General features: G+C 70.9%; 44 protein-coding genes and 4 pseudogenes. 27 read left to right on the forward strand and 21 right to left on the reverse strand.

Annotated features, from left to right (window positions below):
• Positions 1-200: 200 nt before the first annotated feature.
• Positions 201-1,172 carry a helix-turn-helix transcriptional regulator gene (locus tag AB0P03_RS35635; protein WP_363632735.1) on the reverse strand — a complete coding sequence of 324 codons (972 nt, stop codon included), beginning with the start codon at positions 1,170-1,172 and terminating at the stop codon, positions 201-203.
• Between the two features lie 338 nt (positions 1,173-1,510).
• Between AB0P03_RS35635 and AB0P03_RS35640 the strand changes: the two genes are divergently transcribed.
• The 6 genes and pseudogenes from AB0P03_RS35640 to AB0P03_RS35665 form a co-directional block, all read left to right on the forward strand.
• Entirely contained in the window at positions 1,511-1,645 is a 135-nt protein-coding gene (locus tag AB0P03_RS35640; RefSeq protein WP_363587130.1) for a hypothetical protein, read from the forward strand.
• A 7-nt stretch (positions 1,646-1,652) separates the two neighbouring features.
• Positions 1,653-2,003: a hypothetical protein gene (locus tag AB0P03_RS35645; RefSeq protein ID WP_363632737.1), complete on the forward strand. Its 351-nt coding sequence runs from the start codon at positions 1,653-1,655 to the stop codon at positions 2,001-2,003.
• Positions 2,004-2,110: 107 nt separating this feature from the next.
• The gene (locus AB0P03_RS35650) at positions 2,111-3,361 is read left to right on the forward strand and encodes a VCBS repeat-containing protein (RefSeq protein WP_363632739.1); all 1,251 of its coding nucleotides are present in this window, start codon (positions 2,111-2,113) and stop codon (positions 3,359-3,361) included.
• A gap of 37 nt (positions 3,362-3,398) precedes the next feature.
• Positions 3,399-4,448, forward strand: coding sequence for a transglycosylase family protein (locus tag AB0P03_RS35655; RefSeq protein ID WP_363632740.1), 1,050 nt, complete (start codon positions 3,399-3,401; stop codon positions 4,446-4,448).
• A gap of 160 nt (positions 4,449-4,608) precedes the next feature.
• The gene (locus AB0P03_RS35660) at positions 4,609-6,003 is read left to right on the forward strand and encodes a M14 family zinc carboxypeptidase (protein ID WP_363632741.1); all 1,395 of its coding nucleotides are present in this window, start codon (positions 4,609-4,611) and stop codon (positions 6,001-6,003) included.
• Between the two features lie 232 nt (positions 6,004-6,235).
• A pseudogene (locus tag AB0P03_RS35665) lies at positions 6,236-6,593 on the forward strand (transposase); the annotation flags it as partial.
• Here the strand turns inward: AB0P03_RS35665 and AB0P03_RS35670 are convergent.
• Both AB0P03_RS35670 and AB0P03_RS35675 read right to left on the reverse strand, forming a co-directional pair.
• A complete protein-coding gene (locus AB0P03_RS35670; protein ID WP_363632743.1) occupies positions 6,594-7,082 on the reverse strand; it encodes a DUF5959 family protein in 489 nt (162 codons plus the stop codon). It lies immediately after the preceding pseudogene.
• Between the two features lie 19 nt (positions 7,083-7,101).
• Positions 7,102-8,847 carry an FAD-dependent monooxygenase gene (locus AB0P03_RS35675; protein WP_363632745.1) on the reverse strand — a complete coding sequence of 582 codons (1,746 nt, stop codon included), beginning with the start codon at positions 8,845-8,847 and terminating at the stop codon, positions 7,102-7,104.
• A gap of 86 nt (positions 8,848-8,933) precedes the next feature.
• Between AB0P03_RS35675 and AB0P03_RS35680 the strand changes: the two genes are divergently transcribed.
• Both AB0P03_RS35680 and AB0P03_RS35685 read left to right on the forward strand, forming a co-directional pair.
• Positions 8,934-9,542: a TetR/AcrR family transcriptional regulator gene (locus AB0P03_RS35680; protein ID WP_363632747.1), complete on the forward strand. Its 609-nt coding sequence runs from the start codon at positions 8,934-8,936 to the stop codon at positions 9,540-9,542.
• 350 nt (positions 9,543-9,892) lie between these two features.
• Entirely contained in the window at positions 9,893-10,393 is a 501-nt protein-coding gene (locus AB0P03_RS35685) for a hypothetical protein (protein WP_363632749.1), read from the forward strand.
• A gap of 146 nt (positions 10,394-10,539) precedes the next feature.
• Here the strand turns inward: AB0P03_RS35685 and AB0P03_RS35690 are convergent, their stop codons facing one another.
• The gene (locus AB0P03_RS35690; protein WP_363632751.1) at positions 10,540-11,250 is read right to left on the reverse strand and encodes a hypothetical protein; all 711 of its coding nucleotides are present in this window, start codon (positions 11,248-11,250) and stop codon (positions 10,540-10,542) included.
• 243 nt (positions 11,251-11,493) lie between these two features.
• Positions 11,494-12,009 carry a hypothetical protein gene (locus AB0P03_RS35695; protein WP_363632753.1) on the reverse strand — a complete coding sequence of 172 codons (516 nt, stop codon included), beginning with the start codon at positions 12,007-12,009 and terminating at the stop codon, positions 11,494-11,496.
• Positions 12,010-12,322: 313 nt separating this feature from the next.
• Here AB0P03_RS35695 and AB0P03_RS35700 point away from each other — a divergent pair, with 313 nt between their 5' ends.
• The 3 genes from AB0P03_RS35700 to AB0P03_RS35710 all read left to right on the forward strand — a co-directional run bounded on the left by AB0P03_RS35700 (position 12,323) and on the right by AB0P03_RS35710 (position 16,293).
• Positions 12,323-13,534, forward strand: coding sequence for a hypothetical protein (locus tag AB0P03_RS35700; protein ID WP_363632754.1), 1,212 nt, complete (start codon positions 12,323-12,325; stop codon positions 13,532-13,534).
• A gap of 178 nt (positions 13,535-13,712) precedes the next feature.
• Positions 13,713-15,488, forward strand: a complete 1,776-nt coding sequence (locus AB0P03_RS35705; protein WP_363632756.1) for an amidohydrolase — start codon at positions 13,713-13,715, stop codon at positions 15,486-15,488.
• Positions 15,489-15,516: 28 nt separating this feature from the next.
• The gene (locus AB0P03_RS35710; RefSeq protein WP_363632758.1) at positions 15,517-16,293 is read left to right on the forward strand and encodes a LuxR C-terminal-related transcriptional regulator; all 777 of its coding nucleotides are present in this window, start codon (positions 15,517-15,519) and stop codon (positions 16,291-16,293) included.
• An 83-nt stretch (positions 16,294-16,376) separates the two neighbouring features.
• On the opposite strand, the gene AB0P03_RS35715 is transcribed toward AB0P03_RS35710, so the two are convergent.
• Complete coding sequence (locus tag AB0P03_RS35715; protein ID WP_363632759.1) at positions 16,377-16,628, reverse strand: hypothetical protein; 252 nt, start codon at positions 16,626-16,628, stop codon at positions 16,377-16,379.
• A 124-nt stretch (positions 16,629-16,752) separates the two neighbouring features.
• Between AB0P03_RS35715 and AB0P03_RS35720 the strand changes: the two genes are divergently transcribed.
• Complete coding sequence (locus AB0P03_RS35720; RefSeq protein WP_363632760.1) at positions 16,753-17,454, forward strand: hypothetical protein; 702 nt, start codon at positions 16,753-16,755, stop codon at positions 17,452-17,454.
• A gap of 303 nt (positions 17,455-17,757) precedes the next feature.
• On the opposite strand, the gene AB0P03_RS35725 is transcribed toward AB0P03_RS35720, so the two are convergent.
• On the reverse strand, positions 17,758-18,705 hold the full coding sequence (locus tag AB0P03_RS35725) for an amidohydrolase family protein (protein WP_363587115.1): 948 nt from the start codon (positions 18,703-18,705) through the stop codon (positions 17,758-17,760).
• A 147-nt stretch (positions 18,706-18,852) separates the two neighbouring features.
• Between AB0P03_RS35725 and AB0P03_RS35730 the strand changes: the two genes are divergently transcribed.
• The 3 genes from AB0P03_RS35730 to AB0P03_RS35740 all read left to right on the forward strand — a co-directional run bounded on the left by AB0P03_RS35730 (position 18,853) and on the right by AB0P03_RS35740 (position 20,816).
• Positions 18,853-19,014: a hypothetical protein gene (locus tag AB0P03_RS35730; RefSeq protein WP_363632762.1), complete on the forward strand. Its 162-nt coding sequence runs from the start codon at positions 18,853-18,855 to the stop codon at positions 19,012-19,014.
• A 173-nt stretch (positions 19,015-19,187) separates the two neighbouring features.
• Positions 19,188-20,225: an NAD-dependent epimerase/dehydratase family protein gene (locus AB0P03_RS35735; RefSeq protein ID WP_363632764.1), complete on the forward strand. Its 1,038-nt coding sequence runs from the start codon at positions 19,188-19,190 to the stop codon at positions 20,223-20,225.
• Between the two features lie 69 nt (positions 20,226-20,294).
• A complete protein-coding gene (locus tag AB0P03_RS35740) occupies positions 20,295-20,816 on the forward strand; it encodes a hypothetical protein (protein WP_363632766.1) in 522 nt (173 codons plus the stop codon).
• Positions 20,817-21,015: 199 nt separating this feature from the next.
• On the opposite strand, the gene AB0P03_RS35745 is transcribed toward AB0P03_RS35740, so the two are convergent.
• Positions 21,016-22,074 carry a hypothetical protein gene (locus AB0P03_RS35745; RefSeq protein ID WP_363632767.1) on the reverse strand — a complete coding sequence of 353 codons (1,059 nt, stop codon included), beginning with the start codon at positions 22,072-22,074 and terminating at the stop codon, positions 21,016-21,018.
• Positions 22,075-22,606: 532 nt separating this feature from the next.
• Between AB0P03_RS35745 and AB0P03_RS35750 the strand changes: the two genes are divergently transcribed.
• Positions 22,607-23,896 carry a hypothetical protein gene (locus AB0P03_RS35750; RefSeq protein ID WP_363632768.1) on the forward strand — a complete coding sequence of 430 codons (1,290 nt, stop codon included), beginning with the start codon at positions 22,607-22,609 and terminating at the stop codon, positions 23,894-23,896.
• Positions 23,897-24,148: 252 nt separating this feature from the next.
• Here AB0P03_RS35750 and AB0P03_RS35755 read toward each other — a convergent pair whose 3' ends face one another.
• On the reverse strand, positions 24,149-24,649 hold the full coding sequence (locus AB0P03_RS35755; RefSeq protein ID WP_363632770.1) for a hypothetical protein: 501 nt from the start codon (positions 24,647-24,649) through the stop codon (positions 24,149-24,151).
• 237 nt (positions 24,650-24,886) lie between these two features.
• Here AB0P03_RS35755 and AB0P03_RS35760 point away from each other — a divergent pair, with 237 nt between their 5' ends.
• Positions 24,887-26,020: a DUF6528 family protein gene (locus tag AB0P03_RS35760; protein WP_363632771.1), complete on the forward strand. Its 1,134-nt coding sequence runs from the start codon at positions 24,887-24,889 to the stop codon at positions 26,018-26,020.
• 215 nt (positions 26,021-26,235) lie between these two features.
• On the opposite strand, the gene AB0P03_RS35765 is transcribed toward AB0P03_RS35760, so the two are convergent.
• Positions 26,236-26,550 (reverse strand): hypothetical protein, encoded by a 315-nt coding sequence (locus AB0P03_RS35765; RefSeq protein WP_363632773.1) that lies wholly within the window; start codon positions 26,548-26,550, stop codon positions 26,236-26,238.
• Positions 26,551-27,103: 553 nt separating this feature from the next.
• On the opposite strand from AB0P03_RS35765, the gene AB0P03_RS35770 reads away from it, so the two are divergent.
• The 5 genes from AB0P03_RS35770 to AB0P03_RS35790 all read left to right on the forward strand — a co-directional run bounded on the left by AB0P03_RS35770 (position 27,104) and on the right by AB0P03_RS35790 (position 34,770).
• Complete coding sequence (locus AB0P03_RS35770) at positions 27,104-28,570, forward strand: MFS transporter (RefSeq protein ID WP_363632774.1); 1,467 nt, start codon at positions 27,104-27,106, stop codon at positions 28,568-28,570.
• Between the two features lie 321 nt (positions 28,571-28,891).
• A complete protein-coding gene (locus AB0P03_RS35775; protein ID WP_363632776.1) occupies positions 28,892-29,875 on the forward strand; it encodes an ABC transporter permease in 984 nt (327 codons plus the stop codon).
• 1 nt (position 29,876) lies between these two features.
• The gene (locus AB0P03_RS35780; RefSeq protein WP_363632778.1) at positions 29,877-30,866 is read left to right on the forward strand and encodes an ABC transporter permease; all 990 of its coding nucleotides are present in this window, start codon (positions 29,877-29,879) and stop codon (positions 30,864-30,866) included.
• Entirely contained in the window at positions 30,863-33,010 is a 2,148-nt protein-coding gene (locus tag AB0P03_RS35785; RefSeq protein WP_363632780.1) for an ABC transporter ATP-binding protein, read from the forward strand. The genes AB0P03_RS35780 and AB0P03_RS35785 overlap by 4 nt, the downstream gene beginning before the upstream one ends.
• 50 nt (positions 33,011-33,060) lie before the next feature.
• Positions 33,061-34,770, forward strand: coding sequence for an ABC transporter family substrate-binding protein (locus AB0P03_RS35790; RefSeq protein ID WP_363587101.1), 1,710 nt, complete (start codon positions 33,061-33,063; stop codon positions 34,768-34,770).
• A 366-nt stretch (positions 34,771-35,136) separates the two neighbouring features.
• Here AB0P03_RS35790 and AB0P03_RS35795 read toward each other — a convergent pair whose 3' ends face one another.
• The 3 genes from AB0P03_RS35795 to AB0P03_RS35805 all read right to left on the reverse strand — a co-directional run bounded on the left by AB0P03_RS35795 (position 35,137) and on the right by AB0P03_RS35805 (position 39,436).
• On the reverse strand, positions 35,137-36,456 hold the full coding sequence (locus AB0P03_RS35795; protein WP_363587100.1) for an ALF repeat-containing protein: 1,320 nt from the start codon (positions 36,454-36,456) through the stop codon (positions 35,137-35,139).
• 461 nt (positions 36,457-36,917) lie between these two features.
• Complete coding sequence (locus AB0P03_RS35800) at positions 36,918-37,427, reverse strand: hypothetical protein (RefSeq protein WP_363587097.1); 510 nt, start codon at positions 37,425-37,427, stop codon at positions 36,918-36,920.
• 551 nt (positions 37,428-37,978) lie between these two features.
• Positions 37,979-39,436 carry an alkaline phosphatase family protein gene (locus AB0P03_RS35805; RefSeq protein ID WP_363632782.1) on the reverse strand — a complete coding sequence of 486 codons (1,458 nt, stop codon included), beginning with the start codon at positions 39,434-39,436 and terminating at the stop codon, positions 37,979-37,981.
• A 403-nt stretch (positions 39,437-39,839) separates the two neighbouring features.
• Between AB0P03_RS35805 and AB0P03_RS35810 the strand changes: the two genes are divergently transcribed.
• Entirely contained in the window at positions 39,840-40,280 is a 441-nt protein-coding gene (locus AB0P03_RS35810) for a hypothetical protein (RefSeq protein WP_363632784.1), read from the forward strand.
• A gap of 290 nt (positions 40,281-40,570) precedes the next feature.
• Here the strand turns inward: AB0P03_RS35810 and AB0P03_RS35815 are convergent, their stop codons facing one another.
• Together AB0P03_RS35815 and AB0P03_RS35820 are read right to left on the reverse strand one after the other, a co-directional pair.
• On the reverse strand, positions 40,571-41,347 hold the full coding sequence (locus AB0P03_RS35815) for an FAD-dependent monooxygenase (protein WP_363632786.1): 777 nt from the start codon (positions 41,345-41,347) through the stop codon (positions 40,571-40,573).
• A 274-nt stretch (positions 41,348-41,621) separates the two neighbouring features.
• Positions 41,622-41,714 (reverse strand): annotated as a pseudogene (locus AB0P03_RS35820) (hypothetical protein); the annotation flags it as partial.
• A gap of 77 nt (positions 41,715-41,791) precedes the next feature.
• Between AB0P03_RS35820 and AB0P03_RS35825 the strand changes: the two are divergent.
• Both AB0P03_RS35825 and AB0P03_RS35830 read left to right on the forward strand, forming a co-directional pair.
• Positions 41,792-42,517 carry a TetR/AcrR family transcriptional regulator gene (locus tag AB0P03_RS35825; RefSeq protein WP_363587092.1) on the forward strand — a complete coding sequence of 242 codons (726 nt, stop codon included), beginning with the start codon at positions 41,792-41,794 and terminating at the stop codon, positions 42,515-42,517.
• 44 nt (positions 42,518-42,561) lie between these two features.
• Positions 42,562-42,949 (forward strand): annotated as a pseudogene (locus tag AB0P03_RS35830) (Tn3 family transposase); the annotation flags it as partial.
• Between the two features lie 43 nt (positions 42,950-42,992).
• On the opposite strand, the gene AB0P03_RS35835 reads toward AB0P03_RS35830, so the two are convergent.
• The 5 genes and pseudogenes from AB0P03_RS35835 to AB0P03_RS35855 all read right to left on the reverse strand — a co-directional run bounded on the left by AB0P03_RS35835 (position 42,993) and on the right by AB0P03_RS35855 (position 45,124).
• A complete protein-coding gene (locus AB0P03_RS35835; protein WP_363632788.1) occupies positions 42,993-43,511 on the reverse strand; it encodes a pyridoxamine 5'-phosphate oxidase family protein in 519 nt (172 codons plus the stop codon).
• Positions 43,512-43,528: 17 nt separating this feature from the next.
• A complete protein-coding gene (locus AB0P03_RS35840; protein ID WP_363632794.1) occupies positions 43,529-43,660 on the reverse strand; it encodes a hypothetical protein in 132 nt (43 codons plus the stop codon).
• A gap of 127 nt (positions 43,661-43,787) precedes the next feature.
• Positions 43,788-44,256: pseudogene (locus AB0P03_RS35845) on the reverse strand (MFS transporter); the annotation flags it as partial.
• Between the two features lie 59 nt (positions 44,257-44,315).
• Complete coding sequence (locus AB0P03_RS35850; protein ID WP_363632790.1) at positions 44,316-44,774, reverse strand: SRPBCC family protein; 459 nt, start codon at positions 44,772-44,774, stop codon at positions 44,316-44,318.
• Positions 44,774-45,124, reverse strand: a complete 351-nt coding sequence (locus AB0P03_RS35855) for a metalloregulator ArsR/SmtB family transcription factor (protein WP_363623773.1) — start codon at positions 45,122-45,124, stop codon at positions 44,774-44,776. Before AB0P03_RS35855 ends, AB0P03_RS35850 begins: the two co-directional genes overlap by 1 nt.
• Positions 45,125-45,268: 144 nt before the next feature.
• On the opposite strand from AB0P03_RS35855, the gene AB0P03_RS35860 reads away from it, so the two are divergent.
• The gene (locus AB0P03_RS35860) at positions 45,269-45,811 is read left to right on the forward strand and encodes a histidine phosphatase family protein (RefSeq protein WP_363632792.1); all 543 of its coding nucleotides are present in this window, start codon (positions 45,269-45,271) and stop codon (positions 45,809-45,811) included.
• Between the two features lie 1,219 nt (positions 45,812-47,030).
• On the opposite strand, the gene AB0P03_RS35865 is transcribed toward AB0P03_RS35860, so the two are convergent.
• Positions 47,031-47,525: a hypothetical protein gene (locus AB0P03_RS35865; RefSeq protein ID WP_363587082.1), complete on the reverse strand. Its 495-nt coding sequence runs from the start codon at positions 47,523-47,525 to the stop codon at positions 47,031-47,033.
• Positions 47,526-48,054: 529 nt separating this feature from the next.
• On the opposite strand from AB0P03_RS35865, the gene AB0P03_RS35870 reads away from it, so the two are divergent.
• On the forward strand, positions 48,055-48,825 hold the full coding sequence (locus tag AB0P03_RS35870; protein ID WP_363587132.1) for a cytochrome c biogenesis protein CcdA: 771 nt from the start codon (positions 48,055-48,057) through the stop codon (positions 48,823-48,825).
• Positions 48,826-49,519: the final 694 nt, after the last annotated feature.

Raw genomic sequence — 49,519 nt, forward strand, 5'->3', positions numbered from 1 at the left:
ACGAGCAGCGGGCGACGGCGGCGGACGGACATGGTGGCTCCCCGATGACGGTGCGTGCTGGCTTGCTGGACACCCACCATGACGGTCGGTCAGTGACTTTCGGTGGCACGTGTGGCGTCACAATCACCAGGACATTGCGAGGATCGGACTGTGACAATCGGTCGGGGCGCCGCGGGTTGACACGGCGTACTTCGGGCCGGTCAGAGCCAGCCGTTCTGGGCGGCCTTGATGCCGGCCTCGAAGCGGCTGCTGGCGTTGAGCCGCTCCATGATGGAGGCCATGTGGCGGCCGACGGTGCGGGAGGAGATGCCCAGGCGCTGGCCGGCGGTGTCGTCGGTGAGACCGTTACCGAGCAGGCGCAGCAGTTCGCGCTCGGTGGCGGTGAGTCCGGTGGTGGGGTCGCCGGGGGAGGCGGCGCCGAGCGGGACGGCGGTGTTCCAGGCCTGCTCGTAGAGGTCGAGCAGGGCGGTGAGGATGCCGGGTTCGGTGACGTGAAGTGCGCCCTTGCGGTGGTCCTCGGGGTCGATGGGGACGAGGGCCTCGCGGCGGTCGGCGATGACGATGCGCTGGGGGATCGTGGGGGCGGTGCGGACTTCGCCGCCCTGGCTGAGCAGCCAGTGGGCGTATCCGGTGACGTGCGGCTGGTGGCGGGTGGAGTCCTGGTAGAGAGTGCGGATGGTGATGCCGCGGGCGAGCGCGCCGGCGTCGCCGGGGCGGGAGGAGTCGAGGTCCTCGGGGTGCTGGTTTCCGGGCTGGCTGCTGAGGGCTTCCGTGGTGGTGGTGCGGCTCATCTGTTCCAGGCGGTGGTGGACGGCGTCCATGCCCAGCAGGCGTTCGCCGTGGGCGGCGTGGTGTTCGGCGCGCTCGGCGACCATGCGGGTGACGGCGGCGCGGGACGCGGCGAGGGCGGCCTGGCGGGCGGCGAGGTCGGCTTCCTGACGGGCGAGCATCTCGGCGAGGCCGACGGCCGGGTCGACGGCGCGCATCCGGCCGGGGTGGTCGGCGGAGGCGCGCACGAGCATGAGGGCGCCGAGTTCGTCGAGGCAGTCGTGGACCTGGGTGGCGGTGGTCGCGCAGCGCCCGGCTATCGCTTCGACGTCGTCGGCGGGGTGGTCGAGCAGGGCTTGGTAGACCTGTTCGGCGCGGGCCGATAGTCCAAGCGCCTGCAACATGGTGTCCCCCTTGTGTGATGATCCGTGAGCTCTCGTGGCTGTGACAGCACACGAAGCTTCATGATCCTTTCATGGGATGACACGGCCCTCAAGGTCGAATATCCGGCCTCGACGGCAGGCCGCGCCACCCAGTTCTGGTCATGTCCATGACGGTCTGTCCGGAGTCGGACAGGCCGGTTGGCGACACCCGCAAGGCCTTCCGAGCAGCCCCCCGACCGGCAAAGCTAGTGATCGCCGCCAGGAAGACAGCCCGGACGGCAGCCGGACGGAGCGTCAACCGCGGGACGCACCGATCGGAGAAATCCCTTCGTGTCAGCAACAGTTGAGGACAGCCGATCGTGATCCAGAACCGTATCGCCAAGGCCGCCGCGGCCATCGCCATCTCGCTGGGCGCGCTGCTCGCCGCCCCCGCCGTCCTGTCGGTGAGCACCCCGGACACCGCCGTCAACGCCAGCTTCGGCTGGGGCGGCTGACCCGCGGATGGACGTCATCTACGCCGCCCTGCACCGCAGGCAGAGCGCCGGGCCGGTCCCGTCCGGCGAGGCGGCTGGGGCGGCTGAGGCGGCCGAGGTGGCCGAGGTGGACAAAGCGGGCGAGGCGGCCGAGGTCCGCGCCGTCCTGTGGGCCCACGCCCGCCCCGACGACGGCCTCCAGCACATCACTGTCCGAAGCGAGGCCGACCGCGTCGACCTGCTCGTCTACCTCGCCAGCCGTGACCCCGCCGTCGACCAGGACACCCTGAGCCGGGCCCACGTCCTGATCGCCCGAGGCCACCAGGCCTCCCCCCTGATGCGCCGGCGCTACCAGCCACCGGCGCCCCCCGGCTGCTGAACCCACGCCGCCGCTGAACCCGCAGTACCGCTGCGCCCGCACGACGCTGTCCGGCATCCGACGCCGTCTCGACCTCGCAACCCGCAACCAGCAAGAGGAGTTCCGCCATGCCTTCGTCCACGCTGTCCACGCTGTCCAGGCTCGCCCACGTCGCCCTCGCCGCCTCCCTCGCCGCTTCCGGTGCGATAGCCGCGACGGCCGTCACCACCACCGCGGCTCACGCGGCCACCGCCGCTGTCTCCGCCTCGTCCTCGATCGACGGCAAGGTCACCCGCAGTGAGGTCATCCAGCGGGCGCAGTACTGGCTGGGCAAGTCGATCCCCTACAACCAGGGCGGCTCCTACCCGGACTCCAGCGGCCGCAACTACCGTACGGACTGCTCGGGTTACGTCTCCATGGCCTGGCACCTGGGCGCGAGCCCCAACACCCAAGGCATCGCGGACTCCTACACCTACGAGATCCCGCGCAGCGAGCTCAAGGCCGGCGACGTCCTCAACAGCTACTACAACCACGTCCTCCTCTTCGAGAAGTGGGACGACGCCGCGCACACCACCTTCTCGTACTACTCCTTCGGTTCCACCCCGGTGAAGCACGTCACCGGCGCGTCCATCAACGGCACCCTCGACTCGCACCCCAACAGCGAGTACAAGGCCCTGCGCTACAAGAACATCGTCGACGACGTCCAGACCCGGGCCACGAAGGCCGGCGTGTACCACTCGTCCACGCAGACCTTCTACGAAGGCGACAACGCGGGTTCCACGCTGGGCTCGGCGAAGTTCGGTAACGCGGGCTGGACCCCGCTGGTGGGCGACTGGAACAACGACGGCGTCGCCAGCGTCGGCGCGTACGACCCGGCCACCGCGACGTTCTACCTCAGCAACGACAACAGCACCGCCGCAGTGACCGCGACGTTCGGCAACCCCGGCTGGATCCCGCTGGTCGGTGACTGGAACGGCTCCGGCAAGGACAGCGTCGGCGCGTACGACCCCGCCACTGCCACGTTCTACCTCAGCAATGACAACAGCACCGCCGCAGTGACCGCGAAGTTCGGCAACCCGGGTTGGATCCCGCTGGTCGGCGACTGGAACAAGGACGGCAAGGACAGCATCGGTGCCTACGACCCGGCGACCCAGACCTTCTACGAGAGCAACGACAACAGCACCGTCGCGGGCTCGGTGAAGTTCGGTAACGCGGGCTGGACCCCGCTGGTCGGCGACTGGAACAACGACGGCGTCACCAGCATCGGTGCCTACGACCCGAACACCCAGACCTTCTACCTCAGCAACGACAACAGCACCACCGCCACCAGCTTCGTCTACGGCAGCCCCGGCGACGTCCCGATCGCCGGCCGCTGGTAGTCCGCCCCCAACCGACACGAGAGGAAGTCAGTCGAGCATGCCCGAGAACAAGTCGACCGCCCGTCAGACCGGTCACACCCGTCGCACCCGCTCGCTCGCCGCTGTCGCCCTGGGGGCGGCCGTCCTGTCCGTCGCCTCCCAGGCACCGGCCCAAGCCGCCTCGGTGGCCACCTGGGACAAGGTCGCCCAGTGCGAGAGCACCGGAAACTGGAGCATCAACACCAACAACGGCAACTACGGCGGCCTGCAGATCACACTGCCCACCTGGAAGGCCTACGGCGGCCTGGCCTACGCCTCCCGGCCCGACCTCGCCTCCAAGAAGCAGCAGATCCTCGTAGCGGAGAAGATCCTCACCGGCCAGGGCCCGGGTGCCTGGCCCAACTGCAACGCGGGCCTGAGCACCGACCACGCCAAGCCGTACTCGGACCGGATCGGCGCGTACGACCCGGCGACCCAGACCTTCTACGAGAGCAACGACAACAGCACGGTTGCGGGCTCGGTGAAGTTCGGTAACGCGGGCTGGATCCCGCTGGTCGGCGACTGGAACGGCGACGGCGTCGCCAGTGTCGGCGCGTACGACCCCAGCACCGCCACGTTCTACCTCAGCAACGACAACAGCACCACCGCCGTGACCGCGAAGTTCGGCAACCCCGGCTGGATCCCGTTGGTCGGCGACTGGAACAAGGACGGCAAGGACAGCATCGGCGCGTACGACCCGGCCACCGCCACCTTCTACGAGAGCAACGACAACAGCACCGTCGCGGGCTCGGCGAAGTTCGGCAACCCGGGGTGGACCCCGCTGGTCGGCGACTGGAACGGCGACGGCGTCACCAGCATCGGCGCCTACGACCCGAACACCCAGACCTTCTACCTCAGCAACGACAACAGCACCACCGCCGTGACCACCAAGTTCGGCAACCCCGGCTGGAAGCCCCTCGTCGGAGACTGGAACGGCTCCGGCAAGGACAGCGTCGGCGGCTACGACCCGGCCACCGCGACGTTCTACCTCACCAACGACAACAGCACCGCCGCCGTGACCACGACGTTCGGCAACCCGGGCTGGATCCCCCTCAAGGGAAGCTGGTAACCGCTCACCGACCGGCTCCCTGGACGCGAACCGGGGCCGACGGCGGGACTTGAGGACCGCGGCCTGACAACGCCGCGCACACCGGGCGGCGGCCTGCACCACGAGGTGCAGGCCGCCGCTTTTGGCGCGAGACTGGACGGTCAGACAAGGGAGGGCACCGATGTTGACCGATACGTCGACCAGCGCCGGCAGGGCGGTCCTGCTTCATGACCGGTACCCCACGCTGGAAGAACTCGCCGACACAGCACACCTGCTGGCCGCCAGACACCCGGAACTCTGCCGCGTGCGCACCGTCGGGACATCCCGCGCCGGCCGGCCGCTGGTGCTCCTGACGATCGGCCACGCCGCCGCCACCGCCAACGTGCTGATCGTGACGGGTGCGCACGCCGACGAGTTCTCCGGCCGCGCCGGCATCGTGGAACTGGCCCACCGCGTCCTCGCGCAGCCGTCTCTGCACCAGGCGGTGACCTGGAACTTCCTGCTCTGCCTCGACCCCGACGGAGCACGCCTCGCAGAAGCCGGCGCCGGCACCCGAAGCCTGCCCGAGTACTTCGAGCACTACTTCCGCCCCGCCGCCGAGGAACAGCCCGAGTGGGCGCCGGCGATCGGCGGGAGACTTCCCGAGAGCCGGACCCTCCTCGACCTGATCGACGACCTCCGGCCGTCCCTCCAGTTCTCCCTCCACAGCGCCGACGTCGGCGGGACCTTCCTCCAGTCGACCTGCGATCCGGCCGGCCTCGCCGAGCCGTTCGCAAACTCCGCCGCCGGACTGGGGATCCCGGTCGAGACCGGCCCCTACGACGCCTTCTGGCTGCGCGAAGCGGGCCCGGGCGTCTTCATGATGGCGCCGCACCACATCGACCAGCAGGAAAGCAGCACCGGAATGCTGGCGCCACCTCGCCCCGGCCAACCTCGCCCCGGCCAACCTCACACCGCCCAGCCCCAGCAGGAGACAGGAGGCGTCCGCGCCACCACCTGGTTCGCCCCCCAGCGCTACGGCGGCGAGACGGTCATCGTCGAGACGCCGGCCTGGGCCGGCGCCCACCTCGGGGACACCCGCCCGGCCGACGACCCCTACGCGCGCCTGACCGCCTGCGCCGGCCAGGTCCGGGAGCGAGGGCGCCTGCTCACCGACCTGATGGACGAAGCTCTGCCCCACCTGGACGACACCGCCCTGCTCCGGGCTGCGCGCACGCCGCTGACGGCAGCGCGACAACTGGCCCACGCATGGGACCCGCGGGCCGCCGGACAGCGCCTCCTCCACCCGACGCCCATGACGGAGGCGAAACTCGCCGGCATCGAACTGTGGGCCCACCGGATCCCGGTCCGCGCGGCGGCGCTGCTCCGCCGCGCCGCCGAGGCGGCCAAGGCACCCACCACACCGGCCACCGCCCGACTCGACCACCTCCTCCAGGACTGGTGCGCCCAGTACCAGCGGCGCTTCCAGCCGACCTGGCTGCCCGTCGCCCGCCAGGCCGAGCACCAGGCGAACACCGTCCAGGCAGCCGTGGCACTCAGCCGCCCGACGACGCCCGGCCCTCGGCGCGACCGGTAGAGCACTCCGCTGCCTCGGCACCGTGGTTGCGGCCGCCGGTCGAAGCCGCCTCAGAATCCCTCACGAAATGATCTCCGAGGTGGTTGGATCACTCCGGGAGCGTGGATCCGGGGGTGCGGGATGGCTCGACCGAAGCCGTGAGACGTCGATGACGAGTTGTGGGCAGTGGTCGAGCCACTGCTGTCCAAGGTCGAGCGTCGGGTTCGGCATCCGGGGCGCGAACGGCATCCGGACCGGTGGCAATCACAACGACGTCACCCAGCTCATCCCGCTACTCGAAGCCGTGCCGCCGGTACGCGGCAGGCGCGGACGCCCCAGACGTCGCCCGGAGATCGTGCTCGGCGACCGCGGCTACGAACACGACAAGTACCGCCGCCTTGTCCGGGCTCTCGGAGTGAAGCCGGTGATCGCCCGACGCGGTACCTCCCACGGCTCTGGTCCTGGCACTCAACGCCGGTTCGTGGAGCGCGGGTTCGCCCATCTGCACTGGTTCCGCCGTCTGCGGATCCGCTGAAGAGATCCGCGACGAAATCCACGAAGCCTTCCTCACTCTCGGATGCGCACTCATCTGCCGGCGGCGGCTTGTCTCCCTACCTCGACAGCATCGGAACCCAGTGATCCATCACCTGGCGCAGACGCTGGCGATGGTCGGCGATCCAGTCGTCCGGCGGGACGAGCGGGATCCGCACAGTGACCATGGACCTGGACTCGTCCTCTACGACCACTTCCGGACAGTCACGCTCGCCGGTGAGCTGGATGAAGATGGACGGCCCTCTGCTCATCTCCATCCACGCAACGTCCTCGCCGGCGTCGAGCCGGTCCAGCGCGTCGGCCCAACTCTCCATCTTCGAAACGGACAACGCCAGGTCGATGCGGCCGGACACGAAGGGCGTCTTGACGACGATCTCGGCGTCGAGCCCGGTGGTCCACCTGAGGTTACGCCCCAGGACGTTGACTGTGACGCTGTTCCCCTCGTCATCGGCGAGGTAGATGAGCTCCCTCGGCGACCTGTCGCCCATTGCTGCCCTTTCGTCGGCGAGTAGTAAGAGATCCTCGCTCGGCCGGAAGGCATCTTCCACCCCATTTTGTTGGGAGTTCTCAGCGTGCTGAGGGGAGGTCGGCTCCCAGCGTGGCTTTGTTCATGAGAACCGGCTCTGGCCAATTCCAAGGAGCTGGACCAGAACCGGTTCTTTTGTGAACAAAGCCACCCAACGCCCGTCGCGTGGCGGCGGCGAGGAGTGTGAGGGGGTCCGGGGCGGCGTGGGCGGTGCGCCAGGCGATCACGTGGTCGGGACGGACCAGCAGGGCGCCGTGGTCGCCGATGCCGCAGGTGTCGGCGGGCCGTTCCGTTGCCGGGGCGATCCGGCGGGGCAGGAGTGCCGTGTCGAGGAAGGCGTTGTGCGGATCCAGCTCGCGTGCGGCCCGGATCCAGGGGTGTCCTTCGGGTCCGGCGAGAACCAGGTAGCGGCCGGCGCGGACCAGGTCGAGCGTGGAGCGGGGCCGGTCCGTGTCGGGGAGCGGCAGGTGCGGCAGCCGGGTGCCGGGCTCGCCGTGCCAGCGTTCCGGCTCGTCGGCCGCCGGGAGGGCGGCGGCCGGGTCGTCGCCGGGGACGGGGTAGCGGTAGCCGATGGCCACTGCCGCCTCGCTGAGCAGCGGGCGGTCCTCGATCGGGACCCGGGCGCGGTCGCGGGCGCGCAGGAGTGCCTGGTCCACGGTGATCCGGCCCACTGCGCGGCGCTCGGTTTCGTAGTCGTCCAGCAGCCGCGGGTCGGCGTGGCCGCGCAGGACCGAGACGAGTTTGGTGGTGAGGTTCCAGGCGTCCTGGATGCCGGTGTTGGCCCCGAATCCGCCGGTCGGCGGGGTGACGTGGGCCGCGTCGCCGAGCAGGAAGACGCGGCCGGCGCGGTAGGAGTCGGCCAGCCAGCCGCCCATCTGCCAGGGCCGGTGTCCGGTGAGCGTGAAGTGCGATGGCGCCAGGCCGAGCGCGCGCGAGACGATGCCGCGGCAGCGCTGGACGTCGAACGCGGCTGGATCCGTGGTGTCGGGGTCGTAGGTCACCGACACCGTCCCGCGGTCCTGCGCCGTGTTCCAACTCAGGAACGCGTGCTCGGGTGGGCCGGTGAAGGCGAGGGCGAGCCGGCGGCCGTCGAGCACCTGACGCAGGTCGGCTTCGAAGCCGATCTCCATGACGTGCGCGACCACCTCGGTGCCGCTGCGGCCGATGCCCAGGTGCTCGCGGACGGCGCTGCCGTTGCCGTCCGCGGCCAGCAGGTAGTCGGCGGCCACGGTGTAGGTGGCGCCGTCGGCGCCGCGGATCCGGGCCACGGTGTGGTCGTCGTGGCGGCGCAGTTCGAGAAGGCGGTGGCCGAGGCGCAGGTCGGCGCCGGCCGCAAGGGCGTGGGCGCGGACGACCTCCTCCAGGTCGGCCTGTTTGACGAAGGCGCTGGGGCAGGGCGAGAGGCGGCTGAAGTCCGTTGCGGCCGGTAGCCGCCAGCGCCGCAGCTCCGGGCCGTTGAGCGAGGCGACCACCGCGGCGTGTTCGGCCGGTGGGAGTCGGTGCTGGACGGCGTAGACGTCCTGGTCGGCCCCGACCGAGCGGTAGGCCTCCATCGTTCGCGGATAGAACAGCTTGGCGCGCAGCCTGGTCGAGACCGCGGAGTGCTTCTCGACCAGGACGGGGGTGATGCCCCGGGCCGCGAGGAACAGGGCGGCCGAAGCCCCGACGATGCTGCCGCCCACGATCAGGACGGGGACGCGTGCGGGCGGTGGCGTCGGGGCGGCAGCGGACGAAGCGGTCTTGCTGTCGGCCCTGGCGGCGGGAGCGATGGGACCTGGCACGGGCATGGACCCTCCAAAGGAAACAGAACAGCTCTGTTCCATTATTGCCCGCTGGCGGCCCCCTAACGCAACAGGCCTGTATCGTTACTGGCGTGACCACGGAACTCCCCAGCCGCCGCGGGGGCCGGCAGCGTGACCCCGCCACCGACACGGCCATCATCGATGCGGTCCTCGGCATGGTCGCCTCGGGCGCCACCCTCACCGGCCTGTCGCTGGTGACCATCGCCAAGCAGGCCGGGGTCTCGCGCAACAGCGTCTACCGGCGCTGGAAGACCAAGGACGAGCTCTACCTCGACGTGCTGGAGACGATCAACGAACCGCGGCCCTTGCCGGCCGGCGCCGACACCCGCGCCGACCTCGCGGTCCTTCTCCAGGCCCTGGCCGAGCGCGTCGTCGACGAACGGGCCAGCAGCATGCTGCGCGCTCTCAACGCCGAGGCGGCAACCTTCCCGCGGCTGCACAGCCGTTACTTCGAAGAGATCGTCACTCCCCGCCGGAATGCCATGAACCATGTCCTGCGACGCGGCGTGGAACGAGGAGAGATCCGCCCCGACATCGACCTCGACCTGGTCTCCGAACTCCTCGTGTCCCCCCTCCTCGCCCGCATGGCATCGGGCAGCACCGACCAGCTGGACCCGGAACGGGCAAGCCGGCGGATCATCGACCTCGTCCTCGACGGTGCGGCGCCCGCGCCGAGCTGAGGAGAAGAGCGGACTGGGCCGCGGCCTCCGCCGCGCCGACACCGCCTCCACGTGCGCACGGGCGCGCCCGTCCGGCACCGCGTCGTTCATCGGCATCGGGTGCCGCCGGGCCCGGGTGGGGCATTGCGTGCCAACTGCCTTGCTGACATCCTCAGTTGGCCGTACCGGTCCCGGCGGTCGGGCAGGCCCCGCACCGCGGGCGCGGCTCGTGCGGCTCGTACGGCTTTGTAGCGGGGCGGTGGGCGCAGCAGCAACAACGGTGGGCGGCGGTCGTGGTGCGTGCGCGGGGAGGCGGCGTGTGGGGTGTGGCAGCGCGTGCGGCGGTGCGTGTGGCGGCGGGGATGCTGGCGGTGGCGCTCCTGACCGGGGCGGTGTGGCTGGCCTGGTGGCTGAGCGCGGAGCGGATGGGCGCGGCCATGGGGCTGGGCCCGCCGGACGGCGTGGTGCTGGTGGACCGCTGCTACGAGGTGTCCGACAGCGAGGGCAACAGCGACGGCACCGACTGCCAGGGGCGGTTCACGCCGGCCGGCGCCTCCGCGGGCGAGGCCCGCCCGATCGTGGTGAACGGCACGACCGGCAAGCACCGGGCCGGCACCCGGCTCCCGGTGCGGCTGGTGCGGGGCGTGGCCTACGAGCCGTCGTCGGCGCCCGCCGTGAAGTACGGCATCGGCGCGGGCATGATTCTCGTACTGGGCGCGGTGCCGGCCGGCTGGCTGCTGGTCGGAGTCCGGCGTGGTGAGGCCCCGGACGCCATGACCCTGGTGGTCGGCCTCCTCATCGGGCTTACGGCCGTGGCGGTCCTGGGCATCGTCGTCGGCTTGCTCGCAGGCCTCGTCGAACTGGCGCTCTGAGTGGGGCCGGCAGGTGTCCCGTCCCGCCGAAGGCCGGGCCCGCGCCCCGGTGGTCGGTGCCCCGTCGGCTCGTTCTCCTCGGAGGCTATGGCGCGCGGACCGTGGTCATTCCCCTCGCGTACGGGGCCGGGCCGTCGACGCGGTGCTCACCTGGTGATGTCGCCGTCCGGCACGTCCCGGACGGTGACCTCCTTGCCCTGTCGGCCCAGGATCTTGGCCACCACGTCACCGATCCCCTTCGCGTCGCCCGTCGGCTCGGGGACCGACCCGTCGGTGTACCGCTCGATGGCCTTCTGAAAGTAGGAGGGGTTCCAGGCCCCGACGGCCCCGCTGACGTCGACGGCCGCCACCCGTCGGCCACCGACGGCACGCTTGATGGCCGGCAGGACCTCGTCCGAGTAGTACTTCCCCGGGACCTGGAACAGGCTGGCATGGCCGCCTACCTTACCGCCGTCCCGCAGGTAGACGGTGACGACCAGGCAGCTGGTCACCGACGGGTAGGTGATCGTCCCGTGCGGACCCACCTCGCCGACCTCGCCCTCCGTGATCGAGAGGGTGGTCGCGGGCGCACCGGCCTGCCGGACCTCGGCCACCGGGCCGGACGCAGCGCCGGGCCCGGCGAGGTCCATGGTCCCGGCAGCCCTGCCGAACGCGGCCCTGACGGAGCCGACGGAGCCGACGGAGTTGAGGGAGTCGACCGCCTCGGTGGGGGCCGGGCCGTACGCCTGCTTGCCGGCCCCCGGCCAACCGGCCGACGCTCCATCGCCCCCGCCTGCCGCGCAGGCCGCCAACACCAGCACCGCGCCGACGGCCGGCCCGATCCTTCCCACGCACCGCTCGGACACCACGAACCTCATGACCCCACACCCCACGAATCCGGTCTGCACACACCCGCGCACGCACGCGGCGACACATGCTCCCGGGCACGAACGATCTCGTCAACCCAACACCCACCACCCACCACCCACCACCCACCACCCAACAACCGACGGCCGACGGCCGGCTGCCGGGGGTCACCGCCGCCGGTCGTGCAGCCGCCGGCAGCGGTCGCCGTGGTCGACCCGGCCGGGGGAAGGGAATCGGCTCCGATCGTCGCCGGGTCAGGCGTTGGGGGAGTCGGTGATCCACCGCAGGATGTCCTCGGCGACCTCCACCGGGGCACGGTCGGAGCTGGTGAAGGCCGTGGGGACGAGTTCGCGCAGTTCGTTGGCGTCCCGGACGGCTTCCTCGACCTGCTCCGCGCTCCAGCCGCGGGCGGCCAAACGGACGCGGCGGTCGTGGTCCGCGCAGTCCAGCCGCGCCCAGACGACCTCCGGGGCGTCCGGCACATCGGCCGCGGCGGCCTCCCACTCGGCCGGGGTGATGGGGCAGGACACCAGGACGGGCCCGCCTCCCCGCGCGAGCATGCCCGCGATCCGCACCCACAGGCGGTTGTAGTCGGGCCAGATGCCGGACGCGTCCGGGGAGGTGATGTCGATACCGAGCAACCGACCGTCGTCGTCGGGCAGTTCGTCGAAGTCGACCACCGTGACCGGCCGTTCCCGCAGCCGACCCAGAAGTGTCGACTTGCCCGCCCCCGGTGCCCCGGTGATCAACCGCACCACAGACCTGACCATGACGATTCCAGCCCCGCTTCCGTCGATGACCGGTACCCCGGATCCCGAGTGCCCAGCCGACCATAGCGGGACACCTGCCCCTCGTTCCTCAGGGTCCGGCCGCAAGCCGCCCTCCGGTGCCGCAACATCCGTGTTCTGTCGGCGAGTTCGCGTTGATCCGGTGACGAACCGGTCGGAGGCAAATCACCGATCGGGCTGCGCGTCCCGGCCGGGCTGGCGGAGACTGGTGCGCGGCACGGGGGCGGGGAAGCGGCGTGCCATCGGCTCGACGGTGCCTCCGTGACGTCAACGAGAGACAGGAGCTGCACATCCCATGAGCAAGCGCACCTCTCGCACAGTCGCGGCGGCCGTCGCCGCCGCCACGGCCGCGGCCCTGGCCGTGGGTTCGGCACCGGCGGCGGCCGCCAACCCTTACCCCGGGGGTATCTCGGTCGGGTCGCCGCCCATCGAGCCCGGTACCTACTCCAGTGAGCTCAAGGCCGCCAACGGCAACGGGGACAGCGTCTCCTTCGTCATCGTGGGGGACCTCACCCGTAACGAGAACATCAGGACGTACATGTTGCTCTGGAGGGCGGACTGGTCGACCGAACCACTCGCGCTGCTGCCGGGGGACGCCGGTGGTAGTCCGGTCGGGATCAACAACGCCCGTACCGTGGTGGGGACTTCCGCCGCGCAGGTCGGGGGCCGGCAGCACGCGGTGCGATGGACTTCCCCGTCCACACCGACCGAACTGCTTCCGCTGCCCGGCGACACGACGGCGGCCCCCGCCGCGATCGGTGACAACGGCACCGCGGTGGGGTCCTCCTGGGGCGCGGCGACCGCGAAGCACGCCGTTGCGTGGCCGCCGAGCGGTGCCCCCGTCGTCCTGCCGCCGCTGCCGGGTGACACCGAGAGCGAGGCCGTCGCCGTCAACAGCTCGGGTACGGCGGTCGGCTACTCGTACCCGGCCGGCGGTATCGTCTCCCGGCGGGCGGTGGCGTGGAGCCCCGACGGGACCGTCACCGCGCTCGACGTGCCGGCGGGCTACGTGACCAGCAGCGCGGCCCGCATCACCGACTCCGGCGTCGTGATCGGGGTCGGCCGGCCGGGCGGTGAGCCGGGCGCGGATCACGCCCTCGTCTGGAACGCCGCCGGCGCCGTCTCCGACCTGGGTGCGGGAAGCCAGGCGAAGGCCGTGAACAACGCGGGCACGGTGGTGGGCAGCCTGGGAGGACAGGCAGCGCGCTGGGCCGTCGACGGCACGCCTCTGCCGCTCGCGCCGACCACGCTCACGAGCGTCGCCACCGGTATCAACGACCAGGGCGTCATCGTCGGGTACACCAGTGACCCGTGGCCGGCCCGCGCCCAGCTCTACGCGCAGCGCTGGAACCCCGACGGGTCCGTCATCGCGCTTCCCGAGTGGTCGAAGGACTTCCCGTACTCCATGCCGTTCTTCGTCACCGACAGCGGAATCGTCCTGGGTGAGCTGCTCCTTCGAGGCCTCGCGGGCTACGGCAAGCCGTTGACCATCCGCTGGACCATGTAGCTTGCACGGCCCGGTGCCGTCCTGACCTGACCCGACCGCCGTGGGGCGTCACCCCGCCACCGGAGGAGCGTGTATCGGTGGGATGACCGATGTGCGAGGGACGGGTGCACGGACATAGTCCTCGGGAGAGCGTTTCCGGGCGGCCGTGGTGCGCCCGGTCTTCGAAAGGGGCCTTTCTGTGCACACGTATGCGGACCTGGTGTTTCTCGACGGGAAAGTGGTCACGGTCGACGCGGAGTTCTCCGTCGCCTCGGCCCTGGCGGTGACCGGCGGGCTCATCAGTGCCGTCGGCGGGCGCGAGGACGTCGCACCGCTCATCGGACCGGGCACCCGGGTCGTCGATCTGCGGGGGGCGACGCTGCTTCCCGGCATCAACGACTCGCATCTGCACGGATGCGCCTTCGGCATGGCGTCGCCGCCGCTCTCCCTCCACCTCGGCCACCCCGCCGTGCCCTCCCTCGCGGACGTGGCCGAGGCGGTGCGGGAGGCCGTCGGCCGGGTCCCGGACGGGCAGTGGATCACGGGGCACGGCTGGGACACCGGCTACCTCGACGAGTGCGTCGCCGATCCGTCGCGGCTGCCCTCGCGGCTCGATCTCGACGCCGTGAGCCCGGACCACCCGGTCGTCCTGTACTCCTTCTCCGGGCACGCCACCTGGGTCAACTCCAAGGCGCTGGAGCTGATCGGGATCGACCGGCACACCGTCGCGCCGCCCGGCGGGGCCATCGTCGTGGACGAGGCGGGGGAGCCCACCGGGCTGCTCCACGAGGGCGCCCAGGACCTCGTCCAGAACGCGCTGCCGGCGCTCAGCCGACAGGAACGGACCGACGCGGTCAGGTCGGCCCTCGCCACGCTCGCCCGGCTCGGCGTGACCAGCTACACCGAGCCCGGGCTCGGCCCCGGCGGCGACGGCATCATGCGGGGCGCGCTCGGCACGGAGACCCTCGACGTCTACCGCCGGCTGCTGGCCGACGGTGAACTGACCGCCCGCGTCGGCGTCCTGCTCCTGCCCACCGGAATGGCCAGCACCACCGAGGAGTTCACCCGCGGCCTCGCCGCGCTCACGGCCCTCGGCGAACCCGGCGGGTCCGGTGGGTCCGGTGGGTCAGGCGGGTCCGGCGAACCCTTCGAACCCGCCGCCCCCGGCGGCGCCGATCCGCGCCGCCTCGCGATCCACGGCGTCAAGGTCTTCGCCGACGGTGTCGTGCCCAACAAGACGGCCTGGATGCACGAGCCGTACGTCGGCGGCGGCTGCGGCTCGCTGTGCGTCGGCGGCCGGAGCGACACCGAGCGCAGCGCCGAGATCGCCGCCATCATCCGCCACGCCCACGCCGCCGGGCACCAGGTGGGCGTCCACGTCACCGGCGACCGGGCCATCGACACCGTCGCGGACGCCTTCGCCGCGGCCATGGCCGAGCACCCGCGGCCAGACGCCCGCCACTACGTCATCCACGGCGACTTCCTCACCGCGTACGGCATGGAGGTGCTGGCCGCGCACGGCTTCGGCGTCAACATGAACCCCACCATCAAGTGGACCGTCGCCGACATGGAGGAGGACTTCGTCGGCGCCGAGCGGGCCGCCTACGCCTGGCCCTACCGGGACGCCATCGACGCCGGGGTGCGGGTCGCGAGCGGGTCGGACGCCCCGGTCACGTTCCCGGACTGGCGCCAGGGCGTGGCGACCATGGTGCTGCGCGAGTCGAAGGCCGACGGCCGGGTCAGCGGTCCCGAGCAGCGCATCGGTCTGGCCGAGGCGATCCGCACCTACACCATCGACGCGGCCTGGCAGGACTTCGCCGACGACTGGAAGGGCTCCCTGGAGGTGGGCAAGGTCGCCGACCTCTGCGTGCTGGACGGGGACCTGCTCGCCGCCGATGCCCACGACATCCCGGCGATGCCCGTCGTCCTGACCGTCGTGGACGGGCAGATCGTGCACGACACCCTGCGCGATTGACGCAACCCGGGCACATGATCATCCTTGGATGATGGCAACACGGCGCGGCGGTGCGGACATCCTGGAGGCGGCCCTGCGCGTGCGCGAGGCCGCCAGGAGCGCCACGAGCGGTGCGGGCGGCGTCGACGCGGTCCTGGCGGCGCTGTCGGAGGTGGTGGAGTACGACCACGCCTCCCTGACCAGGTGGGATCCGCTGCGCCGGCGCCACACCACCCTGGCCGGGAGCTACCCGGACGACGCCACGGCCTACATCGAGACCCGCCTGCACCGCGACCCGGTGTTCCCGGTGCTCCGCAGGCCGGCCCGGGGCGCCCTGTGGCTCGGGGACGTTCCCGGGCGGCTCCTGGCGGCATCCCCGGGCTTCCGGGAGGTGCTGTGCCCCCTCGGTATCGAGGACGGCGTGGCCCAGTGCCTCTTCGCCGCCGACGGCCGGTACGTCGGCATGCTGAACGTCAGCACCCGCGGGCCGCGGCGCGCGCCCGATCCGGCGCGCGCCGTGGTCACCCTCCTCACCGAGGCCCTCGCGGCGGCCGTCACCGCCCACGCGGGCCCGCCACCCGAGGCGCTCGCCACGCCCGGCCCGGCCGCGAACGCGCCCCGGCCCGGCGGGCTCTCGCCACGCGAACTCCAGGTGCTGGCCGAACTGACCGCCGGCCGCACCAACCGGCAGATCGCCGAGCGCCTGCACATCACGCCCCGCACGGTGGGAACCCACATCGAGCACATCCTCGCCAAGCTCGACCTGCCCAACCGCGCGGCCGCGGCCGCCCGGGCCGCCGCCTGGGGCATCGGCCCCTCCCGCTGACACGGCCCCACCAGCACGAACCGCCTCACCCGCCCCGCAGACGCACGCCCGCCCCAGCCGGGCCAGGCCGGGCGGACGTGTGCCTACGGCCGGTACTGCTCGGCGAGGTCGCCGTAACCGCCGGACGTCCAGACCGCCTTGCGGAAGTCCGCGAGGACGAGCGCCTGGGCGCCCTGCCCGGCGGTGGGTGGGAAGTGAGCGGTGCCGCACCGGGCGCAGTACCAGGCCTGGTTCCAGAGCCGCTCGGCCTGCGGCCGGCCCTCCAGACGCCGCCGTCGGCTGAGGAGGAGCGCGGTCGCACCCGCCAGCAGGGCGATCGCGGCGGCTAGGATCACGACCCCCAAAGCGGGACCAGGGCGTCGTTCGCGTCGGCGAGCGGGGCCGTCCTGGTCGACCGCGCGACACCTCAGCCCGAAAGAGCCGTTCTTGAGTGCCGCTCACCCCCTGACGCGCCTTGCCGTGACCGCAGCGACCCTCGCCGTCCTGGCCAGTTGTTCGTCCTCGCACGGCAAGGAGCCGCACCGGCCCGGAGTCGAAGCCGCCACTCGGCTCGGCCCAGGCGAAGGCCCGGACCTACCGCCCCCGGCTGGCACGGCAGCACCCTCCAGCGCCGCCCCGAGCGTGGGGAGTCCGGCGGACTGGCCCACCGAGCCGGTGGCCGCCGCCGAGGCTCCGACGGTCAGGAGCCAGGTGATCGAGCCCGGGTACACCGGCGAGTCGTATCTGAACCACCTGGCCACCACCTGGGGCATCACCATGAAGGCCCGGGAGAAGGTCGACTTCCCCGGCCGGCCGACGGTCTGGCACGCCTCGGGCGTCAAGCAGGACGGGAACACCGCGATGTGGATCGCCGCGGCGTGGACCATCGACGGCGACTTGACGACCTGGTCCTGCCACGTGACGGCCACCGCCGCGAAGCAAGCCGATTTCCTCCATGATTGCGCCGGCCTGGATCACCCAGGAGCGGAACCGGAGTCCACCAAGACCTGGCTGGACGCCATGAAGCCCAGAGTGGACACCGCCTTCGCCGCCGGCCGGGCCCCCATCGACAGCCCGCTCCACCGCTCCGGCCCGGTGGCCTTCATACTCCAGAAGGGACCCGACGGCACGTACAGCGGCGACTACTACGAACTGCGGACCTTCGGCGTCGGTTCGAGCTGATCGGTTGACTCGGTGTGGAGGAAGCGGGTGTACCGGGGATCGGAGGCACTCTCCATTGAGCGGAGCGCGCGGCGTCGGGCCTGCGGGGAACCGCCCGGGCAGGACGCCGTTCTGGTGCCCGGCGCCGTGCCAGCCTGCTGTTTTGCGGTCTGTGCGGTCTGCTCACGAGTGGCGTGCCGCCCCTGGTGTTTCGGTGGTGGGTCACTTGCATGAGGCGCCTTCGTGTTTGATCGAAGGGGATGGGTGGAGAACCCGTGCTGGCGCCGCGTCGGCCACTGCCACCTGGAAGGGCGACATCAAGTCTCAGATGTTGAAAAGGCGTTCAGCGTTGGTGTGTGCGATCTTGTCGCGGTCCTCGGGGCTGAGCGGAGCGGTTTGCAGGAACGTGGCGTGTTGGACGGGGTCTCCGAAGGGATAGTCCGTGGAGAACATCAGCCGGTCGGCTCCGAACACCGTCAGCGCACATTGCAGGGGAGCGACGGTGGTGTACCCGCTGATCGTGAGGTGGACGTGGGAGCGCACCGTGTCGGCGACGGACTCGTGCCCCGGCCGCAGACGGCTGAGGACCTCATCGGCACGCAGCAGGGAGAACGGCAGGTTCTCCCCCATGTGCCCGACAATGACCTGCAGACGCGGGTGCCGGTCGAACACACCGCCCAGCACCATGCGCAGGACGTGCATCCCGGTCTCGGCGTGCCAGCCCCACCCTGCTGTCACCAACAACGCAGCGACAGCCGGGTCGAGACCTGCTCCGTATGCCTTGATGACAGCAGCCGGCGGATATGTCGGGTGCAGGTATACGGGGACCCCGAGCTCCTCCGCCGCCGCGAGGACCGGTTCGAACTCGGCGCTGTCGAGGAATCGGCCACCGGTATGGCCGTTGATGATGACTCCGCAGAACCCCAGATCGCGCACCGCACGGAAGGCTTCGGCTGCGGCGGCTTCAGGGACGGGCATGGGCAGACTCGCCAGCGCGCGGAATCGCCCCGGGTACTGCCGGATCGCCTCTGCCGCCCGGTCGTTCAGCGCCCGCGCCAGGTCAACCGCACGCGGACGAGGTACTTCCTGAGCGGCCGGAGCGACCACCGACAGCACCTGGACATCGATGCCGGCCGCATCCATGACCGCTATCCGACCCGCGCCGAGATCCGCCAACGGGCCCGCCGCAGCGGGTGGTAGGCCATACCCGGCCATCACCTCCTTTCCGTGCTCGGACGGCAGGAAGTGCTCTTCGACAGCGATCAGTCGCATGCGTTCCTCGTTTCCTCGACGACGGCGGCCGCGCAGGCCCGCGCAGGCCCGCGCCGGCTTGCGCACCGAGTATCCGGATCGGCCCGGATCGGTCGCAACGAGTCCGCGGGCGTATGCCGGATACCGCGCGAGAGAGAGCCCGGATGCATGGAATCCATCGACTCCACCCGCACACTCGCCGCCGACCCCGGCCCGGACCTCGAACTGCGCGCCGAGCTGCTTCGGGAACTGGCCTCCTGCACCTCGCCCGCGCCGGGCTCTCCTCTCCCGGCCCCCGGACCGTCCCCAAGCGATCCCCCCTGCCGCTGACCACCGCCCCCTCGCAGTGCGGCGACGAGCTCGCCCACGGACACGGCACGCGTCACCGCCGCTGCCACGGCTACGGCCCAGCCCGGCCCGGGCCTCGGCCACTCAGCGGGACCGGGAGAACCCGCCGGATGCCGCACGGTTCTGCGGCACGGCCTCCGGGGCACGATCGTCACATGCGAATCCTCGTTCTCGGCGGGTCGGTGTTCCTCGGCCGCGCCTTCGTCACGGAGGCCCTGGCCCGGGGCCACGAGGTCACCGTGTTCAACCGAGGCCGTTCCGGACCCGACCTGCCGGGCACCGTGACGGTGCCCGGCGACCGCCACAATGCCGCGGACCTGGCTGCGCTGGTCCAGCGGGCGCCGGGCCCCGACCGGGCCTGGGAGGCGGTGATCGACACCAGCGGCCAGCAGCCGCACGCCGTCGCCACCTCGGCCCGGTTGCTGCGCGAGCACGCGAGCCACTACGTCTTCGTCTCCTCGGTCCACGCCTTCGCCCGATGGCCCGACCGGCCGGTCGACGAGGACTCGCCGCTGCACGACTGCCCGGCCGACTCGCCACCCGGCCTGCCATTCAGCACCGCGCTCAAGGCGGGCTGCGAGCGGTCGGTGCTCGAACAGTTCGGCACCGATCGATCGACCGTCCTCAACTGCGGCCTGCTGATCGGCCCGCACGAGAGCATCGGGCGGCTGCCCTGGTGGTTGGAGCGGACGGCGCGCGGCGGGCGCGTGCTGGCCCCCGGCAGGCCGGACCTGCCGATCCAACTGGTCGATGCCAGGGACTTCGCCGCCTTCGGGCTGGACCTGGGGGAACGCGGCGTCGGCGGCCGGTTCGTGACCACCTCGCTGCCGGGGTCGAGCACCTACGGCGAACTGCTCACGGCCTGTGCGGCGGCCAGCGGTTCGAACGCCGAACTGGTCTGGGTTGAGGACCAGCGGCTGCGCGCGGCCGGCGTCCGGCCGTGGAGCGAACTCCGACTCTGGTACCCGGAGTTCGATGACAACGGGAGCGCCGGCGCGATCTGGCGGGCGGACTCCCGGGCAGCTGCGGCGGCCGGGCTGCGCTGTCGCCCGCTCGCCGAGACGGTGCATGACACCTGGGCCTGGCTGCAGGAACGCGGCCCGCGCGAGGAGCCCTACACCCAGGGTCTACAGGGCGACGTGCTCGGCATCGATCCGCAGAAGGAGCGCCGGATCCTGGCGGGCGAACTCTGACGGCGAACCCTGGCGGGCCCGCCGAATTCCCATCGCGGCGGCGGCCCGGGCCTGCCATGACGGCCCGCCATGGCCTACGAACTGTTGCTCACCGGTGGTGGTGCGGGCGTCGGAAAGACGACGGTCGGCTGGGAGGTGTCGGCAGTGCTGCAGGAGACGAGCACGGCGCACTGCCTGATCGAGGGCGACTTCATGGACCAGATCCACCCCACCCCCGTCGGCGACCCCCACCGCTCGGCGATCACCGAACGGAACATCGCCGCGCTCTGGTCGAACTACGCGGCGCTCGGCCAGCACCGCCTCATCTACACCGACACGGTGAGCATCCTCGAAGCGCCGATGATCAGCCGGGCCATGGGCGGCCGGGGGACCAGAGCCACCTGCGTGCTGCTCACTGCCGAGGAGGCGACCGTGCGCGGGCGTCTCGCCCAACGGGAGATCGGGTCCCAACTGAGCGCCCACATCGAGCGCAGCCTGCGGATGGCACGGCAGTTGGACGAGCAGGCCCCGGCCGGTACGGTCCGCATCCCGACCGACGGCCGATCGGTTCAGGACATCGCCGCGCACGTCCTCCGGACCGCCGCCTGGTAGCCGGGGACGGGCGTCCTCTCGGTGCTGCCGTTCGAAGGCCGCACCCAGCGCCGAGAACGGACACCCGGTGCCGAGAACGGACACCCAGCGCCGAGAACGGACACCGGGCACCCCGCTACGACGTCGGCAGGACCGTCCGGCGCCCCGAGGTGCTGAGACGTCGGCGGCCCCGGAAGATCCTGACGGACGGAGAACGCGTTCAGTTCGGGCAGATGCCGCGGGTGTGGTCGACCGTGGCGGCGGCCTGCGAGTAGCGCCACTCGGGTGCCAGCAGGTTCGCGTCGAGCTGGGCGGCCGCGTCCGGGCTCTCCACCAGATAGCCGAAGTCCTGCAGCCAGGCGGGGTAGAGGTTCTTCGAGCCGACGAAGAACACCGAGCCGTCGACCGCGACGACCTTGTGGTGCAGTGCGTACGGGTGACCGTCGGCCCAGGTCGCGGTCGGCGCCGCGCGGAAGGAGGCGAGCTGGAGGTTCCGGCACATGGTGGCCCTCGCGCCGGACGCGTCGCCGGTCCGGGCCGCCAGCCGGGCCTGGAGCGCGTCGCTGATCTCGGAGAGGGATTTGATCTGCGAGTAGCCGCCGCTGCCGACCGTGCCGCGGTTGGCCGGGTCGCTCACCACGATGCGCACCTTCACGTCGGCGGCGAGCTTGGCGGCGAGCAGGTCGTAGAGGCGCAGGTCGTAGCGCGGCAGCGGCGGGCAGGTGCCGTTCAGGTCCTGCTGGGAGATCTCGATGTGGCTGGTGGCGCCGGCCACCAGGGCCCGGAGCGCGCTCTCCTCGGGGTTGACCGTCTCGTAGTCGCGGTCGCCGTTGGTGTTGTCGTGCAGGGCGACCAGGCCGCACTTGGCGTCGGAGGCGGCCGGCAGGTCCGGCTGGTGGGTGGAGGCCGGGTCTGCGCTCCGGATGCCGACGTCCAGGCCACCGATCGCGATCACCGGCAGGTTGCCGGTGGCCGGCACGGGGCCGGGGTTGGCGTCCTTCTCCAGGTTCGGCAGACAGGGCGCGCCGTTGCTGGAGGCGAACCAGGCGCTCGACAGCACTCCGGTGTTCTTGCAGGTCCAGCCCCACAGGGTGTCGAGGTAGGAGCCGGCCGAGGCGGCGGCGGGGCCGGTCAGCGCGAGGTCGACGTCGGACACCGGGTGGGTGGTGTCGATGTAGTCGTCCTTCCAGTTGTTGATGCCGCCGGTGATCACGCTGCGGCCGTCCACCACCAGCAGCTTGGAGTGGTTCCAGGACAGGGCGGTCCTCGAGGTGGTCATCGAGGCGACGTTCAGCGTGACGCCGGCGGCGGCCGGGCCGAGCCGGGCCAGCAGGTCGTCCCGGTAACTGGTCGGCAGCGCGGTGATGTTGTAAAGGGGGGGCGGCCCCCACCAGGACCCGCACGGTCAGCTTGTTGCCCGCCGCCACCGAGGCCTTCAGGCCCGAGACGATCGCGTCCTGGAACGCGCCGTCGGGGAACGGCGCGAGGGTGGAGATGTGAGGCCCCTTAAAAATACCCGATAGTAACTTGAGGGTGTGTCAGGGGCCGGTCGGGATCCGCCCGCTGGGGCTGACGGCCCGGCTGCGCCGAGATCGCTCGTCGTCGGCAGTGTCCGGAGATGGGGAGGAATTTCTTTCCGACCGCCTGCAACCTTTGGCCGGGCTCCACGTCTATGACAGTGAGAAGCGGGGCCGTGGTCGCCCCCCCGGCCGCACACAAACCTGCTGCGGCCCGCTCGCCATCAGTCATTCAGTCATCAGTCATCAGCGCGCTGCTGCGGCCTGCCCGCAGCACGGTTTCAGGGGAGAACTGTGTCCGCCATCGTTCATGTTCGTCGTACCCGTCGTGCCATCGTCGTCGCCGCCGCCCTCGGCGTCGCCGCAGTCTGCGGATCGGTCGTGGCCGCCGCCCCGGTGGCCTTCGCGGGAGAGCCGTCGCACACCTCGCTCTCCGTCCAGGCCCCGGCCTCGGTCGGATTCGCCGGTGGGCCGGTCGAGTTCACCGAGGACATCACCAACTCGGGCCAGGAGAGCACCGGTTACAACCTGGAGCTGCAGACCGTCACCGAGGTCGGAACGCCGCCGGACGCGATCGTCATCGACTACAGGGACCCGGCCGACGGTACGTGGAAGTCGGTGCCGCTGGTGATGACCGGCACCTCCGGAGGCGTCGTGTACGACGGGACGGTGCCCGGGCTCACCGTCCCGGCCGGGGGGACCCTCAGGGTCGACCTGCGGATCGGCGCGCCGATGGGCCTGCCCCACAACGGCGCCACCAACGGTGGCTTCCGGTCCATCGCCCTGCATTCCGCCGTCGTCGTCGACCCCCACGAGCCGGCGCAGGCCGAGGTGACCCGCACGATCAAGGTCACCTCGATCACGAGCTCGCTCGACCACGTGCCCGCCACCGCCGTCGCGGGCGGCGCGCCGGTCGAGTTCGACGCCACCCTCGACAACCCCACGCCGTCCGACTACACCAACCTCGGCAACGTCCTGTTCGTGGACCGGTACGCGACCGTGCAGGTGCGTACGGCGGACGGGGCCTGGCGGACGCTGGACAAGGTGGCCGGAATCGCGCCCGACGACCCCTACGGCGTGTACCTCCAGGGCCGTGACTCCAGCCTCCGATCGGGTGACAAGGCCGTCGCCCGGGTGCGGGTGTCGTACGACGCGAAGACTCCGGCGGGCACCACCACGCTCGGCCCGTGCGTGTTCGTCAACGAGGGCCAGCCGTTCCGGGGAACCACGGACTGCGGTGCCCGCTCGACGATTCAGGTCCTGCCCGCCGCCACGAAGGCGCCCGAGCCGAGCCCGTCCTCCTCCTCGGCGCCGTCGGCCCCGGCCGGCGCCGCCGTGCCGGTCTCCGCGTCCTCCCCGAGCGCCCCGAGCGCCCCGGCTCCGGCGGACCCGTCCACCACCTCCACCGCGCCGTCCATCCAGCAGGCCCGCGTCGCCGACGCCGCGCAGCCTGCCGCGCCGTCATCCGTCCAGCTCGCCTCCACCGGGGCCGACCACACCGCGGGCCTCGCCTTCGGCGGCCTCGTCCTGACGGCCGCCGGGGCCGGCGCCCTCTGGCTGCGCCGGGTGCTGCGCCGGGCCTGAGCACGCACGGCGAGCCCGAACGCGAAGGAGCCCGCCATCCTCCCCGGGTGGCGGGTTCCAGCCGCGGGCGGCCCGTCGGGCGCGCGGCGTCAGCGCCGGCGCGCGGATGCGGGTGCTGGCCAGTACCCGCCCACCGAGGAGGCCCAGCCGGAGCTGCGGGCCGCTCTCTCCCGCCCGGATGCCGACGACCGGTCCGCCGCATGGGCGGCCCCGTTCCGCGGGAACGGGGCCGCCCGGGGGAGCCGGTCAGCGTCAGTCGCAGTGCGGCAGGGACTCCTGGCTGCTGTCGTAGCTTCCGTTGGAGAAGTTCCATGTGACGGTCTGACCGTTGCAGTTGTGGCCGCCGGCGGTGAAGTTCCAGTTGCCGTGGTAGAGGCGGGTGTTCGAAACACCGGTCACCGGAATGTATCCGGAGTCCCACCACCACGAGCCGACGTTCGGCTGGGGCGAGCCCGTGTTCGAGTTGTAGTTCGAGCTGGACTTCACGTCGATCAGTCCGCCGTGCCAGTTGCCGTTGACGTAGTTGGTGTTCCAGAGGTTGATCTCGGTGTAGGCCTGCTTGCTGCAGGAGTTCCAGGCGAGGTAGGCCCGACCGATCGACTGGCCGCCGGCCACGATGGTGCGGGCAGGTCCGAGCACCTGGCCGCAGTCGGCCGCGCTGGCGGTTCCCGCTCCGACCGTGGCGAACGTGAGGCTGCCCGCGATGACGGTGAGCACAGCCGAGGCCGCGCGCATGCGCGTGCTGATCCGCATGACTCTCCTTGGGGAGAACTTCGAGGTGACTGTAGGTCACCCGTTGGCACCAATGCTTCCACCGGACGCGCACGCGGTCTATACGGATGACGTCAAGGGCCCGCTGGGGCGAGTTCACCCGGACGCCGCGACGAGGATGACGCCGGGCCGGGGCGCCGGGACGCAGAGTGGAAAGTCTGAAAATAATCTCGCGAAAGGGACGCGGCAGTGTGCGCAAGAGCCGGAGCGGGCCTCAGGGTGGGATCCGTCCTGGGCGGCCTGATGTTGACGGCGTGTTCGACCCCCGCCCCGCATGCCGTGGACGGCAGCGGCGGAGAGCCCCGCGGCAGTGCGGTGGTCATCGCGGCTGATCAGGAGGCCGGGCGGGCACCCGTGCCGGGTGGTCCGCCGCTCGCTGCGGCCGACCCGGGGCCCGGGCAGACCGACCCGGGGTCCGGGCAGGCCGGCGTTCGGGGCAGTGCGCTGATCGTCGCGGTCGATCAGGCGTCCCGGCAGGTTCTCGTCCTGGACGGCGAGACGGCGCGGGAGGCCGAACCCGAGGCCGACCGGTTGCCGGTGGTGTGGTCGTGGACCGCTGACGGCGACGATCGGCTGGCCGACCTGGAGCCGGCCCGCAGCTGGGCCAGGCCCACCGAGGCCAGGGACGTGGTGCTCGACGGTGAAGGCTCCCTCCTGGTCACCGCCTCGGGTGGCCTGGCAGCCCTGGTCGACACGGCGACCGGCACGCCGATCTGGGCCACGGACCTCGGCACCTCCGTCAACCCCCACAGCGCGGAGCTCCTACCGGACGGCAACGTCGCCGTGGTCGCCAGCACCGGTGGATGGGTGCGGCTGTACGCGGCCTCGGAGGGGCCTCGCAGCACCACCTATACCGAGCAGGAACTCGACGGGGCCCACGCCGTGCAGTGGGACGAGGGCGCGGAGCTGCTCTGGGTGCTCGGGGACGACACCCTGCTGGCCCTCCGGGTCGGTGGCACGCCCGACATCCCCTCCCTCACCCCCGAACGCAGCGTCCCCCTTCCGGAAGTCGGGGGACACGACCTCGCACCTGTGCGCTCCGCGCCGGGGACGTTCTGGCTCAGCACCGGCGACCGCCTGTGGCGCTACGACTCACACCTCGACCGCTTCGAAGCCGTCGGGCTGGGCGCGGAGGACTCGGCCCGCGGGATCAAGAGCGTGGGCAGTGAGCCCGTCACCGGTCGCCTGCTCACCGTCACGCCCGATCACGCGGGGCCCTGCTCCTGGTGCACCTCCGCCGTCACCTTCCACCACCCCGACGGGACGCTCGCCCTGACCGGAACCGAGCTGTACAAGGCCCGCTGGTGGACCACACCGCTTCCAGGTCTGGGCCCGACGAACCGACCCCGGTAGCGCGGTCCTCCGGCAGCCGCGGGCCACGCTCGACGCCGAGGCGGGGCCTGCGGCGTCCTCGCCGTCGCGGCGGCCGTCGCGGGCGCCCGACCTGGCGGCAGTCCGACCCGCGGCAGTCGCCGTGGTCGTGCCGCGGGTGTGCGGGTCCTCAGCTCCGCAGGTCCTCAGCTGATGTACACGGCGGCCCCGCCCCGGCTTGCCGCGCCTCGCCCGTGTCAGCGGGGGAGAACGGACTTCACCAGGTCGTTCGCTGAAATGAGCCCCAGCCCCGGGACGGCGTCCCGCAGCACCTTCACGGCCCGGACCGGGTCCAGCGCGGGGTCGACGTCCGCCGCGGACAGGATCCGGCTTGCCCACCGGCGGACACGCTCCTCGTCCGCCACGATCATCTGGCGATCCACCACACGCAGCGCTGCCTCCAACCCGGGCCGCTCCGCCGCGCCCGCCGTCTGTATTTCCGCCAGGAGCTCGGCGCGGACGTCGTCCAGGTCGTGCAGGACCACGACGGGGTGTGTGTTGTTGGTGAACACGCGAGTTCTCCGATCAGAGCACGAAGCTGAGCACGAAGCAGGGCAGGAAGCAGGGCAGGAGGCGGGCGACTGCTTGGTGGGCTCTCGTGTCAGACCTGTCGCCGGCTCCCCGTGGATTCCAACCTAAACCACCATCCGAACCTCCCGCTGCTGCGCCAGTGGCAGACTCCCTCGCCACGGCAACGGTCAGATCATCCGCACCACCGCGAAGTCGGTTCCAGCGAACTGATGTCCCATCAGCTTGCAAGTCCCATATCCTCGCGTACGAGGGGAGGCCAACGGACCGTCATGACCGCCTCCCGCCTCCGCACACCGCCGTCGCACCGCTGCGCGACACGAATCCACTCGAACGAACCACGCCGTCAGCCGTGCAGGCCTTGGTCCGGCGTGCGCCGTGCGACGCCTCGTCCCGCCGCCGTCACCTTCGTCGACCACGTCGCCGACGTCCTGGGCGAGTCCTCCACCAGCGATGAGCCCGCGACCCCGGATGCCGCCACGCTGTCGCCCGGGCGCCTCGCCGAGCCTCTGCGACCACCATGTACTGGAGATTCCGATGCCCGCCCCCGGACCGACGACCAACGCCCCGCCGGTGAACGGGATACCGCCCGGGCGTCCGTTCTCCTGGCGATTCACCACCCCGTTGTTCGTCGGTTCGGCGCTCAACCCGATCAACAGCTCGCTGATCGCCACGGCCCTCGTACCGATCGCCCACGGACTCGGCGTGTCGATCGGGCAGACCGCCGCGCTGGTGACGGCCCTGTACCTGGCCAGCGCGATCGCCCAGCCCACCGCGGGCAAGGCCGCCGAGGTGTTCGGCCCACGACGGGTGTTCCTGGCCGGAATCGGACTCGTCATCGTCGGAGGACTCATGGGCGGCGCCGCCGACAGTCTTCCGATCCTCCTGATCAGCCGAGTACTGATCGGGTCGGGCACCTCGTGCGCCTATCCGACGGCCATGCTGCTGATCCGCCGCCGCGCCGAGGACGCCGGTCTGGACAAGCCGCCGGGCGGAGTGCTGGGCGGCCTGCAGATCGCCGGCATCGCCACCGCCTCGCTCGGACTGCCCCTGGGTGGTGTTCTGGTGGCCGCGCTGGGCTGGCGGTCCGTGTTCTTCATCAACGTTCCGGTCGCACTCGTCGCGCTGGTCACGACAGTGGCCTGGGTCCCACCCGACAGCCCACCGGACCGCCCGTCCGACAGCCCACCGGACAGCCCGTCCGACAGCCCACCGGACCGCAGCCGACGCGCCCGTGACGTCGCGGCCGCCTTGGACGCCATCGGCATCGCCGGGTTCGCCGCCGCGATGATCACGCTGCTGCTGTTCCTGTTCGCCCTGCCCGACGCCCACTGGTACCTGCTGGCGATCTCCGCCGTGCTGTGGATCGCCCTGGTGCTGTGGGAGCTGCGAGCCGGCACCCCGTTCCTCGACCTGCGCCTGCTCGCCGGCAACCGGGCCCTGACCGGTACCTACCTTCGCTACGGCCTGGTCCTGGTCTGCGCGTACGTGGTGCTCTACGGCGTCACCCAGTGGGCCCAGAGCGTCCGGGGCCTGTCCGGGACCGAAGCCGGACTGCTCCTGTTGCCCATGACGCTCATGTCCGGCCTGGTGATCTCGCTCGTCTCCTGGCACAACCCGGTGCGCGGACCGGTCATGGCAGCGGCCCTGGCCTGCCTCATCGGATCCGCCGGCGTACTGCTGCTCAGCACCTCGGGCTGGATCGGATGGGTCGTGGTGGTCACGCTCATCTTCGGCGTCGCCATGGGCACGTCCGGCGCGGGCAACCAGACCGCCCTCTACGAACACGCTCCCGCCGAACAACTCGGCACCGCCTCCGGCCTGCTGCGCACCTTCGGCTACCTCGGCTCGATCGTCGCTTCCGCAATCACCGGCATCGTCTTCCGCACCCACGTCTCCGACCGCGGCATGCACCTCATCGCCTGGATCATGGTCGGCGTCGGTGTCGTCCTGGTCCTGACGACCCTCGCCGACCGCACCCTGCGTACCCGGCCCGCCCCCTGAGCAGGTACCTGTGCTCCATGGCCCCACAGGTTCGCTCGACTGTGTGTGGGGAGCCGAGGTGTTTCGGGAAGACGTCGTCGACCCGGCCACCTGCGAATGTGAACGGGGGAGTGGGTTCAACGCCTCTTTGCTGCGGGGGTGTTTCGTTCCCATGTACATATGCCCAGATCACTGGCGTCGCGCACCAGTCGTACACAGACTCGCATCTGCACGATCGTGCACCCGGCTCTCGCCCCAGAAGGTTTCTACCTGCATGCGTACCTCCTCCAGACCCGACGTTCCCCAGGCGCACCCGCCGCACCTGGTGGGGAGGTGCCGTCCGTGCTCCGGTACGTGACACGCAGGGCGGCGGGCTGGTTCCTGGTGATCGCCATGGCCACCAACGCCACATACTTCCTCGCCAGTTGGTTCCTCGACCCGCGCTCGAACTTCAAGGAACTGCGTCCGGTCCGCACCGAGGAGCAGATATCCCGGGCCCTGGCCCCCTACAACCTCGACCCGCACGAGCCGCTGCTCCACCGCTGGTGGGACTGGCTGACCAGCGTGGTCCTGCACTTCGACTGGGGCCGCTCCCCGGTCGGGGTCGAGGTGAACGGGGAGATCGGCTACCGCTCCCTCGTCAGCGCCGAACTGGTGATCGGCGCGACGGTCCTGTCGGTCGTCGTCGGTGTCGCCCTCGCGGTCCACACCGCCTCGCGCCAGTACGGCTGGAGGGACCGGGCAGCCCAGGCCCTCTCCATGGCGCTGTTCAACGTCCCGGTGTCCATCGCCGCCCTCGCCCTGGTGCTGCTGGCCATCCGGCTGAACGAGCAGGCCGGTTGGCACTTCCTGTACGTCGCGGGGGAGAACTCGCCCGGCGTGGAAGGGTTCTGGGCGACGGTCGGTGACCGGCTGCTGCACCTGATCCTGCCGACGCTGACGCTCACCCTGACGGGCTACGTGGGCTACCACCTCACCCAGCGCTCCCTGCTGCTGGACGTCATCGGTTCCGACTTCGTGCGCACCGCCCGGGCCACCGGGCTCACCCGTGCCCAGGCGATCCGCCGGCACGCCCTGCGCACCGCCCTGATCCCCACCGCACAGTCCGTGGCCTTCAGCATCCCGGCCGTCTTCACCGGCGCGGTCCTCACGGAGACGATCTTCGGCTGGAACGGCATGGGCCAGTACTTCATCCAGACCATCGGCAAGAACGACGTGCACGGCACCGTGGCGACCGCCGCCTTCGCCGCCGCCCTGACCGCGATCGGTGCGATCCTCGCGGACATCGCCACCGTTCTCCTCGACCCGAGAGTGCGGGTGAGCTGAGATGGGCACCCCTGTGAGCCCCGACGCGACCTCCGAAGGCGTACTCGCCATCGCACCCGCGCAAGCCGCCGATCCGCCGCCCACCGGGCCCACCGGGCACGATGGGCACGACTTGCACGACGGGCACTATCTGGGCCGTCGCCGTCTCTACCTACGGCGCTTCCTGCGCAACCGGATCGCCGTCGCCGGCGTGGTGATCTTCCTGCTGCTCGTGCTGTTCAGCGCGCTCGGCGACCTGTTCACCCCGTACGGCTACGCGGACGCCGACTTCTCGGCACTGACCCAGGCCCCCAGCGCCGAGCACTGGTTCGGCACCAACCAGGGCGGCAACGACGTCTACGCCGCCGCCGTGCACGGCCTCCAGCGCTCGCTGGTGATCGCGGTGAGCGTGTCCGTGCTGACCGTCGCCATCGCCGCGGTCGTGGGCGCGGGCGCGGCCTACTTCGGGGGCCGGGTGGAGAAGACCACCCTCGCCGTCATCCACTTCCTGCTGATCGTGCCCTCCTTCCTCATCCTCGCCCTGGTCTCGCACCGGCTGGCGGGCGACTGGCGGGTCCTCATCCTCGTGCTGACGGTGTTCGGCTGGATGTCCACCGCGCGCGTGGTCTGGTCGGTGTCCACGTCCCTGCGCGAGCGTGACTACGTGCGCGCCGCGGAGTACATGGGCGTGCGCCCCCTGCGCATCGTGGTGCGCCACATCATCCCGAACCTGGGCTCACTGCTCATCGTCAACCTCACCCTGGGCGTGGTCTCCACCGTGCTCAGCGAGACCGCCCTGTCCTTCCTGGGCTTCGGCGTGCAGACCCCGGACGTGTCGCTGGGCACGATGCTCGCCGACGGCGCGGGCACCATCACCAGCGCCCCATGGCTCTTCGCCTTCCCCGCCGGGCTGACCGTCCTGCTCACTGTCTCGATGACCTTCGTCGGCGACGGCCTACGCGACGCCCTCGACCCCACGTCCACCACCGGCGCGGCAGGAGGCCGACGATGACCCTCGCACCCGCCCACCACACCGGGCCCGCGGCCGGCTCCCCGGCCGGGCCCACCGAGCCCGCACCCGTCCTGTCCGTACGCGACCTGAGCATCTCCTTCCCCTCCGAGGCCGGACCGGTGGAGGCCGTGCGCGGCATCGGCTTCGATCTGCTGCCCGGGCGCACCCTGGGCATCGTCGGCGAGTCCGGCTCCGGCAAGTCCGCCACCGCCCTCGCCGTCATGGGCCTGCTGCCGCCCACCGCGCGCCTCGGCGGCCGGATCCTGCTGGGCGGCCGCGACCTGGCGGCGATGGACGACAAGGGCCTCTCCCGGGTGCGCGGCAAGGACATCGGCATGGTCTTCCAGGACCCGATGTCCGCGCTCACGCCCATCTTCAGCGTCGGTCGGCTGCTCTCCCAGGCCCTGCGCGTGCACCGGGAACTGTCGAAGAAGGACGCGTGGGAGCAGGCGGTGGAACTGCTCGACCTGGTCGGCATCCCCGACCCGCGCGAACGCGCCAAGTCGTTCCCGCACGAGTTCTCCGGCGGCATGCGCCAACGCGTCGTCATCGCCCTGGCCATCGCCAACAAGCCCTCGGTCCTCGTCGCCGACGAGCCCACCACGGCGCTCGACGTCACCGTCCAGGCGCAGATCCTCGACGTGCTGCGCCTGGCCCAGCGCGAGACCGGCGCCGGCCTCGTCCTGATCACCCACGACCTGGGCGTGGTGGCGGGCCACGCCGACGACGTCGCCGTCATGTACGCCGGACGGATCGTCGAGCACGCGAGCGTCGACGAGCTCTTCCGCCGCCCCACGATGCCCTACACCGCCCGGCTGCTGGCCAGCGTCCCCACCGTGGACAGCGGCGTCGAACGGCCCCTGATCCCGGTCGGCGGCGAGCCGCCCTCCCTGGTCGGCCTGCCCGGCGGCTGCCCCTTCGCGCCCCGCTGCGCGGTGGCCCAGGACGTGTGCCGGACCACCGAACCGGACCTGACCGCATCGGACTTGACCGCGCCGGACTCGACCGCACCGGAATCGACCGCACCGGTCGGGCAGCGCGGCCGCGTCGCCTGCCACCGTGCGCGGGAGATCGCCGACGGAACCCTCGACCCGGCCGGGCGCGCCGCTCCCGTGCCGCCGTCCCGCGCCGGAGAGCGGACCGCGGGCGAGGTGGTCCTGCGCGTGGAGGACCTGGTCAAGACCTTCCCCGTCACCAAGGGGGCCCTCCTCAAACGCCGGGTCGGAACCCTGCACGCGGTCAACCACGTCAACTTCGAACTGCGCGCGGGCGAGACCCTGGGCCTGGTGGGGGAGTCCGGCAGCGGCAAGACCACCACGCTGCGTGAGGTGCTGCGGCTGCGCGCCCCCGAGGGCGGTCGCATCGAAGTGGCCGGCACCGACGTCGCCACGCTGCGGTCGGCGGCCCAGGTGCGCGAGCTGCGGCGCGACGTCCAGATCGTCCTCCAGGACCCGACGGACGCCCTGGACCCCCGCCTGACCGTCTTCGACCTGCTGGCCGAACCGCTCCAGGCCGCCGGTGCCGACCGGACGGCCATCCGGTCCCGGGTCACCCGTCTCCTGGACCTGGTGGGCCTGGACCGCGCCATGGGCGACCGCTTCCCCGCCGCCCTGTCCGGCGGCCAGCGCCAGCGCGTCGGCATCGCGCGCGCCCTGGCCCGCGAGCCGAAACTCCTGGTCCTGGACGAACCGCTGTCCGCGCTGGACGTCTCCGTGCAGGCCGAGATCATCAACCTGCTCGCCCGACTGAAGCGCGAACTGGGCCTGGCATACCTGGTGGTGGCGCACGACCTGGCCGTGGTGCGCTACGTCTCCGACCGCATCGCGGTGATGTACCTCGGGCACATCGTCGAGTCCGGTGCCACCGAGGAGATCTTCGCCCGACCCCGGCACCCGTACACCCAGGCCCTGCTGTCGGCGATCCCGGTGCCCGACCCGGAGCGCGAGCGCCACCGCGAGCGCGTCGTCCTCGCGGGCGAGCAGCCCAGTGCCACCCGGCTGCCGGAGGGCTGTGTGTTCGTCGACCGCTGCCCGCTGTACCGGGAGGCCGACGAGAGCGTACGGACCCGCTGCCGCACCGAGCGGCCGGCGACCGTCGGCGCCCCGGACGGCTCCGACCACCAGTACGCCTGCCACGCGGTCTGACACCCGCCCCGTCCCACCCCCTTCTCACCGATTCCCACCAAGGACAACCCATGCGCCGGAAGCTCGCCCTGCCCCTCGCGCTCGCCGCGGCCGTCTTGGTCGCCGCCACCGCGTGCTCCTCCTCGTCCTCCTCCTCGTCTGCCTCCGGAGGATCCCCCGGCGGATCCTCCGGGCCGAACGCCGAGAACGCCGCCAAGGTCGCGTCCTCGGTCACCGACTACAACCCCCAGCCGTACGAGAACATCAAGGACGGCGGCACCTACACCACCGCGGGGACCTTCGACGAGCAGGGCAACCCCTTCAACGTCAACGGCACCCTGAACTCCTCGCGGATCTGGTCCTGGTACAACGCCCACGCCATCACCTACTCGCCGACCGGCGAGGTCCAGTACAACCCGGACTACTACAGCGACGTGAAGGTCTCGGTCGAGGGTGGCGACCAGAAGGTCGTCATCACCCTCAACCCCAAGGCCGTCTTCAACGACGGCACCCCCATCGACTGGCGGGCCATCGAAGCCACCTGGAAGGCCAACAACGGCTCGGACAAGGACTACGCGGCCTCCTCCACCGACGGCTACGACCGCATCACCTCCGTCACCCGGGGCGCCGACGACAAGCAGGCGGTCATCACCTTCAAGGGCGTCAACGCCTCCTGGTCCGCGCTGTTCACCACCTTCCTGCACCCCCAGGCCGCCACCGTCGACAACTTCAACAAGGCGTACGTCAAGACGGCCCACCCCGAATGGGGCACCGGACCGTACACCGTGGGCACCTGGGACGAGCACTCCGGCAACATCACCTTCGTGCGCAACCCCAACTGGTGGGGCCGGCCGGGCAAGCTCGACAAGCGCGTCTACGTCAACCTGGAGAGCGCCGCCTCGATCAACGCCTTCAAGAACGGCGAACTCGACTACGCCCCCGTCGGGACCGCGGAGAACCTCAAGCAGGTGAGGACGGTCAAGGACGCCGAGATCCGCAGCGGCGGCAGCCCCTTCGAGTACGCGCTGTACCTCAACGCCAAGTCCCCGTTCCTCGGTGACGTCCAGGTCCGCAAGGCGGTGCAGGAGAGCATCGACCGTCCGCAGATCACGAAGATCCGGTTCCAGGGCCTCGACTACACGGAGCCGCTGCCCGGCTCGGCGGTGCTCTACAGCTTCCAGCAGGGCTACCAGGACAACGTCGCCGCTGTCCTGAAGTACGACCCGCAGGAGGCGCGGAAGACCCTGGACGCGGCCGGCTGGAAGCCCGGAGCCGACGGCATCCGCGCCAAGGACGGCAAGCAACTCGAGCTCGGCTACACCGTGCTCGGCGACGACCCCATCGAGAAGGCCACCGCCGGCGCGCTCACCGCGATGCTCAAGGCCGTCGGCGTGAAGGTGAACGTCAACAAGGTCTCCGAGAACGACTTCTCCAAGGTGCTCAGCGACCGCCGCTTCGACCTGTTCATCTCCGGCAACCGCTCGACGGACCCCTTCGGCGCGCGATACCTGTGCGACTTCTACTGCTCGGACCGCGACTCCAACATCACCGGAGCCGGAACTCCCGAGCTGGACAAGGAGATCCGCGCCACCGGCGAGATCGCCGACCTCGGCCAGCAGGTCGCGGCCGTCAACAAGGTCGAGCAGAAGGCCCTCCAGCAGTACGCCTTCCTGCCGCTCTACAGCGGACCCTCCACCTACGGCATCAGGAAGGGCCTCGCCAACGTCGGTGCCACCATCTTCTACAGCCCGCTGCCCGAGACCATCGGCTGGCAGAAGTAGCACCGGCGTTCCGGCGCCCCTGCGGGGCCCGCTCGTGAGCAGCACCATTTGACGAGCAGGGCCGAGGACGCCGCGGCCCAGCAGCTCGCCGCCGCCCCCGGGCGCTCCCGCCCGGGGGCCGGGGCGCCTCAACATCGGCCGCGCGCCTCCGGGTGGACGGCGCCGGGGGTGTGGAGCGGTGGCCGGGTGTCCGTCCCGCGTGCTGGAGAAGGGGGGATCTGCACCACGCGGGGCGGGGGAGCGGGTACGGGCGGGGGCCGGGACCAAGCGTGGGGCGCGCGGCCCGTCCGTGGGCGTGGGACCGGGTGTGCAGGGAACGCTCCGCCGGCCGGCGCGAGGTGTGGACCGGCCGGCGGAGGAGGGTGATCAGGCCTGCGAGCGGCGGCGCGAGGCGACGACCGCGCCGGCGCCCAGCACGACGGCCGCGCCGGCGGCGGCGCCGAGCTGCCCGAGCGGGGCGGTCGAGCCGGTGGCGGCCAGCGAGCCACCGGCGGTGCTCCGGCCGTCCGTGGTGGCGGTGGTCGTCGTCGCGGTGGTCGTCGTGCCGCCGGCGGCCGAGACGGGGGCGACCGTGGCGTCGGGGGTCACGGTGGTGACCGCCCGGGTGGTACCGGAGCCGCTCCGCGAGGTCTCCGTAGCGGTTTCGGCAGAGGTCTTCGCGGCGGCCTGGTCCTTGGCCCGGGCGGTGAACTGGCCCTCCTTCAGGAAGGCCCGGACCTCCGCGATGCCGCCGTCGAGCGCGGCGAGGCCGGCCTTGCGGACCTCGGGCCCCCCGGCCTCGACGAGCTGCGAGACGTGGATCCGGTCGTCGCTCGCCCGCAGCGGCTCCAGCTGCGTCTTCAGGAAGTTCTCGACGTCCGCCGCGCTGCCGGCGAGCGCCTTCTCGGCCGCCTCCCGGACGTGGCGGCCGGTGCCCGCGTCGGCGAGGACGTCCTGGACCTTGGCGCGGTTCTCGTCCTCCGCCCGGGCGACGTACTGGCCGGTCTTCAGGAAGGCGCGGACGTCCTCGACGGTGCCGGACATCGCGGCGTTGGCGGCCTTCTTCACCGCCGGGCCGCCGTGGGACATGATCTGGCTGAGCAGGACCCGGTCGTCGTGCTCGGCGGCCGTCTTCAGCCCCGTGTCGAGGAAGCGCTCGACATCCGCGGCGGTTCCCGCCAGTGCCTGCTGGGCGCCCTCGCGCACACCCGGTCCGCTGTTCGGGTCGTCGAGGAGCTGCTGCAGCTTGGCGCGGTTCTCGTCCTCGGTCCGGGCCGTGTACTGGCCGACGTTCAGGTAGGCGCGGAACACGTCGAGGTCGTTCGAGCCGAACGCGGCGTTGGCGGCCTTCGTGACGGCCGGGCCGGCGGCGTTCATGGTCCGCAGGATCGCGATCCGCGCGTCGTCCCGGCGGATCCTGTCCGCCTCCACCGCGAGGAAGTGCGCCCGGTCCGCGGGGGTGCCGGCGAGGGCCTGGCCCGCGTGCTCGCGCAGGTAGTCGCTCGGAGCCGTGAGCAGGTAGTCGTTCGGGTAGACGAGCAGCCTCTCGATCGCCGCCCGGTTCTCCTCGTCCGCCTTGGTCTCGGCCGGGTCGGTCTGCTCCTGCCCCGTCGGGACGGTGTCGGCGAACGCCGGGGCGGCGCCCAGGGCGACGGGCGCGGCGGCTGCGGCGAGGAGGACGGCAGCGAGCGAATGACGGATCTTCAACGGTCCCCCGGGATCTGCAACACGGATGAGCCAGTCGCGGCCTCGCGACGGTCGGCCGAGTGATCGTATAGCAACGGTACCCCCCGCTGGCGAACACATTTCCGTCACGTCCCACGCTTCGGCTTCGTCGCGCACCGCCTGGTCACACCAGCCGGGAGAGCTGCCCGGGGTCCCCGTCCCTACCCGTTCGGGACGCCGTCCCGGTCCGCGCCGTCCACACCCCGGGCCCGGCACACCCGCCGCCCGCTCCGCACCGGCCCGGTCGGTGCGGCTCCGGTCGGCGCCCCCGTTCCGACCGTGACCCTCGACAGCTTCGGCTGGGGCGGCTGAGCCGGCCGTGGAGATCGTCTACGCCGACCTGATCCCCCGGCAGCCCGGCGAAGGCGTCCGGCCGAGCGGCGAGGCCGAGCCGAGCAACCCGAAGGCGGCCCGACGCCCCGCGCACCACCGGGGAGGTGCCGTCAACCTCGCCCGCCGGGAACGGAGGCGAGGCGGCCGAGCATCGCCATCACGGTGATCCGCGCGTCCTTGTCGTTCGTCACCGCACAGTGGGCATCGACGCCTCGCTCGTCCGGTGCTTCATCCGGCTCGGTCAGGCCCACCCGGACCAGGTCGACGGCGTACTCGCGGCACCGGGAGTAGTCCGCTACGGCGCGCACCGCCTCGACGTGGTCGATGCGGCCGGGATCCGCAGCGCGCAGCAGCGCGGGGGTGGGCAGCGGGCCCAGCACCTCCCCGATCCACCCCGCGACGGTCTCCCGGGGGCAGCCCCGCTCCAACCGCGAAGCGCTCGCCGCGGCGAGCGCCAGGTGAATGAGGAGCGACCCGAACCAGTTGGCGGCCTCGGCCGGAGGCGTGTCCGTGCCCGCCGGCGGCATCACGGCGCGGTACAGCGCAGCCGGGTCATCGGCGTGTGCGGCGGCGGCGACTGCCTTCACGGCGCTGCCGAGGGCAGCCTGGTCGATGGTCACGTCGGTGCTTCTTTCCATAGTCGGCAGCCGTCAACTTACCGCTCCGGCACGGTCGAAGGACCGTCAACCGCACCATTGTGTGGAATCGGCTCCGTCAAGCAGCGGTCGTCATCCGGTGGCTGTCGTGATCTGCTGTGCGGCTGCTGCTCGTGCAGCGGCCTCTTCCACCTGGCGTCGGCGGGATTCACCTCGGCTCCGGATGAATGCGCGCCGACGACGTGGCGCGTCGCTGCTCCGGTTCCGGAACTCCTCGACCGCGACGCTGTCGGACAGCCGCCATCGGATGGTGCGGCCTGATGCTTCGGGGACGTCGGTGAGGCTGTCGAGTTGCTCGGCGCTTCGGTGCAGTTCGAACCCCCGGTGGCCGTGGCCGTCGCGGGTCCAGCACGGACCTCCCGGACCGCACTCTCGGGGACGGGCGGTCACGTTGACGATCGGCAACAGCGTCGCGGTGGTTGGGAGGCCGGTCTGACGCGGCGTAGGCCCCGCCGGCGGTGCGCAGCGGCCTTCGGCCCGGGCCCTGGCCGAAGACCGCCGGGTGCTACTGGGCGCTATCGGGGTCGGTGCGGTCGGTGCGGTCGGTGCGGCCGGTGCGGCCGGTCGCCGGGTTCCTGGGTGGGGAACTGTTGGCCCGCGCCCGGAAGGGCGGGCGCCGGATAGTTCGACACCTCGTACTTGGCCAGTTCGAGCTGCTCGGCGGTCGGGGGCAGCGCCGGGGCCTTGTACACGCCGCCGTTGAACTGGAAGGCCGAGGTGAGGTCCCCGAAGGCGTTGCGACGCCAGTCGGTGACGGTGGCCGACCGGACTCCGGTGAACCGTTCCAGGAACTGCAGCACCGAGGTGTGGTCGAAGGCCTCGCCGGCGACCCAGCCGCCCACCGTCCAGGGCGAGATGATGATGCACGGCACCCGGAAGCCGCCGCCGATCGGCAGACCGCCGACGAACTCGCCCGGCGTGGCGGCCGGGGGCACCGGTGGCGGCACGTGGTCGAACAGCCCGTCGTTCTCGTCGTAGTTCAGGATGAACACCGTCTTCGCCCAGACCTCGGGGTTCGAGGCGACCGCCTCGATCTTGGAGGCGACGTAGTCGGCACCGGCGGCGGGCAGGTAGTCCGGGTGCTCGGACTGGTAGCCGGTCGGCAGGATCCAGGAGACGGCGGGCAGCCGGTTGTTGCGCGCGTCGTCCTCGAAGGTGCCGGCCGGTCGGGCCGTCATGCCCTTGCGGTGCAGCGCGCTGCCGGGCGCGGCCTGCTGGAAGCTCTTGAAGAGCGAGAGCATGTTGGTGCCGTAGTTGTCGGCTTCCTGGTAGACCTGCCAGCTGACGCCGGCCGCCTCCAACTGTTCGGGGTAGGTCTTCCAGGTCAGCGGCTCGGGCGCCGAGTTGCTGATGATCGGGCCGCCCTGGCCGCCGTCGGCTCCGATCGAACCCGTCATCCAGTACAGCCGGTTGGGCCAGGTCGGTCCCTGGACCGAGCAGAAGTAGTTGTCGCAGATGGTGAACGACTCGGCCAGGGCGAACTGGAAGGGGATGTCCTCCCGGGTGTAGTACCCCATCACGTACGGGCCGTTGACGCCGTCGGCGGACCGGTGCGCGGGCAGCCACCGGTCCATCTTCCCGCCGTTCCAGGCCCGGTGCTGCACCGACCAGGAGTGGCTGGTGGACGGGATCGCCTGCGCGCTCGTGGTGAGGGTGTCCAGGTGGAACGGCAGCAGGTAGCCGTCCGGGTTGACGCTGTCGGGCTGGTAGAACACTGAGCGCCCGTCGTCCAGCCGCAGCGCGTTCGGGTCCGCGAAGCCGCGGACACCGGCCAGCGTGCCGAAGTAGTGGTCGAAGGACCGGTTCTCCTGCATCAGCAGGACCACGTGCTGGACGTCCCGCAGCGAACCGGCCTTCGGTACCCCCGCCGCTACCGCTCGTTGGACGCTCGGTGGCAGCAGGCTCATCGCCGCTGCCGCTCCCATCGCGCCGGCCGCCGATCCCAGCAGCCTCCGTCGGGTTATTCCGGACATCAGCCCCACCCTCTCCGTCGCGCCGGTGCGCGTGCGGGATGTCACCGCACCGGACCACCTGTGGCCTTCCCCCGGGAGCTTCGAGGCAGTGGAGACGGCGGATGAACAGCCAAGGAATGTCAGGTACCCGACAGGCACTGAAGGCGCCCCCGCACCACGCTGCTGACAGCTCCGAAGGGACGCCCGAACGCCGGGCGGGGGGCGGTCCGTACGCTGTTCGAAGCCGGGCCTCCGGGGCACGGTCACCACGGTGACCTTCCTCCAGAGGCCGGCAAAGTCGGGTGGTGGTGACCGCAGATTCCCGATCATTCGCCCGTCGTTCAGGAACAACGTGGACCACCGCTCACCTGGTTGCCGAGGCCCTGGTGCGCGGGGTGGCGGCCGGGCAAGCTAGTTTGTCCGGGTGAGTCTCCTCGATGATGTGGCTGAGCGCGACGGCTGGCGATGCTGGGTGTGCGACGAACCGGTCGACCCCGACAAGTCGGTGAACGATCCCAGGGGGCCCAGCGTTGACAGCCGGACCGCCGACCGGAAGGCCAAGGTCGCCGAGCGGCTCGCGCACCGCGGGTGCAACACCCGCAAGGGCGCGGTCAAGGTGGTCATCGCCTGGCCGGACCGCCTGTACGTGGCCGAACCCGCGCCGCTGATCACCGTTGCCGCGAGGCTGGAGCGCAAGGGGGGCCGCGAGATGGTGGGCCGTTGTCCGACCAGGCAGGACGCCCAGGAAGCGGTGGATTGGCTGGTGGACCGGTTCTCCCGACTGGCACCGGGGCTGCCGGTGACCGCCGACATCGAGCCGGGCGGCGGCCAGTTCCTCGTCATCCTGGCCACCGGCCGCCGCTGACCGGGGACCACCAGCGCACACTCGCGTCGAGCCGAACCGTCGACCCACATCGACCCGCCCTGACAAAGGCTGAGCCACGGGCGCGTGACGGGCTGCGACTGCTCGACCGGCGGGCGACCCAACCGAGCGAGCCACCCCCGCGCGTGCGGGGCCGACGCGCCACCGTGCGCTGCCAACGGCCGAACGATCTTGTCGCTGGCCTCCAGTAGTCGGCCGCGTCGTCAGCTGGCGGGGATCAGTATGTCCACGAGCGGGCGAGTCCGGTTGATCGCGCAAGGTGAATTTCGACCTCAGGACAGTTTCGCTTCGGGGGCGAAGGCGGGCAGCTTCTCGAGACTGCTGCGCACGGCCTCGGCGCCGTACTCGAACATCTGCCGCTCGTAGTCGTCGACCGCACTGAGCAGATCCTGCCGGCCTTCGCGTGCCTCGATCAGGCAGCGGCGCAGCAGGTCGGCGTCGCGCAGTGCGGTGTTCGCACCGTTGCCGCCGGTCGGGGAGATGGCGTGGATCGCGTCGCCGAGCAGCGTGACCGGACCGGACGCCCAGCGCTCACCGGGCTTGACCACCCGGATGGACAGCAGGGTGCTGTTGTCCGGGTCGGCCTGCTCGATCAGCGTGCGTAGCCGCGGGTGCCACCCTTCCATCCTGGACAGCACGGTGTCCTGCGCGGCCAGGTTCTCCGGTGAGCCGTTCGGCGGCAGGATCATGGCCCAGCGCACGTAGTCGCCGATGTCGGGCAGCGTGACTTCGGGGGCCAGTTGCTCGGCGGCCTGCTTCGGCGGGGTACGGAAGCGCATCGCGCCGAGCAGCAGGCTGACGCCGTCGCCCGCGATCTTCGAGCCGTATGCCTTGGACAGGCCGGCGAACTCGTCGGTCAGCGGGGTGCGGCCGATGACGAACCGGACGCCGGTGTCGGTCGGGGTGGTCTGCGGCGACAGCACCTCGCGGACCGCGGAGGTGACGCCGTCCGCGCCGACGAGCAGGTCGGCGGTGGCCGGGTCGCGGCGGGCGAACTGGGCTTGGACATTGCCGTCGGCCAGCACGTCGTAGCCGGTCAGCGCGGGCATCGGTGTGCACGGTGAGGCCGGTCAGCAACAGGTGTCGCAGCACCTGCCGGTCGACCACGATGCCGGTCCGGCCCGCGCCGAGCCTGCCGATCTCGTTCAGCTGCGGGTCCAGGATCAGCTGCTCGGCGGAGGCGTCCATGACGATCTCGTCCAACAGCGGGTGCCAGCGCGTCGGCAGGCAGTCGCGCACCGCCTGGAAACCGATCGGGTCCAGGACGAGCCGGTAGCCCTGGAATCGTGCGGCGATCCCCGGGTCGCGCTCGAACACGTCGGCCTCGATCCCGGCACCGCGCAGACCCTGCGCGAGGGCCAGGCCTCCCAGGCCTGCTCCGACAATGGAAACTCGCATCGCATACCTCCGGAACATCGGTACGAACTTAGTTCGTTTCGGTGATCTAAGTTCTACTCAACGAACTTAGATCGCGTCAAGGTATAGTGGTCGGCATGTCCGCCGATCCCCGCCAACGCCGCGCAGCTCGCCACGCCCAACCCGCAGCGGAGGTCGCCGCGTCGGCGCCACGCAAGAAGCCGATCACCGTCGAACGGATCACCGACGCCGCCCTGGAGGTCGTCGCCACCGAGGGGTATGACGCGCTGACCATCCGCCGGGTCGCCGCCGTGCTCGGCACCGGTCCGTCGTCGCTGTACGCGCACATCGTCAACAAGGACGACATCGACGATCTGCTGATCGGCAGGCTCTACGCCGAGGTCATGCTCCCCGAACCGGACCCGGCCGCCTGGCGCGAGCAGCTGCTCGGGGTGTACACACAGATCCGCGACCTGTACCTGGAATACCCTGGAATCTCGCGCGCCGCGCTGGCCATGGTGCCGACCAACCTGGAAACGCTGCGAGTCGGCGAAGGAATCCTGGCGATCCTGCTCGCGGGCGGCATCGAACCGAGGACGGCCGGATGGGCCCGCGACGCGCTCTCCCTCTACGTCAGCGCCTATGCACTGGAGCAGTCGCTGGTCCGACAACGGCGCCGGCACCAGGATCACGAATGGGTGCTCAGCCACGAGGAGTTGCTGGACCGCTTCACCGCACTGCCCGCCGAGAAGTTCCCGCACACCCGACGCCATGCCGCCGAGCTGATCTCCGGCACCGGACACGACCGCTTCGAGTTCGCCCTCGGCCTGCTCATGAACAATCTGCGGCCCACATCCGGTTGACCCGCGGCGTGCGGTGGCCACATGGCGCCGAGACGATCACAAGGCACGTGGAGAAGAAGTCCCTGGCCATCCACTCCCAGCTGATCAACTGCACCGCCTCCGAGGTCGCTGCGATGATCGAGGGCACGATGCGGCACGACACCACCATGGACGTGGAGGCCAACTACACGGACTCGCACGGCCAGTCGGAAATCGGGTTCGGCGTCACGAGGCTGCTGAACTTTGATCTGCTGCCGAGGACCAAGCGGATCAACAAGGTGAAGCTGTACCGGCCGGGCCGGCGAGCCGGACGCCTACCCGCAGCTGGCCCCGGCGCTGACCCGCCCGATCCGCTGGGAACTCATCACCCAGCAGCACGATCAGATAGTCAAGTACGCGACCGCGATCCGGACCCGTACCGCGTCCACCGAGGTGATCCTGCGCGGGTTCACGGGCCAGCGCTCGGCCGTCTGACACGCGCCCGCGGAGTCAGCGGTCAGTGTTGAAAGCGGTAGCGGGTCTGGCTGTACGTCTCGCCCTTGCCGAAGGCGAATCCGGCCTCCGGGTCGATGCGGTACAGCAGGACCTTGCCGGAGCGGATGGTGCCACCGAGGCCGTGCCAGGTGCCGTCCGGGTTCGTCAGCAGGTCGCCGTACTTGCTCTCGTAGGCGTCGGCGGTGGTGCTGCGTTCAGCCGGATCGCACACCAACTCGGCACGTCCCTCGATGGTGATGTCGATACCGTCGAGGACGTTCGTGCCGGTCGTCATGACGCAGTGGTCGTTCGCGTGGAGGTTACGCGTCTTGCGCTCTTGGTCACCGGTGGCGAAGTACAGGGCGCCGCCGGTCCAGACGGCCAGCAACGGTGTCACGTGGGGCCGGCTGTCGGGCCGGACGGTGGACAGCCAGAACAGTCGCGCCTGCTCCAGCTCACGCAGTGCGGTCGGCCAGGGGGTCGCGTCGGCGCCTGAGTCGCTGAAGGGTCCGATCTCGGCGACCGGGTCACGGTCTGACATGGAAGCTCCTCAATGGGTCAGTTGGAAATGGGGTCGGTCACGATCTGGTCGACGGGAGGCGTCGCGGTCTTTTTGGTGACCGGTGCCGATCGCTTGCCGAGCATGGCCGGAGCGATGACCACGTCCACTGCCGCGACGAGGCCGATCACGCCGAACGCGGCCTGATGACCGGGAACCAGCGTCTGCGGCGCGGCGATCCCAGGCGTGGGTGCCTGCGCGGCGACAACGCTGCCGGCGATGGCTACGCCGAGGGCGGTACCAACCGCGAAGCAGCACCACCACCCCGACCGGGACGTCGGTCCAGAAGACCCACTGCCAGCCGAGCGTAGTGGTGATCAGGCCGCCGAGCAGCAGCCCGGCGGTGGCACCGAACCCTCCGATCCCACCCCCAGATTCCCAGTGCCCTGTTCCGCTCGCTGCCTTCGGCGAAGGCGTTCATCACCATGGGCAAGGCTGCGGGGGCGATGATGGCGGCCGACACACCCTGCAAAGCGCGGGCCGCAACCGGGGCTTCGACCGTCAGGGCGAACCCGCGTCCCAACGAGGCCAACACGCGCAGCGAGATCCCGGCCAGGAAGGCCCTGCGGCGGCCGAGCAGATCCGCGGCGCGGCCGCACAGCAGCAGGCCGGCAAAGGCCAGCGCGTAGGCCGTGACCGCCCAGTGGACGGCGGTGCCGTGCACCCGAAACTCCCGCTCGACGGCCGGCAGGGCGGTGAGCAAGCTGGTCCCGTCCAGGATGGTCATGAAGAACGCTGTGCCCAGCAACACCAGCGCCCGCCACCTCAAGGCGGCCGCCCGCGGGCTCACTCGCGCCCTCCCGTACCCAGCTCGACGCCCAGCGCGTCAAGCCAGTCGCCCGTGCCGTGCTTCCGCCAGGAGGGCTCCTCCCGGCCGTCGAGGAAGGCGCCCTGCTCGGTGAGGACCAGCCGGGTGTCCCCATCGGCCGGGCAGAACGCCACGGTCGTCAGCGATACCGTCGCCAGGTCGTCTTCCACGTGCAACACGGAGGTGTAGACGATGCGCTCGTCCCGGACGATGTCGCGGTACAACGACTCAAACGTCATCGACAGGCCGTTGTCCGGGTGGCTGCGGTTGACCTCCCGGCCCCCGACCCGGAAGTCCAGTTCATGCTCCGCGTCGGGGGTGGAGAACCAGCGGGCCTTCGCCTTCGGGTTGGCCCATGCCGCGAACACCCGGGCCGCCGTGGCCGGGTAGAGGCGTTCGAGGGTGAACGTGGCGTGCGTGACAGAACGGTCGATCATCACAAGTTCCCTTGCTCCGGTGTGCCGGGATCATCGAGCAGGTAGTCGCCGAGCCGGTCCAGGCGCCATTCCCAGGACGTGCGCTGCTCGGCAAGCCAGTCCTCGGCCGTCCGCAGTACCTCCGGCTCGATGCGGCAGGTGCGGACGCGGCCGACCTTCTCGGATCTGACCAGCCCGCACGCTTCCAGCACCTGGATGTGTTGCATGACCGCCGGTAGCGACATCTCCAGTGGCCTGGCCAGTTCGCTGACCGGCGCAGGCCCACGGATCAGGCGCTGCACCATCGCCCGGCGCGTTCCATCCGCCAGCGCCTGGAACACCCGGTCCAGCGATCCAGCATAGTTAGGCATGTACTTAACTATGAGTCGGCACATATTTACAGTCAAGTGCTTCCTTACTGCGTAACTCGCGCCGGATAGTGTTCGGATGCAAAGGATCAAGCGATTCCGCCGGGCGGCGCCACGGCCCGCGGACAGGGGGAGGTCAACGTGATCGTGGGTACCGGCCGGAGGCTCGTCCTGATCCGTCATGCGCAGGCCGAACGGGAGACGGCGGTCGACAGGGAACGGCGTCTCGACGAGTGGGGGCGGGAGGAGGCGTCCCGGGCCGGACGATGGCTCGCGGGTTCCGGCATCACGCCCGATCTCGCGCGGGTGTCCGGCGCCCGCCGGACCAGGGAGACCTGGGAACGCGTGGGCGCCGCGTTGCCGCGGCTCCCCGAGACGGTCCACGAACAGGGGCTCTACGACCTCAGTGTGGAGATCCATCGGGGGGAAGCGGGGATCGGCGAGCTGGCCGCGATGGTGCGGGGGAGTTCGGACGACGTGGGCGACCTGGTCGTCGTCGGACACAATCCGAGCCTGTCCGAGCTGGTCCGGCTCCTCGTCGGAACGGCCGACGGCGACCTCTCGCGGCGGGTGGAGGAGTCTGGGTTCCCGACCGCCTCCGTGGCCGTCCTCGAGTTCGACGGTTCCTGGCAGAGGATCGGGCCCGGAGTCGCGAGGATCACCGCGTTCTGGACGCCGTCGCAGGGTTGAGACGGTGTACCTCGAGGCGTCGGTGCGTCCGGCGTCCCACGCCCCACCACCCTGGCCGGGCCCGCCGGCGGCCGGAAGGTCTACCGGTTCCAGACCGCCCGGTGACCTCGTCGCCAGCGACATCCGGCGGTCGACGTCTGTCCGATGAGGTGTTCAACTGCTCATTTGTCTGGTCATTTGTCGGACAGGCCTCAGGGCCCGACGCCGTCGTGCCTGGACGACAGCGTCGCAGGCGTGCCGTGCTGAGCCTCACTGCACGGCGGCGGCTGCGATGCTGTCGAATCGTCGGCAGACCGAGGAAGACCGGCGAGGCTGCGTTCCTGCCGAGCCAGTCTCCAGCGTGTCCGCCTCGGTGCGAAAGACCCAGACGGTGAGGGCCTGGACACCCAGGCCGCCGCGATGGGCCAGCGTCCACAAGCCCGGCCATGGCCTGTTCCGGCGCGCCACCGGGCGGGAGCTGTGGCATCTGGTCCTGCCGGGACAGCGCAACGATCGGGCGACCCGCGACGCCGTGGTCGACCTGGAGGCCGCGGGGAGGGTACGGGGAGGGTACGGGAGGATCTGCGCCTGCCGGACAACCGCAAGCTGTGGACCCTGACCGCGACCGGGCGCCGCGAGGCCGCCGCCCTGCTCCCAGCCGGGGCGAAGCTGTCCGCGCTGCGCCCCGAGCGGGACGGCCAGGCAGGGTGTTCTCCGAGCACGCCCTGGACGTCGTCGCCACTGCCGGTGGCCTTCTGCGATGCCTGGTGGTTTGCGGGGGCGGATCGGGGTGAGAAGAGGACCGGTGGTCGAGAGCGTGGTTCGGACGGTGGACATCCCCCTCTTCATCGTCCGGACCCGTGCCACCGGGGTTCAGAGCCCGGCCACCGTGGCGGTCACACACCGGTGGCCGGGCGCCCCATGGCCGGTGTCAGGGCCTCCGGCCGTCCCGGAGTCAGTCGAGTTCGAGTTCGAGTTCGAGTTCGAGCGCGGTGCGTGGGGGTGCGTGGGTCGGCGACGGCACCTCAGCCCTGTCCGACAGGCGGGCGGATGGGGCGTTCAGCCGCTCGCCGACGGTCCGAACCCGGTCCAGCGATGGCGACCGTCTCGGCGGGCGGGTCCCTTCGGGCACCATCGGCCGGGAGTTGAACTCAGGTCAGACCGGGTTCGGGACGAGGCCCGTGGCGTACTGCCGAGTGGTGTCACCCGCTCCCGGTCGAGGACGCGGGACCGAACCTGCTCAGCCGAAGCCGACCTCGGTGAAGCAGCAGCCTCCGCGCTCGGCTGCGGACAGGGCCTGGACCGACGTGAGCCGCGGGGTGTCGCGGAAGTACTGACGGAAGCCCGACGCGCGGAACTTCAGGTCGAACGAGTGGCCTTCGACGTGCCATTGCGGCCAGTCCTGCCTGCCGTCGTCCGGCGCCAGCCGGCGCACCGAGTCGATCTCCAGCTCCGGATGCATGCCCTTGAAACCGAGGTCGCCCTCAAGGTCCCAGACCTCTTCGAAGACGAGCGTCGCAGGGGCGATCCAGAAGGAGAAGTTCTTTGCGGGCCGGACCGGGTGGACCCAGCGGACGATGTAGTCGAGGTCGAGCAGAAGCCGAGGCAGGACGTCTCGCGTCTGCTGCACGTACAGGCCGTGGACGGTGGCGTCGTGCCATCCCATCTCCTCGAAGTCGGTGTCGCTCCAGACACTCTTCGAGAGGCCCGATTCCTGATGGCTGCCGCTGTTCATACCTGTATCCAAGCAGGCCGCGCGCCAGTGCGTCGTCGGCGGCCACCAGGTCGGCGCCGCCGCCGTCCCGCCGCCGTCCGCGCCGCGGAGGTGCCGGGGGTGGTGCCAGCCCTGACGGCGGCGTGGATGCGGTCGCCCTCTGGGTTTCGGTAGAGCTGGGCGCGCAGCCACCAGTGGTGCAGGGTGCCGCCGAACACACAGTCGTCGGCCTCGCTCATCTCCCGGTATACCTCCATCCGCCGCGCAGGCGACGGGTACCAGAAGCCGGCTGTCCCGGTCGACGAGGCGTGGGGTCTGACAGGCGGGCCACGGGAGTGAGTGGAGAGGTGCGCACCGCTGCCCTGGCCCTGGCCAAATACGGTCGGTCGCCCCTGCATTCAAGCCCCGTCCACTACCGTGAGAGGCTTTGTTTCATGTGCTGCACTCTGATTCAGCGCCCTCACGCGCTCGTCTCGTTGTCCGCCTTTCGACAAAAGGTGCGTTTTGCCGTGATCGCGGTGGCGTCGTGAGCTAGACAGCGCGAGTCGTTCTGGTTTTCGACGGGAGTCAGACCATCTTCACCGGTGCCCTATTCCTCGCAATCCCGGTGGCGATGCTCGGAGGCCTTGTGTCGTTCCTTTCTCCTTGCGTCCTCCCTCTCGTCCCAGGCTACTTGCCCTATGTCACTGGATTCTCTGCTGCGGACCTTGCCGACGCCGAGGGTAGAAAACGCGGCCGAGTTCTGCTCGGCGCCACCCTCTTCGTTGCAGGATTCACGATCGTGTTCGTATCCGCAGGAGCATTATTTGGATCGTTCGGATATTTCCTCCAGCAGCATCAGCGTATTATTCAACAAGTATCCGGAGCGTTTGCAATCCTCATGGGATTGACGTTCGCCTGCTTGCTGCCAAAATTTGCTCAGCGCGAGTTCAGATTGCACCGACGGCCGATTGTCGGTTTGATCGGAGCCCCCGTGCTCGGCGTGGTCTTCGGCGTGGGATGGACACCATGCCTGGGACCGACACTCAGCGCAGTACAGGTGCTCGCCATGGAACAGGCGAGCGCCGGACGGGGAGCCCTGCTCAGCGCCGCCTACTGCGTAGGCCTGGGCCTTCCCTTTCTGGTGACGGCAGTCGCCTTCCGTGGCGCACTCGGAGCATTCGGCTGGGTGAAACGGCATTACCTCCTGGTCATGAGGCTGGGCGGCGGCATGCTAGTCATCGTAGGAGTCCTGTTGCTGACAGGAGCTTGGGACCAGATGATCGGAATCATCAGGGAATGGGCAAGCAACTTCGATCAGTCCGGACTCGTGTCCATCTAGCGTCCCAGCCCGAGAAGACAGTGAGGCGCCTACCGGTGGGACCGGTAGGCGCCTCTTTTGCCCAGCGCCCCAGCGCCGGTTCTCCGTCCCGGCTGATCAGCGGCCGTGTTGTGAGCTCGGCGACCGATGTGACCTCAGGGCCGGATTCGGTGCGGAGAACATCCGCAAGGCCGGTGCGACGCCAGCAGCGACGGCGACGGAGTGGCGCTGGCGTCGCCCGGACGTCAGGTGACCGCGCGCCTCAATACGCGGTGTGAAGCCCCTACCTGGTCGGCAGCCGCCAAGGGCCGGCGGACTTCTGCCACGGTGAGCGACGCCAGGTCTCAGGAACCACTTCCACAGCCTCCTTGCCACCGCGTCGGCAGTCCGGCGCGGGCCAGCGTGGCCGGGCCGAGGTCCGGCACCACCCCTGCCGACGCCGAACCTCGATCCCCGCTGGCCGGCCAGGCAACAGGGATGCCCTGCTGCGCCCCCTGCCTTTCAGGATGGGGCCTGGCCCTTGCGAACCTGTCACCAGCCCCATGGGGGCAGCTCCTCGAGCTCCGCCTGCCGCCGCTGGCCGCACTGGCCCTACGGCTACGGTGGGTGACCGAATCGGTCACTAGTAGGGCTTGGTCAGGTTTGTGCGGTAGTGGCGTGTCTGTTGGTGGGTTGTGTCGTTGGTGGTGTGTGACACCTGAGGAGATGGCCGGGG

It is taken from the genome of Kitasatospora sp. NPDC088779, assembly GCF_040685395.1.
In the GTDB taxonomy this organism is placed as follows: Bacteria; Actinomycetota; Actinomycetes; order Streptomycetales; family Streptomycetaceae; genus Kitasatospora.

Excerpts from the sequence above, each read along its gene's own strand:
- AB0P03_RS35790 (WP_363587101.1), top strand. The coding sequence starts at position 33,061 with ATGCGCCGGAAGCTCGCCCTGCCCCTCGCGCTCGCCGCGGCCGTCTTG.
- AB0P03_RS35850 (WP_363632790.1), bottom strand. The coding sequence starts at position 44,774 with ATGATCGACCGTTCTGTCACGCACGCCACGTTCACCCTCGAACGCCTC.
- AB0P03_RS35695 (WP_363632753.1), bottom strand. The coding sequence starts at position 12,009 with ATGGTCAGGTCTGTGGTGCGGTTGATCACCGGGGCACCGGGGGCGGGC.
- AB0P03_RS35690 (WP_363632751.1), bottom strand. The coding sequence starts at position 11,250 with ATGAGGTTCGTGGTGTCCGAGCGGTGCGTGGGAAGGATCGGGCCGGCC.
- AB0P03_RS35865 (WP_363587082.1), bottom strand. The coding sequence starts at position 47,525 with ATGAACAGCGGCAGCCATCAGGAATCGGGCCTCTCGAAGAGTGTCTGG.
- AB0P03_RS35785 (WP_363632780.1), top strand. The coding sequence starts at position 30,863 with ATGACCCTCGCACCCGCCCACCACACCGGGCCCGCGGCCGGCTCCCCG.
- AB0P03_RS35780 (WP_363632778.1), top strand. The coding sequence starts at position 29,877 with ATGGGCACCCCTGTGAGCCCCGACGCGACCTCCGAAGGCGTACTCGCC.
- AB0P03_RS35635 (WP_363632735.1), bottom strand. The coding sequence starts at position 1,172 with ATGTTGCAGGCGCTTGGACTATCGGCCCGCGCCGAACAGGTCTACCAA.
- AB0P03_RS35655 (WP_363632740.1), top strand. The coding sequence starts at position 3,399 with ATGCCCGAGAACAAGTCGACCGCCCGTCAGACCGGTCACACCCGTCGC.
- AB0P03_RS35725 (WP_363587115.1), bottom strand. The coding sequence starts at position 18,705 with ATGCGACTGATCGCTGTCGAAGAGCACTTCCTGCCGTCCGAGCACGGA.
- AB0P03_RS35700 (WP_363632754.1), top strand. The coding sequence starts at position 12,323 with ATGAGCAAGCGCACCTCTCGCACAGTCGCGGCGGCCGTCGCCGCCGCC.
- AB0P03_RS35835 (WP_363632788.1), bottom strand. The coding sequence starts at position 43,511 with ATGTCAGACCGTGACCCGGTCGCCGAGATCGGACCCTTCAGCGACTCA.
- AB0P03_RS35675 (WP_363632745.1), bottom strand. The coding sequence starts at position 8,847 with ATGCCCGTGCCAGGTCCCATCGCTCCCGCCGCCAGGGCCGACAGCAAG.
- AB0P03_RS35710 (WP_363632758.1), top strand. The coding sequence starts at position 15,517 with ATGATGGCAACACGGCGCGGCGGTGCGGACATCCTGGAGGCGGCCCTG.
- AB0P03_RS35735 (WP_363632764.1), top strand. The coding sequence starts at position 19,188 with ATGCGAATCCTCGTTCTCGGCGGGTCGGTGTTCCTCGGCCGCGCCTTC.
- AB0P03_RS35745 (WP_363632767.1), bottom strand. The coding sequence starts at position 22,074 with ATGACCACCTCGAGGACCGCCCTGTCCTGGAACCACTCCAAGCTGCTG.
- AB0P03_RS35825 (WP_363587092.1), top strand. The coding sequence starts at position 41,792 with ATGTCCGCCGATCCCCGCCAACGCCGCGCAGCTCGCCACGCCCAACCC.
- AB0P03_RS35645 (WP_363632737.1), top strand. The coding sequence starts at position 1,653 with ATGGACGTCATCTACGCCGCCCTGCACCGCAGGCAGAGCGCCGGGCCG.
- AB0P03_RS35815 (WP_363632786.1), bottom strand. The coding sequence starts at position 41,347 with ATGCCCGCGCTGACCGGCTACGACGTGCTGGCCGACGGCAATGTCCAA.
- AB0P03_RS35855 (WP_363623773.1), bottom strand. The coding sequence starts at position 45,124 with ATGCCTAACTATGCTGGATCGCTGGACCGGGTGTTCCAGGCGCTGGCG.
- AB0P03_RS35740 (WP_363632766.1), top strand. The coding sequence starts at position 20,295 with ATGGCCTACGAACTGTTGCTCACCGGTGGTGGTGCGGGCGTCGGAAAG.
- AB0P03_RS35730 (WP_363632762.1), top strand. The coding sequence starts at position 18,853 with ATGGAATCCATCGACTCCACCCGCACACTCGCCGCCGACCCCGGCCCG.
- AB0P03_RS35650 (WP_363632739.1), top strand. The coding sequence starts at position 2,111 with ATGCCTTCGTCCACGCTGTCCACGCTGTCCAGGCTCGCCCACGTCGCC.
- AB0P03_RS35805 (WP_363632782.1), bottom strand. The coding sequence starts at position 39,436 with ATGTCCGGAATAACCCGACGGAGGCTGCTGGGATCGGCGGCCGGCGCG.
- AB0P03_RS35770 (WP_363632774.1), top strand. The coding sequence starts at position 27,104 with ATGCCCGCCCCCGGACCGACGACCAACGCCCCGCCGGTGAACGGGATA.
- AB0P03_RS35755 (WP_363632770.1), bottom strand. The coding sequence starts at position 24,649 with ATGCGGATCAGCACGCGCATGCGCGCGGCCTCGGCTGTGCTCACCGTC.
- AB0P03_RS35660 (WP_363632741.1), top strand. The coding sequence starts at position 4,609 with ATGTTGACCGATACGTCGACCAGCGCCGGCAGGGCGGTCCTGCTTCAT.